Here is a 56,126-nt window from a genome sequence, read left to right as displayed (position 1 = left end):
AGAAGGTCGTTCACCAGCGCGGAAAGGCTGATCAGTACCCGCTGCAGCAGGGCGTTGAGCAGGGCCGACACCGGCGGCAGCGACTGCCGGGACGCCAGCTGGTCGGCCAGCTTGTCGACGCCCTGGCGCGCCTCGGCGGTGTCCTTCTGCGCCGTGGCCGCGCTGTCCTTGGCCGCGGCCTGGATCGTGTACCGCTTGCCCTGGGCCAGATCCGACAGCAGCGGGTCGAGGCGGGCAAGGGTGGCCTGCGTGCCCGGCACGTCGCCGTGGTCCGCCCGCGACGCCAGCTGGTCGCGCAGGCCCTGGACCTCCGCGGCCGCGCTGGTGGTGCTCGACGACCCGCTGCCACCAGGGCCGCCCGCCGTCGCCACACCCACACCCGTCAAGGTCACCGCGGCCGCGGTGACGAACACCGTGAGCGCTCGGGCAAGTGCACTTTTCATGTCGTACTCCTCCGGATTGTGCGATGCCGACTGCGATCATCGTGATCTCCGATCGGCGATAGCGCGAGCGATGTCCCTGTGTGTGCGGGACCGGTCGATTCCACACGGTGTACGGCCTCGCGAGTTGTCGGGAACAAACATCGACATCGCGTGAAGCGCCCGTTCGGCCGATTTGAGCGATGGTTACGTTCGGTAAGGCCACCACTCGTCCGTGGCGAGCGATTACCATCAATGGCTGAATCGCACGGCTTTTCTTCACCGAAGATGCGATCGGTGCCAGTTTCGCGTCAGACGGCATTCTCACCCGATCGTGAAGTTTCCTGAACGAAGGGATGGGTAACCAACGACGTTTGCCTGGCGTCGGGAAAGCCACTCGTACGTAGGGTAGGATGCGGAAACGCTTCTTCGCGCGGGAAGTGGTTGGCTAATCTGAGGGGCGGCCACGGGCCGGCTTTTCCGGTCGGCACCCGTGGCTCCTCGGTGCCGAGACCTGACAACCGGGCGCCATTCGGAGAGTAGAACGCAGAACGTCCCGACGCCGGCGGCGCCGGGACGTTCTGCGCGAAGAGGAGGGAATCGCGGTGCGGGGCACCAGGGTCACCCGGGAGCACGGCGGGCACCGGGTGCCTGGTGGTGGTGGCGTTCGGACGCCCGGAAGACGGCTGGTACGCGGCATCGGTGGTGCTCAGGAGAGTAGCGGGTGCGCCTGGGAGGCGCCCCGCGGCACGGCGGTGCTCCGGGATGCGGCGGGGAAGCGGGTGCGCGATGCACGTGCTGCTCCGGCGCGAGATGCGGACCGGTTGTGCGGTATGGGCGGTACCCCGGGCACACGATCCGGACGCGGTGTGCGGTATAGGTAATACCTCGGCGCGCGTCCGTGCTCAGGTGCGCGGCGCGGGCCGCTTGCGCGGTGAATGCGGTAGTTCGGCGCGCAGTGGTGGGGTTCGAGTGTGCGACAGGGCCGCTACTCCGGCGCGGTGCGGGCCGAGTGCGCGATAGGTGCAGTACTTTGCCGCGTAGTGGTGCTCGAGTGCGTTGTGAGGGCCGAGTGTGCGATACGTGCGGTACTCCGGCGCACGGCTGCGCTCAGGTATGCGGCGCAGGCAGTGTGCGCGACAGGCGCGACACTCCCGCGCACAGCCGTGCTCCTGTGGGTGGGGACCGTGTGCGTGGTGCGGACGATGCCCTGGCGCGCCGTGAGAATCCGTTGTGCGGTACGACCAGTGCTCCGACGCGCGGAGGTGTCCGGATGTGCGGCGGTGACCAGGTGCGCTTGGCGAACGGCACCCCCGCGTGCGGTGCCGACCCAGTGCACGACACAGACAACTCCGCCGCCCGGCCCGAGAACGAGAAATCCCCGCAGCTACCCGGCGAGCTCGATACCGCCGGCTCCCGAGAATCCGACCGGAGCCGCGCCCGGGACTCCGGCGGAAAGCCGTTGCACCGGATGGGTGGTGCTTCACCGTCCGGCCGACCGCGACCCGGTGGGGATCGGGTGTCGCGTGGCCGTCGCGCAGAGGTACCGGACTCGAAGCCGTTGGGCCATCCGGGTGGCCGTCGAAACTCCGGTGGGGACCGGTCCGGTTCTCAGACGCCCGGCGGGTTCCGCCGCGGGTCGGCCGGCGGGTACGCGTTCGCCGGGGGCTCGGGCGCCCCCGCGGCCGGGTATCCCGCCATCGCTCCCGGCTTCGGGCCGCGCCGCACCAGTCCCGCCAGGCCCAGCAAGCCGACCAGCCCGAGCAGGCCCCACAGGCCGTTGTCGTCGTTGTCGTCGTGGTTGGTGCCGCGGTTGTTGCCGTCATCGGTCTGCTGGTGCCACGCCGGTGCCACGATATCCGGTGCCACGATCTCCGGTGCCGTGATCTCCGGTGCCGCCGACGCCGGCATCGCCCCCGTCAGCGCGAACGCCGCGGCCGCGACACCCGCGCAGCACAGCTTTCCTGCCTGGTGCTTCATCTCGGTTCTTCCTTCCGGCCGGGAAATCGGTCCTCCGGCGCGTACCCCCGCAGCCGGAATCCACTCCTGCTGTCACGGGAACGGGCGAAGAAGTGTCCGCCCGGACCCGGATCGCACCGCGTTCCCGGCCTTTGTAGGATGGCTCCCGGTTCAAGACCGAGCCGTGCAGGGACGCGCCGCGGTGGCTCGTCCGCCTCCGGCCGTCCTTCCCCTTTTCTCAAGCGCAGCAGCGCATCCGAGCCGGGCCGTACCGTCCACTGCCGTGGACCGGGGGAGGAATGAACACTGAACTCGCCGTCGCGCCGCTCGGCGCGACCTACACACCACGCCTGATCTGCACCACCGGCGATCGCCTGATCCACCCGGCGGACGGCCGCAACGACCTCGCCAGGATCGTCGTGCGCTGGGCCCGCGCCTGGGTTCCCGAAACCTGGCCCGCCCGCCAGTACTTCGCCGCGCTGGGCATCGGTGACGACGAAAACCCGTGCTACCGCGACGAAGACGTCGTCGGCTGGCACCTGCTGCAGCCGCGGCCCGACTCGCTCGCCTGGCGGGTGCGGTCGGGCGAGATCGACGTGACCACCGCGCTCACGGCCGAAGCCGAGGCCTGGCCGGGATAGCCGATCCCCGCGAAAGAGCCCCGCGCCACCCGGTGCGGGGCTCTTTCGCGTCCCCGGAAACATTTCCCGCCGCACCAGCGATATACCCCGTGTCGGCCGGGAAGACGTTGGTGCGAAACAGAACTCGAACTTAACCCGATCGGATCACACCCCGCGTGGTCAGGGGCTTGCGGCACCCACACGATGGTGGAATGAAGTGGCAACCCCGTCCGGGCATCAGTACGTTTCCCCTCACACGGGGCGGGATACACACGTTCGCTGCCGTTCCGTGCTCCGAATACCGTTCACCGAGGAGCAATCCATGCTGAAGAAGATCGGGTTCGTCACGGCCGCCGCCGCGGCCGGTGCGTTCCTGGCCGCCGGCGTCGCCGCGGCCGACACCCCGGACGGGCACCACGGGCACCACCACGGTCACCACTACGGCGGCTACGACTACACCGGTCAGGTCGGCCTGGTGAACCTGAACAACACCGACGTGCTCCACAACGTCAACGCCACCCTCGGCCTGTGCGGCAACGACATCAACGTCCTCGGCGTCCAGGTGCCGATCCACGACTCGCTCAACGGCATCGGCGTGCCGATCCTCTCGCCGGGCGAGCACGAGGCCAGCGGCGAATCGCCCTACAACTGCGCCGCGAGCGGGCTGTCCGACGGCGGCACGGACCAGGGTCACTGAAAATCTCCGTGCCCGGAGCCGCCCGCGCGAGCGGAAGCCGGCTCCGGGCACGGTGCTGCGGCCGCCGGCACCGACGCCGCACCGCGCGCCCGGAAGAACGGACCGAGCGGCACACTCCGGTTCCGTGTTCCGGGCCCGTCACGACGCCGGACGGCGCCGACCCCGGGTGGGACCGGCCGCGACGCTGGAGAAGTGCGCCGGTCCCACCCGGCACGAGCGCACCACAACGGACTTTCCCGGGCCCGGCGGACTGAAGCCGGGCCCGTTTCTTTCCCCGTTCCCCCGCCGGATCGTCCGGCGGGAACCCAGAAGGAGTATTTTTCCGTGATCAAGCAGCTCGGCTTCGTCGCCACCGCCCTCGCCGCCGGGATGGCGGTGCTCGGCGGATCCGCGTCCGCGACCGATCTCAGCGTTGCGAACCACCCCGTCGACAGCACCGACCAGTTCGGTCTCATCGGCAACGTGCAGAACCTCGACCTGGTGCACAACCTGAACGTGGTCGGCGGCGTCTGCGACAACGACATCAACGTCCTCGGCGTCCAGGTGCCGATCCACGACTCCGCCAACGGCATCGGCGTGCCGGTGCTGTCCCCGGGCGCGCACGAGGCCGAGGGCGAGAGCCCGGACAACTGCGCTTCCGGTGAGATCGCCGACGGCGGGACCGCCCAGGGCAACTGACCCGGCCGGGTCGGACCGCCGCGCGGGGGAAGCACCCCGCGCGGCGGTTTTTCCTATGCCCGGTCGAGCCGGTGCACGGCCACTTCGCGCACGACCAGCAGCACCGCGGCCGCGACCGGCACCGCGACGAACGCGCCGACCACACCGAGCAGTTCGAACCCGAGCAGCACCGCGACGACGGTGACCAGCGCGGGGATCCGGACGGCGCGGCCGACGATCTTCGGCAGCAGCACGTAGTCCTCCAGCACCCGGTAGCCGACGAAGAAGCCCAGGGTCGCCAGCCCGACCGGCGCCGACACCGTGAGCGCGACGAGGCTGGTGCCGGCCCCGGCCGCCACCGAACCCGCCACCGGCACCAGGTCGAGGACGGCGACGAGCACGGCGAGCACCAGCGGGTAGGGCACGCCGAACACCGACAGCCACCCGAAGGTCGCCGCTCCGGCGATCAGCGAAACGACGAGGTTGCCGACGAGGTACGCGCCGACCTTCCGGAAGACCGCGTCGCCGATCAGGATTACCCGCGGCCGCCGCGACCGCGGCGCCAGCCGGTAGAGCGCGGTGCGGATCCGCGGGAAGTCGGCGACGAAGTAGGTGGCGAGCACCACGACGATCACCGCGTCGACGAGCAGCCCGGCGGCCGACTTCGCCACCTCGGACAGCCGGATCGACCGGACGGCGGCTTCAAGCCCGAAGGTTTCGTTGGCCTGGCCCAGCAGGGTGCTGTGGTCGCGCAGCAGGGTCAGGTACCGCGGAGCGCCGTTCTGCAACTGCGCCGCCTGGTCGGCCAGCGGAACGGCGGCCGCGGCGACGGCGCCGCCGAGGACGGCCAGGCCGGTCACGACGACCACGGCGGTGGCCAGCGCGCGGGGCATCCGGCGCGCGAGGCGCGCGGTCAGCGGCTCGAGGCCCACCGCGAGGAAGAACGCGATGCCGATCAGGAGCAGCGCGTCCGAGGCGGCGAGGATGACCTCCACGAGCGCGACTGTGACCACCACGCCCCCCGCCGCGAGCATCCCGGTGAAGAACGGCGTGCGGCGGTCGAGCGGTTTCCCCGGCGCACCCAGTGGCTTCTCCTGCCGGGCGGCCGCGCCTTCGGCCTCGCCGACGGGATGGCCGGCGCGGTAGGCCCCACGGCCGCTCGTTGTGTGCATGGGACGGTGGCTACCCGGTGCGGTACCGGCAAATCCACCCGATCGGATTACCGGGGCAAGTCCACGCTTCCTGGTGACGGCGTGCACCTGCCGTTGCCGGAGCCGTTGCGCTATCGGCAAAATCGCCTATGCGCTTCACCGATCTCCTGCTCGTTCCGGTCGTCGCCGTCGCCGCCGCGTTCGCGGTGGCCCCGGAAGCGGCGGCCGTCAGCGCGCCGCGGCTGCTCGTCAACCAGGACTTCCCCGACCCGGACGTCGTCAAGACGGCCTGGGGCTACTACGCGTTCTCGACGGGCACGAAGACGACGCGGATCCCCATCGCCACGGCGACGGCTCCGGAAGGGCCGTGGCGCGTCGGCGGCGACGCGCTCGCGGCGGTCCCCGCGTGGGCGAAGGCCGACGGCGGGTTCTGGGCACCGGACGTCACCCAGCTGGGGAACGGCACGTTCGTGCTGTACTTCGCGGCCGCGCAGACGGCCGGTGGCGAGATGTGCCTGGGCGCGGCGACCTCGGCGAAGGTGGCGGGACCGTACACGCCGGCCGGCGACCGGCCGCTGGTGTGCGAGCCGGCGGACCACGGGGACATCGACCCGCAGACGTTCGTCGACGCGGACGGGTCCCGCTACCTGCTGTACAAGAGCGACGGCGCGCCGACCGGGCCGCCGGCGGCGATCTGGGCGCAGAAGCTGCAGGCCGACGGGCGCACCCTCGCCGGCCCGCGCACCGAGCTGCTCCGGTCCGACCTCGCGGGCGAGAAGTCGGTCGTCGAGGCGCCTTCGGTGGTGAAGACCGCGTCCCGCTACCTGCTGTTCTATTCCGCGGACACGTTCGAGAGCACGGGCTACCACACGGGTTACGCGTCCGCGCCCACCCTGGGCGGCGCGTTCGTGAAGGCGGACAACCCGTTCCTGTCGACCACCCTGCTCGGCGGCAAAGTGGACGCCCCGGGTGGCGCCGACGTGGTGGACGGCCACATCTACTTCCACGGCTGGCTCGGCGGCGGCCGCACCGCGCGCGGCTTGTACGAGCTGCCGATCACCTTCCCGGGTGACGCGCCACAACTGGGCTGACGGGTGTCACCCACCCGGGTAACGCTCCGGTTGGGCGGCCGGGAGCCGGATATCCGGGGGTGAGGAATGGAGGAGCGCCATGACGGTGTGGTGGGGTTTGGCGGGGTTGCTGGGGTTGCTGGGGTGCTGCGGGCTGCTGCGCGGCCACCGGGCCGACGGGACGGCCGTCGAGGACGACCCGCTGGCCCGCTACCCGGTGGCCCGCGAGCCGGCGACCCCGAACGCCGACGCGGCGCACACACCGCTGATGACCCCGGTGATCACACCGGAGATGCTGGCGGCCAACCCCCGGCACGCGGCGGCGGCCGTGCCGGAGTCGGGGAGCATCACGGGGGAGATCCCGGAGCCGCGGCCGGAGTCCGGAGTGGAGGAACGGACGGAAGCGCCGGCGGGGGCGGAGAGCGCGGCGCCGGGGGCGTTCGGTGTACCGGCCGAGGAAGTGGCGCCGGTGGGTGGTTCGGCACCGGAGGGTTTCGGTGCTCCGGCCGAGGAGCCGCAGCCGGTGAGTGGGGCCGCGCCGGGTGCAATCGGTGCTCCGGCCGAAGGGGTGTGGTCGGAGCAGGAAACTTATGGTGCGCCGGTTCCCTCGCAGCACGCTGCCCCAGCCTCCGAGCAGAGGGCAGTGCTCGAGGCGGAGACTGCACCGTCGGCTGTCTCCGCGGTGCCGCAGGGTGAGTCGTATCCGGAGGCCGTGGATTCTGGTGCCTGGCTGCCTTCGCAGCAGGTGGCCCCGGCCTCCGCGCCGGGGGCGGTGAGGCGGCCGGAGGTGGGTGCGCCCGGCGCGCCGGAGGCGGTTTCCGCGGTGCCGCAGGGTGAGTCGTATCCGGAGCCCGTCGATTCTGGTGCCTGGCTGCCTTCGCAGCAGGTGGCCCCGGCCTCCGCGCCGGGGGCGGTGAGGCAGCCCGAGGCGGGTGCACCCGGCGCGCCGGAGGCGGTTTCCGCGGTGCCGCAGGGTGAGTCGTATCCGGAGCCCGTCGATTCTGGTGCCTGGCTGCCTTCGCAGCAGGTGGCCCCGGCCTCCGCGCCGCAGGCGGCGGGGCAACCGGAGGCGGTTCCCGCGGTGTCGCAGGGAGCAGTGCACCCGGAGCTGGAGGGTTCTCGTGCACCGCTACCCTCGCAGCAGGCTTCCGCTCCGCGAGCAGCCGCGCCAGCGGGGGTTTCCGTTGTGCCACAGGGAGTGCTGCATCCCGACCTGGCGGAATCTCGCGCACCCCGGCACGCGCAGCAGGCTTCCGCGCCTCAGGCGGCCGCGCCGGCCGTAGCCGAAGCTCCGGCCGAGGTGCGGGCCCCTCGGCCGCGGTCCGGCGACGTTCCGCAGCAGCCGAAGCACGCGCGGCGGGACGGCGAATCCCCGGCGATGCACCCGGAACTCGCGCCGCGCCGGTACACCTCGCCGCCGGTGGAGCGGGAGTCCTCCGGTCTGCTCGGCAAACTCAAACAGCTCCTGCGCCCCTGAGGGTCAGCCCAGCGGGGCGCTGTCCTCGGCCAGTCCGGCAAGCAGGTCCCCGTGCTCCTCGATGCGGTCCAGGACCTCGTCCGCCGTGAACGTCAGGTGGTTCACGTGGCGGCACGCGCCGACCTCGTCCCACGTCACCGGTGTCGAGGCCGTCGGGCGTTCCCGGCCGCGCAGGGAATACGGGGCCACCGTCGTCTTGGCCGGGTTGTTCTGGCTCCAGTCGATGAACACCCGGCCCGTGCGGTGGGCCTTCGCCATCACCGCCGTCACCGAGTCCGGCGTCTCCTTCGCCAAGCGCTGCGCCAGCCGCTTCGCGTACGCCGACGGCGCCGCCGGGTCGTCCGTGCGGATCCCGCAGTACAGCTGCATCCCCTTGGAACCCGACGTCTTCGCGTACGGCGTCAGTCCGTCGGCGACCAGGACGTCGTACAGTCGCTCGGCCACCCGGCAGCAGTCGACGATCGTCGTGCCGGGGCCCGGGTCGAGGTCGAACACCAGCCGGTCCGGGGGGGCGGCGGCTGCCCGCGTCCACCGTCCACTGGGGAACGTGCAGCTCGAGCGCCGCCATGTTCGCCGCCCACACCAGGCCCGGGAGGTCGTCCAGGAGCGGGTAGTCGATCGTGCCGCCGGTGCCGGCCAGGCGCACCGTGCGCAGCCAGTCCGGTGCGCCGTTCGGCACGTTCTTCTCGAACCACTTCTGGCCGTCGACGCCGTTGGGGTAGCGGATGAACGTCACCGGCCGCCCGGCGAGGTGCGGCAGCAGCACCGCCGCGACGCGGGAGTAGTAGTTGATCACTTCGCCCTTGGTGAACCCGTCCGCGGGGTACAGCACCTTGTCCAAATTGGACAGTGTGAGCCGCCGGTGGCCGGCCTGCACCGTGATCCGCTGGCCCGCCGGCTCGGGCGGGGGCGACGACGGGGGCGGCGACGGGGGAGAGGACGAAGGGGCGGCGGGTTCGTGCGGCACCGCGCGCGGCGCCAGGACCTCGGCCGGGTCCTTGTCGTGGCGCAGGCCCCGCCAGGCGGTGTGCCGGACCCGCCCGCCGCGGGTGAACTGCCGGTAGACGATCTCGCCCACCAGCCGCGGTTCCACCCAGCGGGCGCGGACGGTGTCCTCCCGCGGCGGCGTCGTCACGAACGGGTGTGTGCGGCGCTCGATGGCTTGCAGCTGCGCCTGCAGGTCGGCCCGGGTGGCCTGGCTGAAGCCGGTGCCGACGTCGCCGATGTAGACCAGGTCGCCGGTGGCGGGATCGTGCGCCCCGAGCAGCAGCCCGCCGAGCGTGCCGGTGAAGCTGCGCTGGCCCGGTCGCCAGCCGCAGACGATCACCTCCTGCGTCCGGATCAGCGGGTGCTTCAGCCACGAGTCCGGCCGCTGTCCCGGGTGGTAGGCCGACGAGCGCAGTTTCGCGACGACCCCCTCGTACCCGGCGGCCGCGGCGTGGGCGAGGAAGTCCGCGGGCGTGCGGCGGTCGGCGGCGAGCTCGTCGAACGTCACCGCGCGGACCACCGAGACGCGGAAGGGATCGGGCATCGGCAGCTCGGCCAGCAGGCGGCGGCGCTCGTCGTACGGCAGGGCCAGCAGGCTCCGGTCGCCGAGACGGAGCAGGTCGAAGGCCAGGAACCGGACCGGGACGTCGGTGAACTCCAGTCCCTTCGGCCCGCTCTGGTGCCGGACGTACCGGCCGCGGCGTTCCTGCATCCGCTCGAAGTCGATCCGGCCGTCGTCGCCGTAGACGACCACCTCGCCGTCCAGGTAGGCGGCCCGGCCGTCCAGCGCGGGGGCGAGCACGCCCTGCAGATCGGCGAATTCGGCGGTGAAGTCGATGTTGTTGCGGCTGGTGAGCACGGTGGTGCCGTCCGGGGCGATCCGCATGGCCGCCCGGTAACCGTCCAGTTTGTACTCGTAGGCCCACTCCGGGCCGCTGCGCAGGCGGCCGCCGTCGGCCTTGGCGAGCATCGGCTCCACCCAGGCCGGGACCAGCGACTCGTCGTCTGCCGCCATTTCGGACCTCCGTCACCTTACGTGCCTAACGTAACCCGTTCGGCCTAGATTCGCCGGGTTTTTGCAGGTGAACGCGGGCTTGAACGCCTGTTCGGGGCGCCGGTCAGGCGGGCAGGAGGTCGTCGACGGCCCGGCGGAGGGTCGCGCGCACCTTTTCGGGGTCGTCGAGTTCGCCGCCGTGGAGGGCGCCGTCGCGCAGGAGGACGAGCACCCGGGCGGCGTGGTTCGGTTCCGGGTGGCCGAGGGCCGCGGCCTGCTCGCGCAGGACGTCGAAGAACCACCGACGGTGGTCGTCGATGACCTGGCGCACCTGGTGCCGCGGGTCGGGGTACTCGGCGGCCGCGTTGAGGAACTGGCAGCCGCGGAAATCCTTGCCCTGGGTGGCGTCGCCGACCACCGCCATGGTGTCGACCAGGGCTTCACGCGGCGGCTTGCCGTCCCGTGCCGCGGCGACGGCGGCGCGGATCAGGCGGCTGGTCTCGGCGAGGTAGGCCGCGACCAGGTCGTCCTTGGTGGGGTAGTGCCGGTAGAAGGTCGCCCGGGTCACGGCCGCCTCGGAGACCAGGCGTTCCACCCCGACGGCGTGGATGCCTTCGGCGTAGAAGAGCCGGGCGGCGGTCGCGAGCAGCCGGTCCTTCGGGTGCGGCTCGGCGGTCGTCATCCCCTCAGCGTAGAGAAAGACCGATCGTTCTGCCAGATCGCCTTCATCACATTGCCACGACGGCCTCGAAGGGTCAGAGTGGTCGACAGAAAGACCGATCGTTCTCCCTGAAGGAGCCAGCCATGAGCAAGCCCACCATCGTCCTGGTCCACGGCGCGTTCGCCGACTCGTCGAGCTGGACCGACGTCGTCACGAAGCTGCAGGAGCAGGGCTATCCGGTCCGCGCGGTGGCGAACCCGCTGCGCGGCCTCGAGTCCGACGCGGCCTACGTGAAGGCCGTCGTCGACAGCGTCGAAGGCCCGGTCGTCCTGGCCGGCCACTCCTACGGCGGCGCCCTGATCACCCGCGCGGCCACCGACACGCCGAACGTCCGCGCGCTCGTCTACATCGCCGCGTTCCAGCCCGACGCGGGCGAGAGCGTGTTCGAGCTGTCCGGCCGCTACCCGGGCGCCAAGCTCGGCCCGGAGACGACGAACGTGCTGGAGACCGGCGGCGAGCCGGAGCTGTCGATCAAGCCGGAGGACTTCGCCGAGGTCTTCGCCGCCGACGTCCCCGCCGCCACCGCGGCGATCCTCGCCGTGACCCAGCGGCCGGTCGCGCAGCAGGCACTGGCGGCGCCGTTCGAGGGCACCCCGGCGTGGTCGAAGCTGCCGTCGTGGACGCTGGTCGCCAACCAGGACAACGCGATCCCGGCCAAGGCGCAGGAGTTCATGGCCGAGCGCGCGTCGTCGACGGTCCGCCGGATCGACGCCTCGCACGCGGTCGCGGTGTCCCAGCCGGAGGTCGTCGCCGAGGTCATCCTGGCCGCCGCCGCGGCCGTCGAGTGACTCGGCGGCGCAGCGGCCTCGCCTCGCCCAAGCGCGCCAGCTTGTCCGGGTTGCGCACGGCGTAGAGCCCGGTGACGAGGCCGTCGTCGACGCGGACCGCGACCACGGTGTCGATCTCGCCGTCGCGCCGCAGGAGCAGCGCCGGGTAGCCGTTGACCTGGACCGTCTCCAGCGTGCCGGCGGCGAGGTGCCCCAGGCCGGCGGCCAGGAGACGGGCGACGTCTCCGGCCCCGGTCACGGGCGAGAGCGTGGCCGGTACGGCCCCGCCGCCGTCGCCGAGGAACACGACGTCGGGGGCGAGGACGTCCAGCAGGCCGCGCAGGTCGCCGGTCTCGACGGCGCGCCGGAACGCCTCCAGGGCGTCCCGGGTCGCCGCCGGCGTGACGGCCCCGCGCGGCCGGCGCGCGGCCACGTGGGAGCGGGCCCGGTGCGCGATCTGCCGGACCGCCGCCGGGCTCTTGCCGACGGCTTCGGCGATCTCGCCGTAGCCCAGGTCGAACACCTCCCGCAGCACGAACACCGCCCGCTCGGCCGGCCCGAGCGTCTCCAGCACCAGCAGCATCGCCATCGACACGCTCTCGGCCAGCTCGACGTCCTCGGCGACGTCGGGCGTGGTCAGCAGCGGCTCGGGCAGCCACGGCCCGACGTAGGACTCCCGGCGCCTGCCGAGCGCGCGCAGCCGCATCAGCGCTTGGCGGGTGGTGATCCGGACCAGGTACGCGCGGTGGTTCCGCACCGCGGCGAGGTCCACGTCCGCCCACCGCAGCCAGGTCTCCTGCAGGACGTCCTCGGCGTCGGCGGCCGAGCCGAGCAGCTCGTAGGCGACGGTGAACAGCAGGGTGCGGTGGGCGAGGAAGGCCGCGGTGGCGGGGTCGGCCATGGGGGCTCCTCTTCGGTCTCGGGTCCGCCTTCCAGATGCCGGGCCCCGCCGCGGTGTGACAGTGATCGTCGTCACCGCGGTGGGTTGTCACGGGACGCGGGTCCGCCGGCATCCCGTGGTCGTCCGCGACCCACCACGAAACGAGGCCGAAGCCATGGAACTCCGCTTCACCCTGACCGACAACGAAATCGGCGCCGAGTTCGCCAAGGGGTTCGGCACCGCGAGCCTGGCCATCCGCCGGTCGCCGCTGGAGAAGGTCACGCAGGAGCTGGTGTCGCTGCGCGTCAGCCAGCTCAACGGCTGCGGCTGGTGCGTCGACATCCACGCGAAGGAACTCGCCGCCGCCGGAGAGCCCGCGGTCCGGATCAACCTGATCGCCGCCTGGCGCGAGGCCACCGTGTTCACCGAAGCCGAGCAGGCGGCGCTCGCGCTCGCCGAGGAGGGTACCCGGATCGCCGACGCCGCCCCGGGCGTCTCCGACGGCACGTGGGCCCGGGTCCGCGCGCACTTCGACGACGACCGGATCGCCGCGCTCGTCGCGTTGGTCGCGCAGATGAACGCGGCCAACCGGCTCGCGGTGCTCGTCCACCAGCAGGGTGGCGCGTACGAGCCCGGCATGTTCGGCTAAGGCGCGCGGTTCGTGCTTCGCTGGGGGACATGACCAAGGCGGAGCCGTGGCGTCGGTACTGGGACCGCAAGTCCGCGACCTACGACGCGGAGATGGGCGTCTGGGACCGCCGGCTCTTCGGCGACTCGCGGCAGTGGGCCTGTGGCCAGGCCGTGGGCGAGGTCCTGGAGGTCGCGATCGGGACCGGGCTGAACCTCCCGTGCTACCCCGCGGAGGTGACGCTCACCGGCCTCGACCTCAGCGAGGGGATGCTCGCCATCGCCCGCGAACGCGCCCGCCGGCTCGGCCGCCCGGTCACCCTGCGCGTGGGCAGCGCCGAAGACCTGCCCTTCGCCGGGGCTTCCTTCGACACCGTGCTGTGCACGTTCGGCCTGTGCGCCATCCCCGGCCCCGCCGCCGCGGTCGGGGAGATGGTGCGGGTGCTGCGCCCGGGCGGGCGGCTGATCCTGGTCGACCACGTCGGGTCGTCGTCACGGGTCGTCCGCGGCGCGCAGTGGCTGGTCGAGCTGGCGAGCGTCCCCTTGGCCGGCGAGCACTTCCGGCGGCGGCCGCTGGAGCTGGTCGAGGCACTCGGGTTGCCGGTGGAGCGGCGCGAGCGGTTCAAGCTCGGGCTCGTCGAACGGCTGGTCGCCCGCAGGCTCAGCTGATCAGGACGCTGTCGTCCAGCCCGGCCAGCAGCGCCGCGGCGTCGTCGTAGACGGCCACCGCACCCGCGTCGGTCAGCTCGGCCGCGCCGACCCCGCCGGAGAGCACCGAGACCGTGCGCACGCCGGCCTTCGTGGCGGCGTGGACGTCCCAGACCGCGTCGCCGACGAAGATCGTCTCACCCGGCTCGGTCCCGGCCTTTTCGAGCGCGGCCAGCACCGGCTCCGGGTCGGGCTTCGTCGCGTCGACGTCGTCACCGGACACGATGCCGGAGATGACGTCGTCGACGTCGAGGACCTTGCGGAGCGCTTCGAGCTCGTCCGGCGCCGCCGACGTCGCCAGTACGACGCTGATCCCGCGTCCGGCCAGGGTCCGGATCAGCTCGGGGGCGCGGTCGAACGGCCGCAGCAGGTCGGCGGTCTCGAGGTAGAAGCGGCTGTGCAGCTCCTTCGCCTTGTCGCCGATGCGGTCGGCGTCTTCGTCGCCCAGCAGGGTGCTCAGCAGCTTGCCGGACCCCTTGCCGATCGCGCGGTGCACGCGCCAGGAGTCGACGTTCCGGTCCAGGGCGTGGAACGCCCGGCGCCAGGCGTGGACGTGGAGGTAGTTGGAGTCGACGAGCGTGCCGTCGACGTCGAACAGGACCGCGGTGGCGATGAGAGGCTCCTTGAGGTCGGTTTCCCGCTGCCCGGCGCGGGTAACGGGAGGGATGATCCGATTACCCCGCGGCACCGGGGAGTACACATGACCGGCCTCGTCTCGGCGGGCTTCCGCGGGCTGGCGGCCCTGCGGCGCGCTCCGGCCTTCCACCCGGCGGGCGTGGTGCTGCGCGGCGAACTGCGCGCGGTCGCGGACGACCTGCCGTGGCCGTCCGGGCCCGCGCCGGTCGTCGCGCGGCTGTCCAAGGGCGCCGGGACACCGGGGCGGCTGCCCGACGCGCTCGGGCTGGCGCTGCGCATCCCCGGCGCGGGCCGCGACGGCGGACCGTGGGACATCCTCCTGACGACGGCGGGCCGCGGCCACCTGGGCCGGATGCTGCCCCGCCCGGCGGCGGCGTGGACGCGCGGCGCCTACAGCAGCCTGATGCCCTACCGCCGCGCCGACCGGCTCGTGTGGCTGGGGGCGTGGGCGGAAGCGTCGTCCCCCCGGATCGAAGCCTCGCTCGACGCGGCGGGCGCGACCGGGCGCTGGCAGTTCGTGCTCCGGACCGGCCGCGAAGACGGACGCTGGTCCGACAGCGCGGTGCTGACGCTGACCGAGCCCGGCGGGGAGGCCCCGGCGTTCGATCCGATGCTGAACCGGCCCGCCGGGCTGGAGTCCGCCCCGGACTGGCTGGTGCGGGTGCGGGAGCGGGCCTACGCGGGCAGCCGGGCCGGGCGGCCGTAGGGGTCGGGCTCTCGCCGGCGGAAGGGATTGAGGTTTCGGCGCCGGGGTGGCGGTGCGAGGTCGGCGGCGTTGGCTTGTGCGGAGCGGCTCTTCGCGGGCAGTCGTGCGGGACGGCCGTATTGCGGCTTCGCCGCGGAGGGGATGGGATTGTTTCGGCGCCGGGGTGGCGGTGCGGCGCGTTGGCCCGCGCGGAGCGGGGCCGACGCGGGCAGCGGCGCGAAGCGGCCGTAGGGGTGCTGGCTGCCGACAGCGCAGGAATGGGCCCGGCGCGGTCGTCTCGGTGCCGGGCATACGGCGCGAGGTCGGCGGCGCTGCCTGGTCGGCTGCCGGCGGGAGCGGGCCTACGCGGGCAGCCGGGCCGGGCGGCCGTAGCGGGTTTCGCGGGCCGCGCCCCGGGTATGCCCGGGATTCGCCTGAGCGGAGGAACTCATGAGCACTCCCGAAATCGATCCCGTGACCGCCGAGAGCATGGAAGCCGACGCCGACATCGGTGGTGAACACACCGAGCCGACCTTCCGGGACCAGGAGCCCCGCGCGGGCGACAGCGATGAAGACGACGCCGACCGCGGGGGCATGCCCTCGGCCTGATCTTCAGGAACGCGCCCTCGGGTAGGTCCGGCGCTCGCCGATCCGGCCGTCCTTCGTGTGGATGAAGTGGGCCGTGCCGCGCTTGATCGCCAGTTTGCGGCCCGCCGCCACCGCCTCGGACTTCGTCTCCGCACTGCCGGATGCCCGCGTGTTGCCGACGACCTTGTTCTTCCAGACCGAGCCGTCGTGGAACGTCTCGACGTCGCCGTCGGCCGGTTCCAGCGTGGGCGCGTCGCCGGTTTCCGCTTCGGCCGTGCCGAACAGCGCGGGATCGGGTGCGGGTGCCGTACCCGGGCCCCCGAGCGGTTCGGGGTCCATCAGGTACTCGAGGCCGGCGTCGGTGGTCCAGCTGGTGCCCTTGGCGCCGTCGGGGCCGTCGGAGAGGTGCCAGATCGTCTTGTTGTGCGTCTGGTCCTCCTCGTCGAACAGCGCGCTCGGGGCGATGTCGCCTTCCAGGCCGTCGGCCTGCAGTTCTTCGATGGCGGCCAGCCACTGCTTCTGGTGGACGGTGTCGCGGGCGAGGTTGAACTTCAGCATCGCCTTGACACCGGGGTCGTCGGTCATGTTGTACAGCCGGGCGGTCTGCAGGCGGCCCTGGGCTTCGGCGGCGGCGTTCGCCCGGAAGTCGGCGAGCAGGTTGCCCGAGGCGACGACGAACCTCGCGTTCCACGGGTAGCCGTTGCTGTCGGCGGGCAGTGCGCCGCCCCCGGCGACGATGGCCTGCTGGACGTCCATCCCGCCGAGCACCGCGGCCATGACGGGATCTTCGGCGGCTTCGGCGGTGGCGGTGGCCGGAGCGCCTTCGAGCAACCGCGCGACCATGGTCGCGAGCATCTCGACGTGCCCGATCTCTTCGGTCGCGGTGTCCATGATCAGGTCTTTGTACTTGCCTTCGATGCGGCAGTTCCAGCCCTGGAACAGGTACTGCATGGTCACGGTCATCTCACCGTAGGCACCGCCGATGAGTTCCTGGAGTTTGCGGGCGTAGACGGCGTCGGGCTTTTCGGGCTTGGCGTCGAACTGCAGCAGCTTCGTGTGACGGAACACATCGTCTCCCTTCCGAGCCGGCGGGGTTCCCCCGATCGGCCGCGTCAATCGGGAAAACGCGGTGTTTGACGGGTTCCCGGTGGGTTATCCGATCGAGTGATCGTCGTGGAGGAGGTGGTCACCGGTGCTCGCCCGGCACAACTCGGTCTGGCTGGTGCCCCGGCACGGCGCCCCGGCGCGCGCTTCGGTCGTCGGCGTGCTGGATCGGACGACGTACCCGCAGCTGCGGGACCGGTTGCTCGAATTCGCGGTCGACTCCGAAGACGGCGTGCTGATCGACATCGAGCGCCTCGAACTGCGCGACCGCGCGCTGATCAGGGTGTTCGCCCTGGTGGCCCTGCGGGTCGGCGACTGGCCGGCGCTCCCGTTCGCCCTGGTGACCGGCCGCCCGGAGCAGCGGGCGGCGCTCGAAGCGAGCTGCGTGCCGGTGTTCCCGGACGCGGCCACGGCGGAGGCGGCACTGCGCTGCCCGGCCCGGCGGCGGGCCGCCCGCCTGCTCGACCGTTCGCCGCGCACGTCGGCGCGCGCCCGCGGGTTCGTCCGCGGGATCTGCGCCGAGTGGATGGTGCCGGAGCTGGCCGAGGACGCCGAGCTGATCGCGACCGAACTGGTCGAGAACACGCTGCGCCACACGGATTCCGCGCCGCGGCTGGGCCTCGAGCTGCGCCGCGGGACGCTGGCGGTGGAGGTCTCGGACGACAGCGCGCGGCCGGCGGTGCTGCGCGAGGAGCTCGATCCGGCCGACGCCGGGCTGGGCCTGCGGATGATCACCAAGGTCGCGAAGCGGTGGGGGAGCAGCCGGTCCCGGGCCGGCGGCAAGACGGTGTGGGCCCTGCTGGCCCGGTAGCGCCCACCGCGGCCGCGGGCCGCCGCCGGGAATCGACACCGGCGGCGGCCCGCTCACGCGGGAAGGGTCAGGAACCCGGGCCGGAGTAGATTTCCGCGGCCGGGGGCTCGGAGATCGTCGTCGGCTTGTTCCAGTCGCCGAACTCCATGGCGCCGTTCTTCGGGTCCGACATGCGCAGCAGGTAGTGCGGCTCGGTCGCCGCCACCGTCGCCGTGCCGTCCGGGCTGGTGAAGGTCAGGGCCGGTGCGCCCGCGAGCGTCGTCGGCTCGCCCGCCTTGAAGCTCGACTTCCGCAGTTCGCCCAGGGTGCCTTCGGTGAACGACTTGTAGTCGAGGAAGGTCTTGAACGACTCGCCGATGCTCTGGCCGATCTTGGCCTTCGACGACACCCACTTGCCGGTGAGCTGCTTGGCCGCCGCGGCGGGCGCGCCGGCCTGCTTCACCAGCGACTCGGTGAACTTGAAGAAGTACTGGTCGCCGATCCGCAGCACCGGGATCTCGAGGCCGTCCTTGACCACCGTGCCGCCGGCGCTGTCGGAGTTCAGCTGCAGGTCCAGGTTGATCGTGCTGCCCTCCTGGGCCATGGTGCCCTTGACGTGCACGGCCGAGGCCTGCTTGGCGGCGTCGTTGATGGCGGCGCCCACCTGGGTGGCGTCCAGGGCCGGGGCCGCCGGAGCCGTCGAAGCCGTCGATGACGGCGGAGCCGTGGCGCCGGCCGCGGCCGGGGCGGGCGTTTCCGAAGCGCCGGAGCAGCCGGCGAGGGTGAGGGATCCGGCCGCGAGCAGCGCGGCCAGGCGGAGGCGAGGCATGGACAGTCCGTTCATGAAGGCCGGGGCGTCCCCGGACACGAACGGGCTATCGTCCGAACGGGGGATCTGTTACATCCTCCGTCCCCGGATCGCCCGGATCACCGGCCGGCTTCGGTCCGCGGGACGCGGGGCCGGAAGTCGCGTTCGGTTTCGACCTCGCCCTCGGGCGTGTGGACGAAGTGCCCGACCCGCCGCTTCCGCGCGATCTGCCGCCCCGCCAGCACGGCGTCGACGCGGCGGGGGGAGGTGTTGGACGCCCGGCGGCCGCCTTCGACGCGGTTCTTCCACAGTCCGTCTTCGTAGTAGGTGTGCACGTCACCCTCCGCCACGACTCCGCCTCCCATCGTGAGACCCAGGAGTGCCCCGGTTGCCCGGGGACGTAGCGGACAAACGTTTTCCGGCGGGTCAGGCCAGGCGGAGTACTCGGATGGCGTTGTTCTTGAGGATCAGCGGCCGCACTTCGTCCTTGAGGTCCAGCTCGGCGAAGTCGGCGAGCCAGCGGTCCGGGGTGATCACCGGGAAGTCGGACCCGAACAGGACCTTGCGCTTCAGCAGCGTGTTCGCCGCCCGCACCAGCTGCGGCGGGAAGTACTTGGGCGACCAGCCCGACAGGTCGATGTACACGTTCGCCTTGTGCGTCGCGACCGAGATCGCCTCGTCCTGCCACGGCACCGACGGGTGCGCCAGGATCACCGTGAGCTCCGGGAAGTCCGCGGCGACGTCGTCGAGCAGCATCGGGTTCGAGTAGCGCAGCTTGATCCCGTGCCCGCCCGGCAGACCGGCGCCGATGCCGGTCTGCCCGGTGTGGAAGAGGGCAGGCACCCCCAGCTCCGCGATCGCTTCGTACAGCGGGTAGTGGCGGACGTCGTTCGGCTCGAACGCCTGCAGGCTCGGGTGGAACTTGAACCCGCGCACGCCGTGCTCGCCCACCAGCCGCCGCGCGCGCAGCACGGCCGCCTTGCCGGCGTGCGGGTCGACCGAGCCGAACGGGATGAGCACGTCCGCGTGTTCCGCGGCGGCGTCGGCGATCTCCTCGCTCGACAGCGCGGGGTGCCCCGTCGCGGCCGGCGCGTCGACGGTGAAGACGACCGCGGCCATGTTCCGGGCCCGGTAGTGCTCGGCGATCGCGGTCACCGTCGGCGTGCGGTCCTGGCCGGCGCGGAAGTACTTTTCCGACGCGTCCAGGAGTTCCCGGTCGAGCGCGAAACAGCCGTGGCCGTCCTGTTCCACGTGGGTGTGGACGTCGATGGCGGTCAGCGAGGAAAGGTCCACGAGGAGCTCCAGGGTCAGGGCAGGTCGGGCTGCGCGGCCTTGGCGGCCAGCAGGCGGTCGAGGACGGCGTCGCGCGCGGCGACGAGCCGCTCGTGGTCGGTGCCGGCCAGTTCGGCGTCGACGCCGGCGACGAGGGTTTCGGCGAGTTCCGGCGTCAGGTGGACGCGGCCGAGGTCGCGCCACCACTCTTCGGTGGGCGGGCCGAGGTGGCGCAGAACGTGCGCCAGCCCGCCCGCGCCGCCGGAGAGGTGCTGGTTGACGAACGGGCCGAGCACGGCCCAGCGCAGGCCGGGCCCGTGGGCGATGGCGGCGTCGATGTCGGCGACCGTCGCGACCCCGCGTTCGACGAGGGAGTACGCCTCCTGCCACAGCGCGGCCTGCAGCCGGTTGGCGATGTGGCCGGGCACCTCCCGCGTCAGCCGGATCGGCCGCTTTCCCGCCGCGGCGTAGAACTCGACCGCGCGGTCGACGACCTCGGGCGCGGTTTCCCGCCCCGGCACGACCTCCACGAGCGGGATGACGTGCGGCGGGTTGAAGGGGTGGCCGACCACCACGCGCTCGGGGTGCCGCGGGCAACCGCGGGCGATGACGCTCGGCAGCAGCCCGGACGAGCTGCTGGCCAGGATCACGTCGGGCCGCGCGGCTTCGTCGAGCACGCCGAACAGCGCGTGCTTGACGTCTTCGCGCTCGGGTCCGTTCTCCTGCACGAAGTCCGCGTCCGCCACGGCCGCGCCGGTGTCGGTGGCGAAGCTGAGCCGGTCTGGGGACGCGCCGTCGGCCAGGCCGAGCCGGACCAGCGTGGGCCAGTGCGCGGCGACGTCGGCGCGCAACCGGTCCTCGGCGTCGGGCGCCGGATCGGTGGCGACGACGTCGAAGCCGTGGGCCAGGAAGTGCGCGGCCCAGCCGGCGCCGATCACCCCGGTGCCGACGATCGCGACGGTCGTCATGCGCGCTCCCCGAGGAAGGCTTCGAGGGCCGCGGGATCGGCCAGCACGTCCCGGCCGACCACCTCGTCGAGCGCGGCGCCGCGCAGCAGTTTCTTCACCGGCAGCTCCAGTTTCTTCCCGGTGCGGTTGCGCGGGATCGACGGCACGGCGGTGATCGCGTCCGGCACGTGCCGCGGCGAGAGCGCGGTCCGCAACGCCGAAGCGATCTTGTGGCGCAGCGGATCGTCGAGGGAGGCACCCTGCCGCAGGGCCACGAACAGCCGGAGGTCGCCGTTGCCGCCCGCGGGGTCTTCGAGGTGCACGACGAGGGAGTCGGCGATCTCCGGCAGCTCCTCGACGACGGCGTAGAACTCCGCCGTGCCGAGCCGGACGCCGCCGCGGTTGAGGGTGGCGTCCGAACGCCCGGCGATGACACAGCTGCCGTCCGGGGTGAACCGGACCCAGTCGCCGTGCCGCCAGACGCCGGGGTAGGTGGCGAAGTACGTCTCGCGGTAGCGCTCGCCGGACCCGTCGCCCCAGAACCCCACGGGCATGGACGGCATCGGGGCGGTGATCACCAGTTCGCCCAGTTCGCCGACCACTTCGGCGCCGTGCTCGTCGAACGCCTTCGCGTCGACACCGAGGCAGGGCCCGGAGATTTCGCCCGCCCGGACCGGCTGCAGCGGGCTGCCCTGGACGATGCCGCTGCACACGTCCGTGCCGCCGCTGCCGACGTTGAGCAGGACGCCCGGGAACTTCTCGTGCACCCAGTGGAAGCCCTCGGCGGGCAGCGGGCTGCCGGCCGCGCCGAGCTGCCGCAGCGCCGAGAGGTCGTGCTCGGCGGCCGGGTCGAGGCCCGCTTTCCGGCACGCCATCAGGAAACCCGGGCTCGCGCCCATCAGCGTCGCCCGCGTCTCCGCGGCGAGGCGCCACTGCCAGGCGAGGTCCGGGTGCAGCGGGTTGCCGTCGACCAGCACGATCGACGCGCCGGTGAGCAGCCCCGAGACCAGCGCGTTCCACATCATCCAGGCGGTGGTGGAGAACCAGAGGATCCGGTCGCCCTGGCGCAGGTCCCAGCTGAGGCCGTGGTTCTTGAGGTGCTCCAGCAGGATCCCGCCGTGGCCGTGCACGATCGCCTTCGGCCGGCCCGTGGTGCCGGACGAGAACAGCACGCAGAGCGGGTGCGCGAAGCCGACCGGCTCGAACCCCGGTGCGCTCTCGGTGAGCAGGTCGGCCCAGGCGAGCGTGCCCGGCAGGTCGTGCTCGCCGTAGGGGACGTGCACGACGTGCTCGGCGGTGGGCAGGCCCGCGCGGATGTCGGCGACCTCGGCGCGGCGGTCGACGTCCTTGGCGCCGTAGCGGTAGCCGGACACCGTCAGCAGCACGCGCGGCTCGATCTGGCCGAACCGGTCGACGACCGACCGGGCGCCGAACTCCGGCGCGCAGGACGCCCAGATCGCGCCCAGGCTCGCGACGGCGAGGTAGGCGACCACGGCTTCCGGGATGTTCGGCAGGTACGCCGCGACGCGGTCGCCGCGGCCGACGCCCAGGCGGGCCAGCCCCGCGCGGGCGCGCGCGACCTGGTCGCGCAGCTGGACCCACGTCAGCTCGGTGCGGTCCCGGGTCTGGGAGTGGGCGATGATCGCCGTGGCGTCGTCCGGGCCGTGGCCCAGGGCGTGCTCGGCGTAGTTGAGCGTGGCGCCCGGGAACCACTCGGTGCCGGGCATCCGGCGGTCGGGCACCACCGCCGTGGCCGGGGTGTGCAGGCGGACGCCGAAGAAGTCCTTGATCGAGGACCAGAAGCCGTCGAGGTCGGTCACCGACCACCGGTGCAGGGCCGCGTAGTCGTCGAACGCATGCCCGCGCGCGGCCAGCCACCCCAGGTACCGGCCGATCTCCGTGGTTTCGCGGACGTCGGGGGCGACCGGGCGCAGGATCATCGGCCGACCTTCCCGGCTCGCTTGTCCAGGAACGCCTGCATGCGTTCCTTCGCCTCGGCGCTGCCGCCGGCGATGGCGGCCATCAGCGCCTCCATCAGGTAGCCCTCGGCCGGGTTGGCCTCGGCGATGCGGGGCAGGGCCTGCAGGACCGCGAAGTTCGTGATCGGCGAGTTCGCCGCGATCTTGCGGGCCAGTTCGAGCGCGTGCTCCAGGCCGTTTTCCACGCGGTAGTGCGACAACCCGGCGGCGTGGCCCTCGTCGGCGTCGAGCACGCGGCCGGTGAGCATCATGTCGGCCATCCGGTGCGCGCCGATCAGCCGCGGCACCCGCACCGACGCGCCGCCGCCGACGAACAGCCCGCGCTGTCCCTCCGGCAGGGCGTAGAACGCCGACGGTTCGGCGACGCGGATGTGCGCGGCGGCCGCCAGTTCCAGGCCGCCGCCGACGACCGCGCCCTTGAGCACCGCGACCACCGGGACGCGCCCGCGTTCGAGCCGCTCGAAGGCGCGGTGCCACATCATCGAGTGCTCCAGGCCCTCGAAGGCGTCCCGCTCGGTGAGCTCGGACAGGTCCAGCCCGGCGGAGAAGTGGTCGCCGACCGCGTCGAGCACGACCGCCTTGACCCCCGGCGGCGGGGCCCCGAAGAACGACTCGAGGCCGAGCACGGTCGCGTCGTCGATCGCGTTGCGCTTCTCGGGACGCGCCAGCCGCAGCACGGCGATGTCGTCCCGCAGTTCGAGGCGCAGCGTCGGGGGCAGGAGGGGGCTGGTCATGCGGGTCCGTTCGTGAAGGTTTCGGCGGCCAGGGTGCGCAGCTCGACGCGGCGGATCTTGCCGGTGGCGTTGCGGGGCAGGGTGTCGGTGAACTGCACGTGCTTCGGGATCTTGTAGCGCGCCAGGTGCCGTTCGAGGTGGGCGCGGAACTGCGGTTCGTCCAGCTGCGCTCCGGGCCGGACCACGACGAAGGCGGCGCCGGCCTCGCCCCAGCGTTCGTCGGGCACCCCGACCACGGCGCAGGCGTCGACCGCGTCGAGCCGGACGGCGACCGCTTCGATCTCGGCGGGGTACACGTTCTCCCCGCCGGAGATGATCATGTCCTTGACCCGGTCGACGACGTGGGCCCAGCCGTCCTCGTCGACGCGGACGACGTCCCCGGTGCGGAACCAGTCACCGTCGACGAAGCTCGCCTTCGATTCTGCGGGCCGGTTCCAGTAGCCGCCGAAGACGTGCGGGCCGCGCACGAGCAGTTCGGCCGGTGTCCCGTCGAGCGGCTGCGGGGTCAGGTCGGGGCCGAGCGCGGCCACGTCGGTGAAGAAGTGCGGCACCCCGGCGGCGACCGGGTGGTCGAGCGTGCCTTCGTGGGTGGCCATCGACACGCCCGGGGCGGCCTCCGTCATGCCGTAGCCCTGCAGCAGCCGCACGCCGCGGTCCAGCCACGCGCGGGCGACGCGCTCGGCCACCGGCGACCCGCCGTAGAGCACGCAGGTGAGCGAGCTCAGGTCGGTGCGGTCCCAGGCTTCGTGGCGGCACATCATCTCCAGCATCGTGGGCACCGCGGAGAAGCTGGTGATCCCGGCTTCGCCGATCCGGGCGAGGATCGTGCCCGGGTCGAACTTGGCCACCGGTTCCACGCTGCCGCCCTTGAACAGGGTCGGCAGCGTGATCTGGCCCAGCCCGACGCAGTGGAACAGCGGCGCGATGCACAGCGCCTTGTCGGTGCCCAGGACGTCGAGGTGCGCCAGCTGGTTGACCGTGTTCCAGGTGAGGTTGCCGTGGGTGAGGACCGCCGCCTTCGGCCGTCCGGTGGTGCCCGAGGTGTAGAGCAGCAGGCACGGGTCTTCCAGCCGCACCGCGGCGTCCGGCGACGGTCCGGCGGCGGCGAGCTCGCTCTCGAAGCCGAGTTCGCCGTCGGCCGGGTCCGTCGCGAGGACGACGCCGCCGGGGAGCGCACCGGCGGCGGCGGCGAGGCCGGCGGTGTCCGCGCTGTGCACGAGGACCGAGGCGCCGGCGTCGTCGAGCATGTACCGGATCTCGGTGGGGGAGAGGCGGTAGTTGAGCGGGACGAAGACCGCGCCGCAGCGGGCGGTGGCGAAGAGCGTCTCGAACACGGTGATGGCGTTGACGCCGAGGTAGGCGACGCGGTCGCCGGGCCGCACCCCGTGCCGGGTCAGCGCTCCGGCGAGCTCGTCCACCCGGTCGGCGAGCCCCGCGTACGTCAGCGACCGGTCGTGCTGCACCAGCGCGGTGCGGCCGGGCGAGATCCGCGCCCGCCGCGCGGGCCAGCTGCCGAGCCCGAAGTCGGGGAGGTGCACGGCTGCCTCCTTCACCGGCATATCAGGAACCCTGAGATACCTCAGGATGCGCGGGGAGCCCGGTCCCTGTCAAGGGACCGGCGTCCGGGTGGGCACGGCGAAGCGGTTTCCGGTGGCTGATCTCGGGCCGTCCGTTGACCGGTTCCGTTGTGGACGGACGGAGTTTCGGTGCGAAACGGATATTTCACCGGGCACGGCGAATTGGGTGACCGCTGTTCGGCGGGGGTACGAGTTCCCCATGCTTGCGGACCGGGAACGCTCGTCGCTCGCGGCACCTTTCACCCGAATGGGTGGTTTGAGTGGCGCGCGTGCGGGTCGCGTGCGGAGGTAGGGGGTTCGGCCGTTGGCGGGGTTGCGCCGTTCGGATCAAGGACTACGCTGCGAAGAGCGTTCAGCAGCATCCGTCCCCCGATTTGCCAGCGACCGAGCGGGTCGGTCGAGCACCACCCGCTCGTCACGTCATCTGCGAATGAGGCGTGGAAGAAATGTTAGTCGTCCAGCCCCCCGCGACGGCGATCCCCGTAGCGCCGTCGAAGCACGACCAGTTCGACATCCAGGTCATCCGCCCGTATTTCGGCGCGGTGATGGTCCGGATCCGCGGCGCCCTCGACGCGGACAGCGCGCCCCAGGTGCGGTCCGCGCTGAGCACGTGGGCCCACCGCCGGTTCCCGGTGCTCGTCCTCGACCTGTCGGAGGTCGACTTCCTCGACGGAGCCGGCCTCGCCGCCCTCGGCGGCATCCAGGCGCGCGTGGCCCGCGAGAACGCGACCCTGCGCGTCGTCACGGGCGACAACCGGGTGGTGCGCCGGGCGCTGTCGGCCAGCGGGCTCGACCACGCGCTCAACGTGAGCCGCCTGCCGTCCGGCTGGGAACGCGCGACGGAGATCCCCAGCCAGAGCTGACGGGCCCCCTTCGCCGGCCGCCGCCCGGATGATCCGGGTGGCGGCTGACGTGCGCCTTCTCCCGCCCAGGCACCCTTCGGGTACGAGAGCCGGCCTCGCGGACGGGGCCCCGCTCGCTCGGCCGGCGGTCGCCTCGCCCACCGCGGCGTGACACCCTGGCGGCATGCGGGAGCCGGACGACAACGAGCCCCTTTCGGCGACCTCGGCCCAGGTCATGCTGGCCGAATACGCGGCACTGCGCACCGAAGTCGAGCGGCGGGCGAACACCCAGTGGAGCGTCTTCGCCCTGCAACTGGCTTCCGCCGGAGCGATCGGCAGCATCGCCGTCGCGGCGACCGCCGATTCGGCCGTGCTGCTGCTCGTTCCGGCCCTCACCGGTCCCACGACGCGGGGCTGGTTCAGCGTCACCGGCTGGAACTTCGTGCACCCGACGCGGCTGCGTTCGAAGGCGTCGGGATGCTGGCCGTGCTGTGCGCCGGGTTCGCCGGGGTGTACCGCTGGTGGCCTCGGACCTGTGAACCTCCGAAATCTCAGAGCCGGTCGAGCGGGGCCAGGTCGCCGAACGGCCGCCGCACGCGGACCTCGCGGCCGCCGGACAGGTCCACGTCTTCCCACGCCACGTACCGGCTGTGCCGGTGCAGCCAGCGGATCATCGTGATCAGCGGCCGGGGCCCCCGCTGGTCGTGACGCTGGTAGCCGAACAACCGCACCCGGGTGCGGCCCACGATCACCCCGCGCACCACCAGTTCCGGCAGCCCGTTCGCAGCCGGCGTCGCCTCCGCGCGGATTTCGCGGATCGCGCCGAGGTCGCGGCCCGCCGCGTCACGGACCGGGCGGCCGATCAGGTCACCGGCTCGCACGGCCCGCTCCCGGGATCCGGCCGATGATCCGGCGGCGCAGCCAGTCCTCCGACGGGCTGTCCGTCGCCTGCGCGACCGCCGTCGTCACGACGATCGCCGGTTCGAGGCGGCGGATCGCGTTCAGCGGGATGCGTTGCGGTGCGCCGGCCCGGAAGCCGCGGCCGAGGCGGTGCAGGAGCCGGCCGGCCGGGCCGCCGATGCGGTCGGCGAGCGCCGCCGGGCCGACCAGCAGCGCGTCGACGACGTACGTCCCGCCCTCTGCGCGGAGCTCGAGGTCGTCGACCTTGCCGACCACCGTGCCGTCTTCGCCGATGATCTGCCGGTCGAGCAGGGCATCGCTCAGGTCGATGCGGCCGAGATCGGTCCACGGGTTCATTGGCCTGCTCCGGTGAAGATCATCAGGGGGATCGCCACCAGCGCGGCGACGGCGATGACGACGAGCATGGCGAAGCCGACGACGTTGCTGAACCGGCCGTTGGCGTGCTCGCCGAGGTATTCGCGGTCGTTCGCGACGATCAGCACCGGCAGGTACGTCAGCGGCAGCGCCACCGCGGAGAAGATCAGCGAAATCTCGGTCAGGCCCACCGGATCGAGGCCGGTCTGCACGACCAGCACCGCGAGCAGCAGGCCGGCGCCGACGGTCAGGTGGAACCGGGCCGCGTTGCGCGGGGCGCGGCGCTTGCCCCAGTCCCAGCCGAAGTACTGCGCCAGCATGTACCCCGACGACAGCCCGGTTTCCAGCGCCGCCCCGAAGGTCGCGGCGAAGATGCCGATCAGCACGATCACCAGGCCCGCGGTGCCCAGCGCCAGCGTCACCGGCAGCACCACCTGGCTGACCTGCGTGACGTCGATGCCCGCCGGGAACAGCACCGTCGCCGCGCACGCCATGATGGCCACCGCGAGCAGCCCGCCGAGCGGGAACCCCAGCAGCACATTGGCGCGCTGCACCGGCAGGTCCTTGACCCGCCAGCCTTCTTCGACACCGCCGGAAGAGAAGAAGAACACCTCGTACGGCGTCATCGCCGACGCGAACAACGCCACCGCGTGGTACGCGTAGGTCGGCAGCGCCTGGTCGGGCGGCGGGGCGAGCCCGGCGACCTGCGCGCCGAGCGAGGACCAGTCGGGGTGCAGGAAGAACACCGCGACGGCGAACACGCCGATCGCCAGCCCGCCGAGGCCGAACGCGGTTTCCATCCGCTCGAAGCCGACCCGCCAGACCACCAGCCAGACCAGCACGCCGATCGGCAGCACCCAGACCAGCCGGTCGACCCCGGAGGCCAGCTCGACGACGATCGCGACGCCGCCGATCTCCGCGCACACCGTCAGCAGCGTGATGAGGAACGAGCCGACGAGGTTGAGCAGGGCCGCGCGCGGGCCGAGGCGTTCGCGGATCAGGTCGAACACCGGGCGCCCCGACACGGCCACCACCCGCCCGGACATGTCGGCGTAGACGCAGATCCCGAGGACGCCGAGGACGGTCACCCAGACCATCGCCATCCCGTAGCGGGCGCCGACGACACCGCTTTCGACGAGGTCGCCGATGTCGACGAACCCGCCGACGGCGGTGAGGATGCCGAGGGTGACGGCGAGGAGCTTCTTGCTCACGACGTCACGCCCCAGCGGGCGAGTTCGCCGATGAGGCCCTGCAGTTCGGCGTCGATCTCGTCGAGGCCCGCGTCGGTGCCGTCCCCGATGCCGTCAGCCAGCCGGTGGGCCACCGCGACCGCGCGGTCGGTGATCGACGCCAGCGCCGCGCGGGCGCGGTCGTCGGTCAGCTTGCCGACGTCCTGGCCGGCGACGCCGAGTTCGTCGGCGGCGTCGCGGACGGTGACCGAAAGGCTGGGCGCCGGCGGCACCCGGTCGCGGTCCGCGGTCACCACGAGCCGCAGGAGTTCGAGCTGGCCGCGGATTTCCCGCCCGGCGTGCACGGTTTCGGCTCCGGGGTCGGCGCCGCAGGCCGCCAGGGCCGCCACCGCGGCCAAGGTGGTCACCGCGCGGAGCCGGGTTCGCCGCAGCGCATTCACCCGACGGGTATACCCGATCGTGGCCCGGGTAACCGACGCGACACTCCACGGTGGACAGACGGGTGATTGAACCGCCGCCGTCGTGGGAAGTCTCCAGGCCATGCCGAGCGAAATGTCGTCTCGCGAGGGAGACGGACCGGACGAAAACGACCTTCCGGTCACCCGGCCGGCGTGGCCGGTCACGGCACTCAGCACGGCCGCCCAGGGTGGCCTGCTCTGGGTCCTCGTGGCCGGGGTGCTGGCGTGGCGGCCGGGCCCACGGCGCCGTGCCGCGGGCCGCGGACTCGTGGCGGGCGCGGCCGGTATGGCCGTCGGACACGGCGTCAAGGCCGTCGTGCGACGCCCGCGGCCCCGCGCGCAGCAGTTGCCGGCTCGCCAGGCGCTGCCCGAACAGCCGAAGTCGCCGTCGTTCCCCTCCACGCACGCGACGACAGCGGCCGCGTTCACGGTCGGCGTCGCGCTCACCGCCCCCGCGGCGGGCGCCGCGATCGCGCCGCTGGCGGCCGTCGTCTGCTACAGCAGGCTCCGGACGCGGGCCCACTGGCCGACCGACGTGTACGGCGGTGTCGCGATCGGCGCCGTCGCGGGCGGCCTCGTGCACGGCCGGCTCAGGCGCGGAAGTACGCCCGGAAGGTCGTCCCGTCGGCGCCGGAGTGCTGGCGGACGAGGTCGGCGAGGTGGTTGACGAGCAGCAGCCCGCGGCCGCGCGGCTGGGCGGGGCTCGCGGGCCGACGGCCGGCGAGCGGGTCGGTGAGCCGGCCGCGGTCGTGGACCTCGCAGACGAACTCGCCGTCCGCGCCCCAGAACCGGAGGGTGCCCGACCCGCTGCCGTGTTCGATGCTGTTGGTCAGCAGTTCGGTGACGACGACTTCGACGTCGGCGACCTGGTCGTCGCTCAGCCCGCAGGCGGCCGCGCGGACGTGGGCCAGGGCGCGGGCGCCCGCGAGGTCGGTCGTGTCCGCCAGCTCGAACGCCGTGTCCGGCACGGGAAGCGGCTCGTTGTACCGGGCGACCACCGCGCCCGGGTCGTAGGCGGGGCTGGTGCGCTGGGCGGTGCTCTCGACCAGGACCGGGTGCGTGCCCTCGGCGTCGGCCAGGACGTCCGGGGCGAGCGCGTCGGCGTCGTAGGGACAGAGGATGGTGCCCTCGCGGCCGGCGAAAGCGAGGTTGATGAGGGCCTCGTGCTGGGCGCACGCCGGGTACTCGGTGGCCGAGCGGGCCGCCCAGATCGGCTCGCCGATGATCCGCACCGGACGGCCGGGGCGGCTGTCGGCGAAGGCGCGCAGCACGCCGGGGATGATCCGCCCGGGGTTGCGCCCGGCCTCGGCCATGTCCAGCAGCCGGACGCGGGCGGCGTCCGCGCCGAGTTCCCGCCGCAGCAGCTCGAGGTTGTCCCGGGGAACGGCGACCGCGACCGGTTCGCCCGCGGCGAGGCCGCCCCACACGAACGGCACGGTGCCCGCCAGGTATTCGGCGGCACCGCGGTAGAACAACGCGGGGTGCTGGAACGCGCCGGTACCGGTCTCCGCGGTCGTGCTCAAGCCGCCTCTCCTTCCGCCGGGACGTCACCAGTATGCGGGACGGCGTCCCCGGACCGGCTGAGGGCCGGTCACCGGCCGCCACCGCGCCCGCCCGGGGCTCGTCAGCCGATCGGGACGTAGGCGCCGTCGCCGAGCCGGGCCGCCTCGACGTCCGCGTGCGTCGACGCCTTCGTGAGGAAGCGGCCCTGGACCACCCGGACGTAGCCGCCCTCCGCCGGGAACACCAGCACGAACTTCGCCCCGTCGTTCCCGCGCAGGACGGCGCCGTCCCGCAAGTTGCCGAGGAACTCGACGATGTCGCGCTCGATCTCCTCGGCGAACCAGCGGTACTTCTCCTGCGAGAGGTCGTAGAGGTCCGTGTCGATGCCGTACGTCGCGCGGCGGCCCGTCCGCGGGTCGTGGACCTCGAACTCCAGGCCGAGCCAGCGCCCGGGGGTGACGGTCACCGTCGCCTGCCAGGTCGATCCGCTCAGCTGCCAGGCGTCCGTCCCGGCCGTGCGCGTCGCCCCCAGCTCGCGCAGGACCTCGGTGAGCCGGCGGCCGGTCATGTCGGCGGCGCGGTCGGCATGGGCTCGAGTATGCCGTACCGCGCCGAGAACTCCGTTGCCGGGAATGTCGACTGCTTGAGCGTGGCGACCGGGCGCCCCGGCGAAAGAGCAGAAAGCTCCTTCGCCGGGACGACCCCGAGCCGCGCACCCGGCCGCTGCGCCCCGCGGGCCTATGGTGCGGTCAGGTCGAACCGTTGGAGGGTGACCGCGCCGCCGAGCGCCTGCGTGGCGTAGTTGAAGACGGCGAACCGGTAGCCCATGAAGAACTGCCAGGCGTTGGTGAGCGTGAAGGGCGTGCCGAGCGGGGTGAAGTTCACCCCGTCCGTGCTGTAGGAGAACCGGGCTTGGCGTCCGGTGCCCGGCCGGATGTCGGCGTTGGCGCGCAGCCAGATCCGCGTGCCGGGCAGGTCGGCGCCGGCGACTTCGGTGCCGGTGCCGGTCGTGTTCCAGTTGCTGTCCATGGTCAGGCCGTTGACCATGACCACCCGGTTGCGGCCGCCGTCGCGCTTGACGCCGATCCACGCGGAGGAGTCGCGCAGCATCGCCAGGCCGGTCCGGTCGCCGTCGCGCATCGACGTCAGGTCGAGCGTGGCGGTGGCCGTGGACGTCGGGCCCTGGATCCGGTGGGTCACCGTGTTCCGGGCGGAGTAGAGGTCGTTGGTCACCGTGGCCGTCGACAGCTTGAGACCGTTGCCGACGGAGAACTTCGTGGTGTCCGGGTTGTGGTTCCACTCCCACTGGGGGCTCAGCGCCGGGCCGGGGAAGGTGTCCGTGCCGATCATCGGCTCCACCTGGCGGGGTGGCGGCGGCAGGTTCGGTTTCGGGTACGTCGTGCCCCACCGGCCGTTGACCGTCTGCAGCTTGGGCCAGCCGTCGGCGGTCCAGGTGACCGGGGCGAGCACGGGGACGCGGCCACCCGGGTAGGAGTCGACGAAAGCCATGTAGTACCAGTCGCCGTTCTGCGTCTGCACGAGCCCGCCCTGGTGCGGGACGCCGCCGCCGGAGATCGGGCCCGGCAGGTCCAGCAGCACCTGCTGGACGGTGTACGGCCCCCAGGGGCTGCTCGCCTTGAGGATGTACTGGCCGTTGGCCGGGCGCGTCGCGAAGATGTAGTAGCTGCCGTTTCGCTTGTAGAACCGCGAACCCTCGAGGGTGCCGATGTTCGACGGCGTCTGGAACACCTGCTGAGAGCGGACTTCCGTCTTGCCGTCCTTGGAGAGCTGGGCGACGCTCAGGGTGGTGTTGCCGTAGGCGACGTACATCGTGTCGTCGTCGTCCACGAGCATGCCGGCGTCGTAGTAGCACTTGTCGATGGTCGTGAGCTTCGACCACGGGCTGTCGACGGCGGTGGCGGTGTAGATGTAGGTCTTGGCGAAGTCGACGCAGCCGCCCCAGTAGTACGTGTCGTTGCTGGCCCGGTGGTTGAAGAACGACGCCCAGATGCCGCGCTCGTACCCGCGGCCGCCGTTGAGGTCGTACTTCGCGCCGAAGTCCAGCTTGGGCACGGAGTGGCCGGCGAACTCCCAGTTCACCAGGTCGTAGGAGCGCAGGATCGGCGCGCCGGGGGAGTAGTGCATCGTCGAGGCGGAGTAGTAGTAGGCGTTGCCGACGCGGATGATGTCGACGTCGGCGAAGTCCTGCCACAGCACCGGGTTGGTGAAGGTGGACGGCTGGTTCGGGGTCGTCGTGGTGGTCGGGGTCGTCGTGGTGGTGGTCGGCGTGGTGGTCGGCGTGGTCGTGGTCGGCGTGGTCGGTGTGGTTGTCGGGCCGACGTCGCCGGTGCACAGGGTGCCGTTGAGCCGGAACTCCGCCGGCGCCGGGTCGGCCGAGGTGAAGGTGCCGTTGAAGCCGAAGTCGACCTTGCCGCCGGTGGGGACGGCGCCGTTGTAGGTGACGTTCTTCGCGCTGACCTGCGTGCCCGTCTGGGTGATGGTCGCGTTCCAGTACTGGCCCACCTGCTGCCCGGCGGCGAACGACCAGTCCAGGGTCCACCCGCTGATCGCGTCCCCGAGGTTGGTGATCGACACGGACGCGCCGAAGCCGCCCTGCCACTCGGACGTCTTCGTGTAGGTGACCGAGCACCCGGCCGCGGCGTGCGCGGCCGGGGTGGCCACCAGGAGGGCGCCGGCGAGGCCGGTCGCGGCGAGCAGGGCCGAGGCGGCCGCCCGGGATCGTCGGCGTGACATCACGTCTGTCCTTTCCGTATCAGGCGGCGAACTGCCACCAGTTCACGTTGAAGAGGTAGCCGCTGCCGCCGGTGAACCGCAGGACCAGGTCCTGCGTGCCGGTGACGCCGCTGACGGGGCAGGACACCGACGTCCACGTCTGCCAGCCGCCGGTGCCGGGCACGGTGCAGCGGCCGACCACGGTGCCGGTGGCGCTGCCCAGCCGCACCTCGATCGTGCCGCCGGAGCCCGCCGAGGCGACCCGGGCGGTGAACGTCTTGGCGCCCGCCCCGAAGGCGACGTTGCGGACCTTGACGTTGTCGCCGTTCTCGATCCAGCCGATGTTCATGCCGCCTTCGGACGCCGGCTCGGTCTCGATCCCCGATTCCCAGTTGATCGTTTCGGCTTCCTGCCGGACGTAGGGATTCAGCGTGTCCGCCGGTGGCGGTCCACTGGTCGTCATGTTGATCGTCGGAATGCTGCCGTCGGCGTTGTAGGCGAACTTCTCCACGGCCACCGAACGGGTGTAGCCGCCCCCGCCCGGCAGTGCGCCGTTGTGGTAGAAGAAGTACGAGCTGCCCTTGTAGTCGACGATCCCGGGGTGGTTGGTGAAGCTGCTGCCCTGCGTCGGCATGACCGTGCCGCGGTAGGTCCACGGTCCGGTCGGGCCGGGCGAGGTGGAGTAGCCGATGAACTCCGAGCAGCACTTGGCCGCGAACACGTTGTAGTACGTGCCGTTGCGCTTGTAGACCCAGGGGCCTTCTTCGTACAGCGTCGGACGGCTGCCGCCGCCTGCCCGCGTGCCGAACCCGGCCGTGGTGAGCGGGATCTGGTTGACGCCGCCCGAGTACGACGTCATGTCGGCGTTGAGCCGGACGTACCAGAGGTTCGGGTTGCCCCAATACAGGTACGCCTGGCCGTTGTCGTCGATGAACACCGTCGGGTCGATCTCGCCGTTCTCCACGAGCGGGTGGCCGATGGCGTCGCGGAACGGTCCGGTGGGACTGTCCGCGACGCCGACGCCGATGGCCATCCGGCCGGTCGCCCGGTCGACCATCGGGGCGTACCAGTAGAACTTGCCGTTGCGTTCGACGGCCTGCCCCGCCCACGCGTCCTGTTTGGCCCAGCTGAACGTCGCCAGGCTCATCGGCGAGCCGTGGTCGGTCCAGTTGACCATGTCCGAGGACGACCAGACCCGCCAGTCCTTCATGGTGAAGTAGGTCGAGCCGTCCTCGTCGTGTCCCGTGTAGAGGTAGACGCGGCCGTTGTACACCAGCGGTGCCGGGTCGGCGGTGTAGATGTGCTGGACGATCGGGTTGTCGGCGTGCGCGGTGGCGGGCAGGAGCGCCGTCGCGCACAGGGCCGCGGTCAGCCAGGCGAGCAGGCGCCTTCGGTGGGACACGGTGGTCTCCGTTCGTCGGAAGCGGTCAGTTCGCCGAGCAGGTGGCGGGGAGGCCGTCGGCGCTTCCGGTGCCCTGGAAGCCGAACTCGGTCGACTGCCCGGCCGCGACGCTGCCGTTGTAGGAGACGTTGGACCAGGTGACGCTGCCGGTGGTGCCGCTGTTGGTGGCGCTCCAGCCGTTGGTCACGGCCGCGCCGCCGGGCAGGTTCGTCGTCACCCGCCAGCCGTTCAGCGCGGAGCTGCCGGCGGTGACCTTCACGGTGGCCACGAACCCGCCGTTCCACGAGTTCAGCGACACCGAGGCGCTGCAGCCGCCGGGGTTGTCCGGTGTGGTCGGGGTCGTCGGCGTGGTCGGGGTGGTGGGCGTCGTCGGCGTCGTGGGGGTGGTCGGCGTCGTCGGGGTGGTGGGCGAGGTCGGGCTCGCGGCGTTCAGCGCGTCGAGGACGCTGTTGTAGGCGGCCTTCTTGTTCCCGTTGCCGTCGAACAGCAGCGGGTTCTCGCCGGTGCGCCAGGAGTCGGTGTCGCGGATGCCCCACGTCGTGATGCCGGCGCAGCGCGCGACGGCCACGCAGGCGCGGGTGACGGCGCCGTAGGCGTTCGCCTGGTTGCTGCCGGCGATGTCGAGCTCGGTGATCTGGACTTCGACGCCGAGGTCGGCGAACCGCTGCAGGTTGGCCTGGTAGTCACCGGGCGGGTTGCCGGAGAGGTGGGACTGGAAGCCGACGCAGTCGATCGGGACACCGCGGGACTTGAAGTCCCTGACCATGTTGTAGACGCCGGTGCTCTTGGCGTTGACGCCGTCGGTGTTGTAGTCGTTGTAGCAGAGCTTCGCGCCGGGGTCGGCGGCCCGCGCGGCGCGGAACGCCGCTTCGATCCAGTCGTTGCCGGTGCGCTGCAGGTTGGAGTCGCGCCGGCCGCCGCTGCCGCCGTCGGCGAACGCTTCGTTGACGACGTCCCAGGCGTAGATCTTGCCCTTGTAGTGGGTGGCGACCTGGGTGACGTGGTTCATCATCGCCTGGCGCAGGTCGGATCCGGACAGGCTCTGGGCCCAGCCGGGTTCCTGCTGGTACCACAGCAGCGCGTGCCCGCGCACCCGCTTGCCGGTGCTCACCGCCTGGTTGAGGATCCGGTCACCGCCGCTGTAGTTGAACTGGCCGCGGCTGGGTTCGGTGGCGTCCCACTTCATCTCGTTCTCGGGGGTGACCATGGTGAACTCCCGGTTCAGGATGTTCACGTAGGTCGTGTCACCGAGCTTCCCGGCCGCGACGGCGGTGCCGAAGTACCGGCCGCTCTGGGCGGCTGCCGCGCCGAGTGTCGTGGCCGCGCCGTCGGCGGACGTGGCGAGCACCAGGGAGACCCCCAGCGTCGTCGCCACGAAGGCCGAGGCCAGCGCGGCTCGGGAGAGCGACCGCGATGTCGTCTTCATCTTCACACCTTCGTTTCGTGGGTACGGGGAGAACACGGTCACGGGCTGGTGCACGTGGCCGTGCCGAGGCTCGCCGCGCCGGGACCGGACACGAGGAAGCCGAAAGTCGTGGCCGCGCCGGCGCCGAGCGCGCCGTTGTAGGCGGCGTTCCGCACCGTCACCGGGCCCGTGCCGCTCGCCGTGCCGCCCCAGACCTGGCCGACGCTCTGGCCGTCGGGCAGGGTGAACCGCACGGTCCAGCCGTCGAGAGCGGCGGTGCCGGTGTTCGCGACGGTCACCTCGCCCTGGAAGCCGCCGGTCCAGCTGCCCACGACCCGCGGGGTCGCGGTGCACGGGCCGCCCGACGGCGGCTGCGGGTCCCCGCCGATGCTGCCGGGGACCGCCTTGAGCGCGTTGTACCAGGTGGTGGCCATCTTGCTGTAGCCGGCGGCGTCGGGGTGGATGCCGTCGGGCAGGTCCGCGATGGCCACCGAGGGATACATGTCGACCAGGTGCACGCGCTTGCCGGCGGCGGCCTTCGCCCGCAGGTCGGGGGCGATCGCCGCGTTGAAGGTGCGGACCGTCTGGTCGGCGAACCGGATCGGGATGATGGTGGCGACGAAGACGTCGGTGTCCGGGGCCTGGTTCGTGATCCGGTCGACCAGCGCCGACAGCCGCCGCGGCGCACCCGCCGGGTCGCTGCCGTACATGTCGTTCGTGCCGATGTGGAGCAGGATCGTGCGCGGGTGGAACCGGGTGAGCCAGCCGGAGACGTTCGCGTCGATCTGGGCGATGGTCCAGCCCGGGTGGCCCTCGTGGTCGCGGTCGGGCATGCTCGCCGGCCCGTCGGAAAGGGAGCCGACGAAATCGACGGAGCGTCCGTCGGCCCGCAGTTTCGCGCCGAGGTCGAGGCGGTAGCCGCCGATCGAGCCGCCCTGGGTGATGGAGTCCCCGAGCGGCATGATCGCCACCGGAGTGGCGGCCGCCGCGGGCGCGGACACCGCACCCAGCGCGGCGCAGGCCGCCAGCGCACCGGCGATGATCTTCGCGAGTTTCATCGGGGAATCCTTCGCATACCGCGGGGGCGGATTTGCCTTTCACGCCCTATTCCGCTCGGTTTGGACCAAGCGTATCCGGGTGCGGGATCCATGACCACGAATTCGGTGTAACTTACAATTCTTCCGCAATTTCCCCGAAACTTTCGGGCAGGCCAGGGCCGGGCGCCTCCCCGGCGCCCGGCCCTGGGGTTTCCCGGCTAGTTGATGCTCGCGGAGAACGAGTTGACCGCGAGGCCGACGCCGCCGCTCCACGGCTCGAACCCGGCCTGGATGCTGGTGAGGTACCAGGACCGGTCGACGCGGGTGCGGTTGTCGACGTCGTTGACGAAGTCCATGACGTTGAACGACCAGCCCGACAGCGCCGAGGTGGCCACATAGGACACCACGTCGTTGCCGCCGTTGTTGCCCTGCCACACGTCCCAGCTGCGGCCGCCGATGCTGGTGGTGCCGACGCGGCCGCCGACCGGCTGGACGTTGCCGGTGTGGTTGAACCAGATCATCAGCTCCATCTGGTTGACCCCGTTGGTCTTCGGCGTCGGGTCCATCCAGATGTCGTACGAGGCGTCGAAGACCGAGTTGCCGACGTAGCTGTACGAAATCGACGACGGTGCGCTGCCGATCCGGCTGAGCTGCCGGGGCAGGGGCGAGCCGGGGGAGCAGTTCGAGTAGTGGCAGCCGAGGTAGACCGCCGGGTACGACAACGGTGCGCCGCCGCTGGTGGACCCCTGCTGGGTCTGGATGCGGAACCCGCTGCCGGTGACGTTGATGCACTGCTGGGCGCTGCTGCCCCACCGGTTGTTCATCACGACGTACCGGCCGCCGATGGTGGTCGAGCCGTACTGGTCGCAGATCAGCGTGTCCGCGTGTGCGGCCGGGGCGACGGCGACGGGCGCCGCGAGGCCGGCCGCGGCCAGCAGCACCGCGGACAGGGCGTTCCTCAGCTTCATGGGTCTCCTCCACGTCGTTGTGGCTGTTCTGGGAGCGCTCTCATCTGAAGTGGTATCGATGTAACCACAGCGGCGCGCCGGTGCAAAGAGGGTCGCCGTGATCGATTTTCGGAATGGGTGTTCGATTCCCCGCTGAGCTGGGAGCGCTCCCGGTCAGGCGGGCGCCCGCAGCGTCCACTTCTGGTTCGCCTGCCCGTTGCAGGTCCACAGGATCAGCTTGGTGCCGGCGGCGGTGCCCTGCCCGGTCGCGTCGAGGCAGCGGCCGGACTGCACGCCGCTGATCGTCCCGTCGGCGTTGACGGTCCACTGCTGGTTGGCCTGGCCCGAACAGGTCCAGATGATCACCGCGGTGCCGTCGGTGGTGCCCTGCCCGGACGCGTCCAGGCACTTCGACCCGAAGGCCGTCAGCTGCTTGCCGCTGGGCGTCCAGGGTGCCCCGGCGCAGTCCTGCAGCTGCACCGCGGTGCCGTCGGCGGATCCCGGGACGTCCGCGCACCGGCCCGACTGCGTCCCGACGAGCTGCCTCGCCGAAGACTGGCCGGGGGTGCCGATGCTGCCCGGGACCGACTGCAGGGCGGCGTACCACACCGCGGCCATCTTGTCGTAGCCCCCGGCCGTGGGGTGGACGCCGTCGACGAGGTCGGCGGGTGTCAGCGCGGCGTGCATGTCCACCAGGTGCACGTGCTTGCCGGCGTTCTGCTTGCTCTGCACCATGCCGGGGATGGTGGCGTTGAAGGTGCGCGCCGCGGCCTCCTGCCCGCTGTTGGCGATCGGGATGATCGTCGCGACGAAGACCTCGGCGTCCGGTGCCGTCCCGGTGATGTGGTCGACCAGGGCGGAGAGGCGGTTCGGCGCGTGGGCGACGTCGTAGTTCTGCAGGACGTCGTTGGTGCCGATGTGCAGCAGGACGGTGTGCGGGCTGCTGGTGCGCAGCCAGGACACGATGTTCGCGTCGATCTGGTCGATGCGCCAGCCCGGGTGGCCCTCGTGGTCGTGGTCGCCGAGCGTCGCGGGCCCGTTGGCCTGCGAGCCGACGAAGTCCACCTGGTAGCCACCCGCCGTCACCCGCTGCCAGAGCCCGATGCGGTAGCCGCCCGGGACCTGCGTGCCTTCGGTGATGGAATCGCCGAGCGGCATCACCCGGACTCCGCCGTTGGATTCGGCGGTGGCGGTGCCCGGCAGCAGAACGCCGGCCAGGACCGCCGCGGCGGCGGCGAGCCACCCGAGCCGTGTGCGCATCTGTCCTCCTCGCTGACCGGCGGTCACACGCCGGTGACGGTCCACTGGTTGTTGGTGCTGCCGTTCGGGGTCCACAGGCCCACGCTCGAGCCGGCGGCGGTGCTGCCCATGCCGTCGAGCGCGGTCCCGGTCGCCCGGTTGACGATCTGGTACCGGCCGTTGCCGAGGGCGGTCAGCCGCCACTGCTGGCTGGTGGCGCCGGTCCACGCCGCCTGCGCGCACGTGGCGCCGTTGGCGGTGTTGCCCCGGCTGTCGGCGACCATCCCGTTGGTGCGGTTGACGATCCGGACGTAGCCGCTGCCCGCGTCGGCCAGCTGCCACTGCAGGTTCGTGCTGCCGTCCCAGTTCCACTGCTTGAGCGGGGAGCCGGCGGCGACACTGCCGCCGCTGTCCAGCACGAGCCCGGTGGTCACGTTGGCGATCCGGGACCAGCCGGTCGGCAGGGGGCCGGAGCCCGGGGTGGGCACCTGGCCGGAGAACGTCAGTTTCACCACGTACGCCGGCGCGTCGAACGGCGGGGTGGCCGAAGGCAGCTGGACGCGCAGGGCCGAAGCGTCCTGCACGGGCGTGGGCAGGGTCGTGGCGGCCCCGGCGTCCGGGCCGAGCAGCTGGGCCGACACGAGGTTGCCCAGGTTGATCCGGTTCGACCCGAGGGTCGTGATGGGGAAGGTGCTCCCCGGCCAGCCCAGCACGGTCGCGTACAGCACCGTGTTGTCCTTGCTGCGGGTGAACCGGACGTCGGTCTTCGTCCCCTCCACCGGGGTGGTGAACGACCCGCCGCCCATCTTCGTCGGGCCTTCGCCGTACACCGCCCACGCGCGGGTGCCGTAGAAGGACTCGCCGAACCGCTTGAGGTAGTTGCCGATGCCGAGCAGGACCGAGCGCTGCCCGGCCGGGATGGTGCCGTCGGCCATCGGGGCGATGTTCAGCAGCATGGTGCCGTTCTTGCTGACCCGGTCGAGCAGGGAGTGCAGGATGGCCTTCATCGAGTAGTAGCCGATGCCGTTGGTGTAGCACCAGCTGGAACTGGAGATGCTGTCGTCGGTCATCCAGTACGGGCTGAGCAGGTCACCGGGGCCGCCGCGTTCGAAGTCGAAGACCTCGCCGCGGTTGTCGAACCCGTCCTTGTAGGTGGCGACGACGTCCTTGTTCCAGGCCACCGCCTGGTTGTAGTAGTGCGAGAGGAAGTTCAGCCGCTGGGCCTCGTCGACCTGGGTCAGGTTGAAGTCCTGGTAGACCAGGTCGGGCTGGTAGCCGTCGACGACCTCCCGGAGCTTGTCGTACCAGAGCTGGTTCTCCGCCTGCCTGCCGTTCTGGCCGAACAGGCGGCGCAGCGACTCGGTCGGCTGGGTCGGCACGTGGTCGTAGTAGCCGGTGAAGTGGTACGCGTGGTGCAGCGCCGTCAGCAGCTTCAGGCCCTTCGCGCGGATCGCGTCCGCGTGCAGCCGCAGCAGGTCCAGCTGCGGGCCGGTCCGGACCGAGTTCCACTCGTTGGCGCTGCTGTTCCACATCGAATAGCCGTCGTGGTGCTCGGCGACCGGGCCGGCGAACTTCGCCCCGGCGTCGGCGAAGAGCTGCGCCCACTCGGCGGGGTCGAAGTTCCCGCCCGCGGACTTGAGCTTCGGCGCGAACTGCACCCAGTTGCCCGCCTTGTCGCGGGCGCCGTTGATGAAGTTCTGGTACGGCCACGCCGACGGGTCGCCGTACACCGCCTTGTGGTGGTTGTTCTCGTTGGACCCGGCGATGTACATGTTGCGCGGGTACCACTCGTTGCCGAACGCCGGGACGCTGAACACGCCCCAGTGGTAGTAGATGCCGAACTTCGCGTCCTGGAACCACTCCGGAGCGGGCGGGTGCTGGTCCACCGACGACCAGCTCGGGGTGTAGCTGCCGGGTCCTTCGGTCGCCCACACGGTGCGGACGCGGAACACACCGGCGGCCGCGGCGGCCCCGGCCACCACGATGAGCCTGCGCCGGGACAGCTCGAACGAAGACATGGGGAGGGACCTTTCAGTTCAGGGACCACTTCTGGTTGTTCGCGCCGGTGCAGGTGGCGAGCTGGACCGCGGTGCCGTTCGCGGTCCCGGAGCCGGTGACGTCGAGGCAGAGCCCGGACTGGACGCCGGTGACGGTCCCGTTGGCGGCGAACGTCCACTGCTGGTTGTTCTGCCCGTTGCAGTTCCAGATGATGACCTTGGTGCCCGGGGTGGTGCCCTTGCCCGAGGCGTCGAGGCAGCGCAGGTTGCCGCCGTCGTAGACGGTCAGCTCGCCGGCCGCCGTGCGCGTCCACGTCTGGTTGGTGCCGCCGTTGCAGTCCCAGATCTGGACGTTCGTGCCCGGGGTGGTGCTGACGCCGTTGACGTCGAGGCACTTGTTCGCGCCCACCGCGTGCACGGCGCCGGTGCTGCCCGTGCCGCCACCGGTGCTGTAGCCGGCGGCGGTGACGCTGGCCTGCACCGCGTTCTCCGTGGCGTCGCTCGGGTAGCCGCTGGTCACGGCCCCTTCGAAGAACTCGCCGACCCCGGAGACGCTGTTGTCCCCGCCGGTGCCCAGCAGGATCGACGGCTCCAGTTTCATGGGCGAGTAGCCGCGCGGCAGGCCGCCGGAGTACGGCGTGGTGAGGCCGCCGGTGGTGGCGTCGCCGTACTTCAGGGTGAAGTTGGAGGTGCCGTTGTTCTTCAGCCAGGCGCTGACGAACGGGTGGTGCACACCCGGGTTGTTCGGGTCCTTGTTGGAGCCGGAGCCGGTGTGGTACATGCCGTTCTCCAGGTCGGCCTCGACCCACGGGCCGGTGCCGGTGCAGCCGTTGAACCAGCAGGCGGTGCCCCAGTAGATGGCGTTCATGGTGGCGTTGCCGGTGTCGTTGTGGGAGATCTCGCCGCTGCCGTAGTCGAAGCAGCACCACTGGTTGACGTAGTTCGACGAGGTGATCATGTAGATCCCCTCCGGCTGGGCCCCGACCGGCGCGCCCTTGGCGTTGTCGATCCGGTAGCCGACGCCCTGGGTGACCTTGATCCCGAACACCGGGTGCCCGCCCACGGTCACCGGCAGCGCCATCGCGTCGGCGCCGATGTCCGAGCCGTTGGGGCCGGGGCCCTTCCAGAACCCGCCCCACGAGATGGGCAGGTCGTTGTGGTTGGCGGTCTGGTCGTAGATCTTCGTGACCGTGCACCGGGTCCCGGCGCAGAAGGACACCTGCGGCGCCGAGTCGGCGTAGCCGCCCGCCTCCAGCAGGCCGATGTCGAGGTACCGCTGGTCCGACGCCCGCTGGATCTGGTACAGCGGGCCGTTGTAGGCCCCGAAGAGGGCGCGGGTGGTGCTGTGCGCGGTGACGCACGGCGTGCCGCCGGCGGCGTACAGGTCGCACGCCTGCTGGGTGGCCGCCTGGGCGGTGGGGGCCGTGGCGGCCACCGCGCCGGCGGTCAGCACGAGGGCCGCCGCCACCGCTTGGAGGGTTCTGAGCAGGGAACGCTTGCGGAAGACCATGGCCGAACTCCTCTGTTCGTCAGCCGAGAGCCCACTTCTGGTTGGTCGCGCCGGTGCAGGTGGCGAGCTGGACGGGGGTGCCGTTCGCGGTCGCGGCTCCGGCCACCTCCAGGCAGAGCCCGGACTGGACGCCGGTGATGCTGCCGTCCGCGCCGGGCTGCCACCGCTGGTTGCCCTGGCCGTTGCAGGTCCAGATGACGACCTTGGTGCCGGGGGTGGTGCCCTGGCCGGAGGCGTCGAGGCAGCGCGTGCTGTCGCCGCTGTAGACGGTCAGCTCGCCGGCGCTCGTGCGGGCCCAGGCCTGGTTGCCGCCGCCGTTGCAGTCCCAGATCTGCACGCTCGCTCCGGGGGTGGTGCTGACGCCGTTGACGTCCAGGCACTTGCCGAGCGCGCGGACCGGACCCGCGGCCGGGACGCTCCCGCCGCCGGTGCCGGCCGCGGCGATGACCTGCTGCGCGCCCGACGGCCAGTTCGTGCCGCTGACCTGGACGTTCCCGGTCAGCACGTTGTTGTGCGGTGCGCCGGTGGCCACCTGGGTCGCGCCGCCGTTGTACCAGTTGCCGCTGAAGGTGTTGTCGTTGGTGTTGTTGGACCCGTTGGCGTTGGTGAAGGCCCAGACCCCGGAGTCCTGGATGACGTTGGCCGACAGCGTCACGTACCGGGAGCCCTCGTCGAGGTACAGCCCGACCGTGCGGTTGTTGTCGTAGATGTGGTTGTGGTCGATGGAGCTGCCGGGGTTGGCGGAGAGGTTGTAGATGCTCCCGCCGTCGTGCATCAGCTTCTTCGTGCCGTGCACCTTGTTGTAGCTGACGACGGTGTCCCGCAGCGTGGTCGGCGTGGTGTAGACGGGCTGGTAGTCGTACAGGCCGCGGTTGCGGTAGTCCTGGCTGCCGCCCTGGTCGTTGGCCCCCCAGCCCCACCCGACGTCGATGCCGTCGTAGGTCAGGTTCGAGACGTCGTTGTGCGTGATGACGGTGTGCGTCGCGTACGTCGAGAGGATGCCGGCCATTTCCCGGTAGTCGAGGGCCACCCGGCTCACCGTGTTGTACGAGATGGTGACGTCCTTGTTCGTCATCGCGGGGTTCGACGGGTGGTGCGCGTCGGGGCGCACGCCGCCGACGACGACACCGCCGCCGGAGTCCTCGGTGAAACTGTTGTGGTCCACGGTGATCGACGACGCGCCCAGCCCGACGCCGGTGGCGTGGGCGTTCGCGTCGTTCCCGATGCCGAGCGCGACCTGGCCGAGGTGGGTGAAGGTGTTGCCGCTGAAGGTGATTCCGGCGGCCGCCGACACCTGGACGGCGGCCGGTGCCTGGGCCCAGGTGTTGCGGGCGCCCTCGAACTGGCGGCAGCCCGACTGGCAGGAGGTCAGGAAGTCGCCCGGCATCGGGGCCGCGGCGGGGAGGAACGTGCCGGTCTGCTGGTTCGCGTACCCGACCGACGTGCTGGGCGTGAGCCAGGTGGTGTGCTCGAAGTTCAGGCCCTTGAAGGCGAGGTTGCGCACCGGGCTGTCGTAGGTGCCGCCGATCTGCAGCAGCGACGTCAGCCGCGGGAGCTCGACGTCGTGGCTGCCGGGCACCCAGCCGCCGGGGGCCTTGTAGTACAGCTTCCCGGCCTGCGGGTCGAGGTACCACTGGCCGGTGTTCTTGAGGAAGGAGTAGGAGTTCTCGAGGAACAGCTGGCCGCCGCCGAACGGCTTGGCGAGCGTGTCGTAGCCCCAGTTGTTGTTGTTCCACGCGGGCTGCTGCATGACGATCGACGTGCCGCTGATGTGGTCGACGGGGGAGTACCGGTCGGTGAAGGAGTTCTGGCTCTCCACTTCGATCCGGTTCTGCTGCGGCAGCGTGGCCAGGTAGTTCAGCGCGGGGTTGGTGATGGTCATCCCGCTCGTGGTGAACTGCACGTCGCTGCGGGAGATCGTGATCCCCGCCCGCGGGGCGAGCGCGCCGTCGACGAACAGCTGCCGGGAGTCGGCGCCCGCCGGCACGGACGCCACCCAGATGTTCTGGCCCGCGTCCTGCACCGACCAGCCGGTGACCTGGCTGCCGCCGGAGAGGACCGGCCGCTGGCCGGGGGTGGCCTGCCAGGTGACGGTGTGGCCGTTCTGCCCCGAGTCGGCGGCGGCGAACCGCAGCGGGGCCGCGAGCCGGTAGGTGCCGCCGGCCAGCTGCACGACGACGTCGCCGGCGGCCGACTGGGCGCGCGCCAGCTGCTGGGCCTTCGCCGGGGTGGCGACCGGCTGGGCGGGGGTGCCGGGGTTCGCGTCGTCGCCGTCGGGGGCGACGGCGATCGTGACGGTCGCGGCGTGGGCGGACGGCGTGGCGAGCGCGGTCACCACGAGGGCGGTGACGAGCGCGGCGGCGATGCGCGACGGCATGGGCGGGGACCTCTCCGGGGACGGGGTGCGCCCGGCGCGGCGAACCGTCCACTGTGTACGGTTGCGGGCATCCGGCGCCGGGTCGCCCGGGCGCCCGCCGGGGCGGTCTCGGTCCGGCGGCGGACCGGGCGGATGTGTCAGACTCATCCGACGCGGCAAGGTCGGTCGGCGTTCGAAAGTTTCGCCGTCCGTTGCCGGATTTCCGTTGGTGGGTCGGTGATCTATGAGAACAGTGCACCTCCCCGGCGTCAAGCGATGAGCACGCTCATTGCTCCGTACTGCCGCTGCACCGGGTGCCCGGGCTGAAACTTTCAGACCGCCCTGACAAAGATTGACCGGGCGGTGGGTCGGCGAGGTAAGGTGCTGCCCGGAGTTACTGAGTCATACTCATCGCGTGACCAGTGACGAGAAAGTAGTAGCACCGCCTGTCCCGTACCGCCCCGGCTACGAAGTCGTGGCGGAGCAGATCCTTCGGCTGATCGCCGAACTGGAGCTGCGGCCCGGCGACCGGATGCCGACGGAGAACGAGCTGGCGGCGCGGATGGGAACCAGCCGGACCGTGGTGCGGGAGGCGGTCAAGATCCTCTCGGCCATCGGCCGGGTGCGAGCGCACAAAGGACGTGGGCTGTATGTCTCCGACGACGAGGGCATGCTCGGCGGGTCCCGGTGGGGCGCGTTCTTCCTGCCCGCCGATCTCGACCACGTCTACATGCTGTTCGAATTCCGCCGGATCCAGGAGACCGCGGCGAGCCGGCTGGCGGCGGCCAACGCCACCCCGGCCGAGCTGCGCGCGATCGAGGCCGCCGCCGAAACCTGCCGGCACGGCCACCTGACCGGCCAGACCCCGCTGTTCGACCGCGGCGACGACGACTTCCACGCCGGGATCGCCGCCGCTTCGCACAACCAGTTCCTCGTCGCGGCCGTGCGCGAGGCCCGCCGCCTGCAACGCCAGTCGAACATCATCGGGATGTCCGGCGCCATCGGCGGGCACGCGGTGGGCGCGATCGAGGAGCACGACGCGATCTACCGGGCGATCTGCGACGGCGACCCGGACGCGGCGGCCCACGCCGCCGGCGTCCACCTGGACAACACCCTGGAGGACTACCGCCGGGAGATCCAGCGCCGGCTCTTCGGCCGGTGACCGCATTGACAATCCATTGTGGACCACCCTGCTCCCGGGACCCACCCGCCCGGGAGGACGACGACGTCCGTGGACAGAGGGAGCCGTAGATGGTGAAGCCCAGATCCCTGTTCGCCTCCGCCGTGATCGGAGCCGTGCTCGCACTGCTCGCCGGCGGAACCGCGCAGGCCGCCCCGCCAGGGGGGAACACCCCGGCCGCCGCGGCCGCCGGCACCGCCGGCTGCGGGAAGGCCCCCGGGCTGGCGAGCGGCAGCCACACGATCTCCAGCGGTGGCCAGAACCGCAGCTACATCCTGCGGGTCCCGAACAACTACGACAACAACCACCCGTACCGGCTCTTCGTCGGGCTGCACTGGCGGGGCGGGACCGCGAACGACGTCGACTCCGGCGGGACCGACGGCTACAACTGGTCCTACTACGGGCTCCGCCGGCTGGCCGACAACGCGGGCAACAACACGATTTTCGTGGCCCCGCAGGGCAACGGCAACGGCTGGGCCAATCCCGGCGGCCAGGACGTCACCTTCATCGACGACCTGCTCAACCAGCTCGAATCCGCGCTGTGCGTCGACACCTCGCAGGTGTTCGCCGGCGGCTTCAGCTACGGCGGCGCGATGAGCTACGCCCTCGCCTGCGCCCGGCCGACGGTGTTCCGCGCGGTCGTCGTCTATTCGGGCGCCAACCTCAGCGGCTGCAGCGGCGGCACCCAGCCGGTCGCTTACATGGGTCTTCACGGCCTTCGCGACAACGTGCTGCCGATCGCCTCGGGACGCGCCCTGCGCGACCAGTTCGTCCGGAACAACGGGTGCACACCGCAGAACCCGCCCGAGCCGGCCAACGGCAGCCTGACGCACATCGTGACGGCCTACTCCGGCTGCAAGCCCGGGTATCCGGTGGTCTGGGCCGCCTTCGACGGCGCCGGGCACGACCCCGGCCCGCGCGACGGCTGCACCTGCGACGGCTGGCAGACGTGGACCTCGGGCGAGGTGTGGAAGTTCATCACGCAGTTCGACTCCGGCACCCAGCCGCCGGGACCGCCGGTCCAGACCGGCGTCAACTACCGGCTGGTGGCCCAGCACAGCAACAAGCTCGTCGGGATCACCGGCGCCTCGACGGCGGCCGGCGCGCTCATCGAGCAGGAATCGGCCACCGGCGGGCTGAGCCAGCAGTTCGACTTCGTCGACTCCGGGGACGGCTACTACCGGGTCCGGGCGCGCCACAGCGGGCTGGTGCTCCAGGCCGCGAACGCCAACAGCGGCGCGGACGTCAGCCAGCAGGCCGACACGAACGCCACCGCCCAGCAGTGGCGGGTCGTCGACCAGGGCGGCGGCGCGGTCAGCCTGGTCAACCGGCTGAGCGGCCTGGCCCTGGACGTCTGGGGCGTCTCGACCGCCGACGGCGCGCGGATCTCCCAGTGGACGTTCACCGGGAACGCCAACCAGCGGTTCCAGCTCCAGCGTGCCTGAGCCCGTGTCCGTGGTCGAACCGTCCGGGTTCCGTCCCACCCTCGCCGACGTCGCGCGGGCAGCCGGGGTGTCGATCGCCACGGCTTCCCGCGTGCTGAACGGGTTCCCGAGGGTGAGCCCGGAACGCCGCAAGCAGGTGGAGTCGGCGATGCTGGCGCTCGGGTACGCCCGGCAGCGGGCGGCGAAGGCGAGCAGCGCCCGGCACACCGGCTCGATCGCCCTGGTGGTCTGCGAGGAAGTGCCGCGGTTGTTCACCGACCCGTACTTCCCGCGGATCGCCGCGGGGGTCGGCCGGGAACTGACCGCGGTGGGGGTGCAGCTGGTGCTGCTCACCGTGCCGGCCACCGACGACTACCAGTCGCCGGTGGTGCGGTACCTCGACGGCGGGCACGTCGACGGCGCGCTCGTCGTCGGTATGCACGGCCGCCGCCCGCTCGACCTGGACTGGCTCGGCATCCCCGTGGTGTTCGGCGGGCGGCCGGTCCAGGCCGGGCGGACGGCCCGGCAGCCGTACGTCGACGCCGACAACCAGGGCGGCGCACGGCTGGCGACCCAGCGGCTGCTCGACGGCGGCCGCCACACCGTGGCGACCGTCGCCGGGCCGCAGGACATGACCGCGGGCGTGGACCGGCTGCTCGGGTACCGGCAGGCGATGACCCGGGCCGGCCGGTACGACGAGACCCTCGTGGTGTGCGGCGACTTCGGCCAGGCGTCCGGTGAGTACGCGACGTCCCGGCTGCTGAGCCGCCGTCCGGACGTCGACGGGATCTTCGCGGCGTCGGACATGATGGCGGTGGGGGCCCTGCGCGCGCTGCGCCGGGCGGGCCGGCGGGTGCCGGAGGACGTCGCTCTCGTCGGGTTCGACGACCTGCCGATCAGCTGCTGGACGGACCCGCCGCTGACGACCGTGCGCCAGCCGGTCGAGGAGATGGGCGCCCGGATGACCGCGGAACTGCTGGCGATGATCGACGGCGCGGCCCCGCGCCGGTGCACGGTGCTCGACACCGAGCTGGTGCCGCGCAAGTCGGCGTGAATGTGGGAGGAATCGTGCGGGTATTCGTGATGGCGGCCGCGTTGCTGCTGACGGCGCTGGCCGGGGCACCCCCGGCCGCGGCCGCCCCGGCGCCGCTGGTGAGCGAGGCGTCGGGGCGGTGCCTGACCGTCCGGGGCGGCACCGATGCGCCGGGAACGGCACTGGAGATCCAGGACTGCGGCGGACAGGCCGGGCAGGCGTACGAGTTCACCGCGGCGGGGGAGCTGCGGACGGTGAACGGCACCCGGTGCGTCGACGCCTACGGGGGCCGGACGGCGCCGGGGACCGCGGTCATCATCTGGTCCTGCAACGGCCAGGCGAACCAGCAGTGGCGGCAGAACGCCGACGGGACGATCGCCGGTGTCCAATCCGGACTGTGCCTGGACGTGACCGGCGCCGGCACGGCCAACGGCACCGCGGTCGAGCTGTGGACCTGCAACGGCCAGGGCAACCAGCGGTGGAGCGCGGGAACGACCCCGCCACCCCCGAGCGGCACGGCGCCGTGCGACATCTACGCGTCCGGGGGCACGCCGTGCGTCGCCGCGCACAGCACCGTCCGGGCGCTCTACGGCAGCTACGCCGGAAACCTGTACCAGGTCCGGCGGTCGTCGGACAACACGACGAAGAACATCGGTGTCCGGGCGGCGGGCGGGACCGCCGACGCGAGCGTCCAGGACTCCTTCTGCGCGGGCACGTCCTGTGTCGTCACCGTGGTCTACGACCAGTCCGGACGCGGGAACGACCTGTGGTACCAGGGATCCAGCGTGGTCCCGGGGTCCAGCCAGAGCAGCCCGGCGAAGGCGACGTCGGAGTCGCTCAGCGTCGGCGGCGCGAAGGCGTACTCGCTGTACATCAACCCGGGCAACAGTTACTGGCGCGACGGGCACCTGACCGGGGTGCCGACCGGCAGTGCCCCCGAGGGCATGTACATGGTGACCAGCGGGACGCACGTCAACAGCGGCTGCTGCTTCGACTACGGCAACAGCGAAACGACCCGGAAGGCCGACGCGGCCGGCGCGATGGACGCGATCAACTTCGGCACGGAGTGCTGGTTCGGCGGGTGCCAGGGTTCGGGCCCGTGGGTGCAGGCCGACCTCGAGTGGGGGCTGTACCCGGGCGGCAGCCAGCAGTGGAACCCGAACCAGCGGGCCCTGCCGAGCAAGTTCGTCACGGCGATGCTGAAGAACAACGGCACGTCCCGGTTCGCACTCAAGGGCAGCAACGCCCAGTCGGGCAGCCTCGCGACGATGTGGGACGGCGGTCTCCCGAACGGCTACAGCCCGATGAAGAAGCAGGGCGCGATCATCCTGGGCAGCGGCGGCGACTGCTGCAAGCCCGGCGGTGGGGCGAACCTGAGCGCCGGGACGTTCTACGAGGGCGCGATGGTCGCGGGGTATCCCTCGGACGCGACGGAGAACGCCGTGCAGGCGAACGTGGTGGCGGCCGGGTACCGCTGACCCGCTGGGGTGCGGGAGGGGGCTTTCCTCGCGGGTGACGCGAGGAGGGCCCCCTTTTGTGCTGCGCTCGCGGCCGGGCCGGTGCCGTGCGAGCGCCGGTCGACCGGGGCCTGTGCGGGCGAGCCGGTCACGGGATCGGCGCGCGCCGAACCGGTTCGCCGCCATTCGGCCGATTGTCGGTGAATTGCCTGCGGCGTACCTTCCTTGGTGGTCGAACCGGTTCGATGAACCGGGTTCTCCTGCCTCGTCCACCGCCAAAGGAGTCGTCTGTGGACCTCTCGCGCCAGCGGCCCCGCGTTCGCCGCGGCCTGGCCGCCCTGCTGATCACCGGGGCACTGACCGGTGCCTCCGCCGTGGCCCTCCCCGCGCCGGCCCGCGCCGCGGACGAGTCGGTGTCGGTCGACTTCTCCGTCGCCGGCGGCTCGCCCACCTACCGGGCGTCCGGGTGGATCTACGGCATGACCGAGAACGCCTCGAACCCGCCCGACCACTTCTACCGGGACGTGAACTTCCAGGCGATGCGGGCCGGCGGTGCGCAGCTGGACAGCCCGGGCGGCTGGGTGTCCGGCCGCTACGACCGGCGGTGGAACGCCACCCGCGCCCAGCTGCTGCGCACCCGGTCGCTCGGCGGGCAGTTCGTCCTGCTGGTGCACGATCTCTGGGGTGCCGACGGTTACCCCATCTCCCGCTTCCCCGGCGACAACGGCGACTGGTCGGACTACGACGCCTTCCTCACCCGGCTGATCAACGACGTGCGGGCGACCGGGGCCCCGGTCGAGTGGGACATCTGGAACGAGCCCAACATCTCGCTGTTCTGGAACCGGCCGCAGAGCCAGTACTTCGCCATGTGGCAGCGCGCGTACCAGCGCATCCGGGCGGCCTTCCCGGCCCAGGCGATCGTCGGCCCCAGTCTTGCCGGGGTGCCGTCGACCTCGACGGGCTGGTGGACGCAGTACCTCGACTTCGTCCGCGGCTCCGGCACGGTCCCGGACATCGTGAGCTGGCACTCCCTGCCGGGTGATCCCGTGGCGAACGTCGCCGCGGCCGACGCGTCACTCGGCGCGCGCGGCATCCCGCACCCGCGGCCGTACCAGATCAACGAGTACGGCGCCTCGAACGAGCAGAACCCCGGGGACGGCGCCTGGTACATCGCCCGGCTCGAGCGGGCCGGCGCCGACGGGCTGCGCGCCAACTGGGCCAGTGCCGGGAACCTGCACAACGACCTCGCCAACCTGCTCGTCCGCAACTCCGCGGGCCGGTACCAGCCCAAGGGCGAATGGTGGGCTTACCGCTTCTACGCCTCGCAGACCGGCCAGCTCGTCGGCACGAAGGCCAGCCCGGCCTACGACCCCTTCGCCACGAAGGCGCCCGGCGTCGCCAAGGTCCTCGTCGGCGGGGGCGGCACGACCGGGAACGTCTCGGTTGCCCTGCAGCGCCTCGACACGACCACCGGCGTCGTCCAGAACAACCAGGTGCGGGTGGTCGTCCAGCAGATCCCGTTCAACGGCGGTGCCGCCGTCCAGAGCCCGGTCACCATCCGGGACTCGGTGGTGGCCGTCTCCGGCAACGCCGTGACCGTGAACCTCCCGCACACCACCGTCGACGACGCGCTCAGCGTCACGCTGCTGCCGCCGTCGGACGGGAGCTTCCAGTCCGTCGCCGTCGCCCAGCATTCCCAGCAGTGCCTGGACAACACCGACTCTTCCACCGCGGACGGCAACCGGCAGCAGCAGGACGTCTGCGAGGGCGGTGCCCAGCAGCTGTGGAACTTCCGCCCGGTGGCCGGGGCCGCCGGCACGTACACCGTCGTCGACCAGCAGAGCGGCAAGTGCCTCGAGGTGGCCGGTGCCTCGGCCGACGACGGCGCGGCCGTCCAGCAGCGGACGTGCACCGACGGCGCCGCGAACCAGCAGTTCTCGCCGCGCCGGGTGACCTACGGCGGCAACGACCCCCACGACTACCAGCTCGTCGCCCGGCACAGCGGCAAGTGCGTCGACGTCAGCGGCGTCTCGACGGCCGCGCGCGCCCCGGTGATCCAGTGGACGTGCCGGCCGGTCACCCAGAACAGCCCGCTGAACCAGACCTGGCGGCTGTGGGGCCGGGGACCGGCCTGACCCCGGCGGGCCCGGCGCTGCTCACGCGCCGGGCCGGTTGCCGGTGGGGATCGTGATCGGCGTGCTCGCGGGGGACGTTCCCTTGTCCAGGAACAGCATGGCGAGCGCGCGGATGAACTGGTCGAAGAGGTAGAAGCCGGCCGGGGCGATCGGCAGCAGGCCCTCCCGGAACGCGATGTACGCCGGCCACCCGGTACGGATCAGGGTGGCCGCCGCGTAGTCGCGCGGCAGGCCGAGCCAGTCGCCGACCTCGTTGCTGAGCACGTACCGCACGAACTCGTTCAGGAAGCCGCGGGTGACGCCGAGATCGACCTGGGCCGTCAGCCCGAGCAGGTCGGCGGCCAGTTCCCTGCCCTCCTGCGTGGGGGCGAGCAGCGGGGTCAGCACCCGGGCCGACTGGGCATCGGCCGCGGCCCACGTCTGCGGGATGAACTCGTCCCGCACGCCGAGCAGGTGGATGGCGACCTGCCACTGGTGCAGGAACGCCTCCTCGTCCGCCGCCGACATCGGGACGTGCCACTCCGCGAGCTTCCGGTGCACGAAGGTGCCGAGGCTGTGGAAGGTGACCAGGATGTCGCCGTTGCTGATCGGCACCTGCTCGTCGGCCACCGCCCGCCAGTGCGGCGACTGCGGCAGCAGGTGGCGCACGGCGGCGTGCACCAGGCGGGTCTTGTTGGCCGTGACCATGAACTGGCCCGACGGCTCGAACGCACCCAGTTCGCTGAGGTCGTAGCCGAAGGTGAACGTCTTGGCGGCGCGGTCCTGCATCGCGGCGCCGCCCGCGGACCAGTAGACCGACCGGGCCTCCCGCGGGATCACCGTGCTCATGATGCCGCTGCCGAGGCCGTAGAGCAGGAACAGGTAGGTGTCCTTGCGCCGGTTGAAGTCGGCGGCGCGGCGCAACTTGGCGGGGTCGGCCCAGCCGGGCAGCCGGTTGGCCCGCTGCAGCCAGGCGGTCAGGTCGGCGGGCAGGCCGGACGGCAGCGGGTCGGCGTTGTTCACCCACGAGCGCAGCGCGGTGTTGACCGCGGGCACCCGGCCACTGTCGAGGACCCCCGCCATCAGCGCGTCGACCTCGTCGTCCCAGACCCACCACGGGTCGGCGCCCGCCGCCGTGAACGCGGCTGCCGCGGCCGGGACGACGCTCGCCGCGCCCACCAGTCCCAGCGCGACACCGAGCGAGAGTGCGTTCCTCCTGCTGAGATTGCTCATTTACTTACCTAGCTTCCTCGGTAGGCAGTAGCCGTTCAGAGTGTGCATGAGCGGTGCTTGAGAGGAGATTCCTCATTAACATAGAAGCTCGTTCGCGGGTCGGCAAGACCCGGCGCGGCTGTGGTTGACTGGCAGGCATGGCCCGAACCCCGCGCACCGCGGCCCGGCGGCCGCGGTGACCGCCGAACCGGCCGCGGCGCTCCGGCCGCGCAACCGCCGGCAGCTCGTCGTCGAGGCGGGCGCTGCGGTGTTCAGCGAGCGCGGCTACCACGCGGCGTCGATGGAAGAGATCGCGGCGCGCGTGGGCATCACCGCGGCCGCCCTGTACCGGCACTTCCCGAACAAGTACGCCCTGTTCGCCGAGTGCGCGAACGTCATGGCCGACCGGCTCGTCGCGGCGCTCGCCGAGGTGCCACCGGACGCGTCCCTCGCGGCCGTCTTCGCCGCCGTCACCCGGGTCACCGTCGCCCACCGGGAGACCGGCGGCGTGTACCGCTGGGAGGCCCGCTACCTCGAGCGGGCCGACCGCAAGCTGCTCGCGGGGAAGTTCGCGCACGTCGTCGAGCGCGTGGCGGACGCGGTGCACCGCGAGCACCCGGGGCCCGAAGAGCACCTGCGGGCCGTCGCCGCGCTCGGGGCCATCGGGTCGGTCACCATGCACCACAACGCGATCGCCCCGCGCCGGGTCGGGGAGCTGCTGCAGGCCGCCGCCCGGCGGGTGGCCGCCACCGAGCCGGCCGCGGCACCGGCGCCCGCGGTCGAGATCCCGGCCCCGCCGGTGCCGCGGACCCGGCGTTCGGAGATCCTCGCGGCCGCCGTCCCGCTGTTCGAACGGGACGGGTTCGCCACCGTGACCAACGGCCGGATCGCCGAAGCGGTGGGGCTGGTGCCGTCCGCGCTCTACCGGTACTTCCCCGGCAAGGCCGACATCCTGGCGGCCGCGTGCCTGCAGGCCGCCGCCCTGCTGGCCCAGGCGGTCGAACACAACCTGCGCGGGAAGCCGGATCCGCACGACGCACTGGGCGCGTTGACGGCGACGTACGTGGCGTACAGCTTCGAGCACAGCGCCCTCAACAGCGTGGCCAACGCCGAAATCGCCGGGTTGCCGGAAGGGTTGCGCCGCCCGCTGGTCGCGGCGCAGCGCGAGCACATCGCGGTCTGGGAGCAGCACCTGCGCCAGGCGCGCCCGGACCTCGACCCGCGCCAGGCCCGCGTGCTGGTGCACGCGGGCTTCGGCGTGGTGGTCGAGGCGGGCCGCCGGCTGCGCTGGGCGGACCGCCCCGAGCACCGGGCCGCGGTCGCGGCGCTGCTGGTGAGTGCCCTCGGGGGGTGACCCTTCAGCAGGTCAGTGCCCCGGTCCGCAGGGTGTGGCCGCCGTCGTTGCCGTCGTCGGACCAGACGACCGTGCGGCGCCCGGCGGAGCAGCCCGGGGCGATCGCGAACCCTTCGTTGTTGTAGTTCGGCATCTTCGCCGGCCGTGCGTAGGTCGCGGTGACGGTGAACTTGCCGCCGCTGAGCTTCAGCGTCGCCGTCTTGCCGGAGCAGGTGTCGTCGCAGACCGACCAGAGGCTGCCGGTCGCGGGGTCGAACTCCAGCTCCATGACCTTCGGGAAGCCGGCCGGGAAGGCCGCCACCCGGGTGAAGCCGCCACCGGACCGGTCGAGGGCGTAGGCGTAGATCCTGCCTTCGTCTTCGAGGCCGAGGAAGTAGAGGCCCGTGCCGTGACGGGGGTAGGCGGCCGGGTCGTAGGGCGCTTTGGTGCGGTCGTCGCGGAAGCCGCCGGCGGTGAGGACGGAGTCGGGGATCCAGGTGATGCCTTCGAAGCCGCCGTTGTCGTCGACGGCGGGCAGGTCGCCGGTGAGGTCCCATTCCGCGGCGGCGTCGAGGTCGCCGGCCGTCGATCCGGTGTCGTACCGCAGAACCTTCAGCAGGCTGCCGTCCCCGTCGTTGTCGCGCTCGGTCGCGGCGAACACGCCGTCGGGGGTGACCACGACCCCTTCGGCGTCCGGGTCGCCGCCGCCGTCCCGGTAGTGCAGCTTCCAGTCGACGGCGGGCCGCCAGCCGCTGCCGTCGCGGACGAGCCGGTAGAGGGTGCCGGGGCCGTTCTTGACCGCCCACAGCACGTCCGGGCCGTCGAAGGACAGCCCGCTGACGTTGTCGCCGAGGACACCGGCGGGATCGGCGGCCGCGACGGCCGGATCGCCGGGCCACTTCAGCGGCGTGGCGGCTTGGGCGGTGCCGGTGGGAAGGAGGAGAAGAACAGCGGCGAAGCAGAGGAGAGTGCGCACGTCGTGCTCCTGGGGCCGGAGGGGCTGGGGCAACGCGGCGTTGGTCCGGACTGTACCGAGCCGATCACCTCGCGGGCAACTTGGTCTCGCACCGCACCTGCGGCGCGGCTTCGGTTCCGGAAGCCACGCAGTCGACGCCGCGGCCGGGGGCGGGCACGGGGTAGGCGAAGACGACCGGCCCGCCGGAATCCGCGCCGGCCGAGAACTTGAGCACTGCCGGCTTCCTCGTTCCGGTGCCGTGCAGGGTTTTCGAGTAGTACGTGGTGTGCGGACCGATGGCGGTGCTGATGCCTTCGCCGTCGTCGTCCAGTTCGTGCACGGTGAGCACGTAGTCGCCGGTGGTGTACTTGCCTTCGTCCCCGTGCCCGGCTTCGGCGGGGGTCGCGCCGAGGACCTCGGGGGAGACGGGATCGGCGGCGGTGGCGATCATGGTGGCCCCCACGCCGACCACGGCGACCCCGGCCGCGGCGGCGGCCACGACGATGCGCTTCACGGGTCCCTCCTCCCTGCCTGACGATCAAGCTAGTGCCGCATCAAGCAACGTTGGGTAGGTAATCCGGTCGGCGGATCTTGGAGTTGACGGCGAAGTGGCGTTTGGGGTGGCTGTGGCGGTTGCGCCAGCGCAGGTAGCCGGCGATGGCGGCCTCCT

General features: G+C 72.0%; 51 protein-coding genes and 2 pseudogenes (1 of these 53 running past the window's edge). 19 read left to right on the top strand and 34 right to left on the bottom strand.

Features of this window, described 5'->3' with window-relative positions; genetic code table 11:
• A protein-coding gene (locus ACLJOU_RS44710; RefSeq protein ID WP_410575364.1) for a hypothetical protein crosses the window boundary here: on the bottom strand, positions 1–443 show its 5' portion. It extends 28 nt beyond the left edge of the window; 443 of the gene's 471 nt are visible here — the first part of the coding sequence; its start codon is at positions 441–443; the stop codon falls past the left edge of the window.
• Positions 444–2,030: 1,587 nt separating this feature from the next.
• Entirely contained in the window at positions 2,031–2,399 is a 369-nt protein-coding gene (locus ACLJOU_RS44705; RefSeq protein WP_410575363.1) for a WGxxGxxG family protein, read from the bottom strand.
• A gap of 278 nt (positions 2,400–2,677) precedes the next feature.
• On the opposite strand from ACLJOU_RS44705, the gene ACLJOU_RS44700 reads away from it, so the two are divergent.
• The 3 genes from ACLJOU_RS44700 (at position 2,678) to ACLJOU_RS44690 (ending at position 4,373) form a co-directional block, all read left to right on the top strand.
• Positions 2,678–3,019, top strand: a complete 342-nt coding sequence (locus ACLJOU_RS44700; protein WP_285990500.1) for a hypothetical protein — start codon at positions 2,678–2,680, stop codon at positions 3,017–3,019.
• A gap of 301 nt (positions 3,020–3,320) precedes the next feature.
• Entirely contained in the window at positions 3,321–3,695 is a 375-nt protein-coding gene (locus tag ACLJOU_RS44695; RefSeq protein WP_410575362.1) for a hypothetical protein, read from the top strand.
• Between the two features lie 324 nt (positions 3,696–4,019).
• A complete protein-coding gene (locus ACLJOU_RS44690; protein ID WP_410575361.1) occupies positions 4,020–4,373 on the top strand; it encodes a hypothetical protein in 354 nt (117 codons plus the stop codon).
• A 53-nt stretch (positions 4,374–4,426) separates the two neighbouring features.
• On the opposite strand, the gene ACLJOU_RS44685 is transcribed toward ACLJOU_RS44690, so the two are convergent.
• Positions 4,427–5,437 carry an AI-2E family transporter gene (locus tag ACLJOU_RS44685; protein ID WP_410575378.1) on the bottom strand — a complete coding sequence of 337 codons (1,011 nt, stop codon included), beginning with the start codon at positions 5,435–5,437 and terminating at the stop codon, positions 4,427–4,429.
• A gap of 215 nt (positions 5,438–5,652) precedes the next feature.
• Here ACLJOU_RS44685 and ACLJOU_RS44680 point away from each other — a divergent pair, with 215 nt between their 5' ends.
• Together ACLJOU_RS44680 and ACLJOU_RS44675 are read left to right on the top strand one after the other, a co-directional pair.
• Positions 5,653–6,594: a glycoside hydrolase family 43 protein gene (locus tag ACLJOU_RS44680; RefSeq protein WP_410575360.1), complete on the top strand. Its 942-nt coding sequence runs from the start codon at positions 5,653–5,655 to the stop codon at positions 6,592–6,594.
• 79 nt (positions 6,595–6,673) lie between these two features.
• Positions 6,674–8,050: a hypothetical protein gene (locus tag ACLJOU_RS44675; RefSeq protein ID WP_410575359.1), complete on the top strand. Its 1,377-nt coding sequence runs from the start codon at positions 6,674–6,676 to the stop codon at positions 8,048–8,050.
• A gap of 3 nt (positions 8,051–8,053) precedes the next feature.
• On the opposite strand, the pseudogene ligD reads toward ACLJOU_RS44675, so the two are convergent.
• Both ligD and ACLJOU_RS44665 read right to left on the bottom strand, forming a co-directional pair.
• Positions 8,054–10,052: pseudogene (gene ligD, locus ACLJOU_RS44670) on the bottom strand (DNA ligase D).
• A 103-nt stretch (positions 10,053–10,155) separates the two neighbouring features.
• A complete protein-coding gene (locus ACLJOU_RS44665; RefSeq protein ID WP_410575358.1) occupies positions 10,156–10,713 on the bottom strand; it encodes a TetR/AcrR family transcriptional regulator in 558 nt (185 codons plus the stop codon).
• 122 nt (positions 10,714–10,835) lie between these two features.
• Here ACLJOU_RS44665 and ACLJOU_RS44660 point away from each other — a divergent pair, with 122 nt between their 5' ends.
• Positions 10,836–11,540, top strand: coding sequence for an alpha/beta fold hydrolase (locus ACLJOU_RS44660; RefSeq protein WP_410575357.1), 705 nt, complete (start codon positions 10,836–10,838; stop codon positions 11,538–11,540).
• On the opposite strand, the gene ACLJOU_RS44655 is transcribed toward ACLJOU_RS44660, so the two are convergent.
• Positions 11,509–12,420, bottom strand: a complete 912-nt coding sequence (locus ACLJOU_RS44655; protein ID WP_410575356.1) for an RNA polymerase sigma-70 factor — start codon at positions 12,418–12,420, stop codon at positions 11,509–11,511. The two genes, ACLJOU_RS44660 and ACLJOU_RS44655, sit on opposite strands and share 32 nt — an antisense overlap.
• A gap of 154 nt (positions 12,421–12,574) precedes the next feature.
• Between ACLJOU_RS44655 and ACLJOU_RS44650 the strand changes: the two genes are divergently transcribed.
• Complete coding sequence (locus ACLJOU_RS44650; RefSeq protein ID WP_410575355.1) at positions 12,575–13,048, top strand: carboxymuconolactone decarboxylase family protein; 474 nt, start codon at positions 12,575–12,577, stop codon at positions 13,046–13,048.
• A gap of 29 nt (positions 13,049–13,077) precedes the next feature.
• Positions 13,078–13,695: a class I SAM-dependent methyltransferase gene (locus ACLJOU_RS44645; RefSeq protein ID WP_410575354.1), complete on the top strand. Its 618-nt coding sequence runs from the start codon at positions 13,078–13,080 to the stop codon at positions 13,693–13,695.
• Here the strand turns inward: ACLJOU_RS44645 and ACLJOU_RS44640 are convergent.
• Positions 13,688–14,422, bottom strand: a complete 735-nt coding sequence (locus ACLJOU_RS44640) for an HAD family hydrolase (protein WP_410575353.1) — start codon at positions 14,420–14,422, stop codon at positions 13,688–13,690. The genes ACLJOU_RS44645 and ACLJOU_RS44640 overlap by 8 nt on opposite strands.
• Positions 14,423–14,434: 12 nt before the next feature.
• Between ACLJOU_RS44640 and ACLJOU_RS44635 the strand changes: the two genes are divergently transcribed.
• Together ACLJOU_RS44635 and ACLJOU_RS44630 are read left to right on the top strand one after the other, a co-directional pair.
• Entirely contained in the window at positions 14,435–15,076 is a 642-nt protein-coding gene (locus tag ACLJOU_RS44635) for a hypothetical protein (RefSeq protein WP_410575352.1), read from the top strand.
• Positions 15,077–15,505: 429 nt separating this feature from the next.
• Positions 15,506–15,664 carry a hypothetical protein gene (locus ACLJOU_RS44630; RefSeq protein ID WP_410575351.1) on the top strand — a complete coding sequence of 53 codons (159 nt, stop codon included), beginning with the start codon at positions 15,506–15,508 and terminating at the stop codon, positions 15,662–15,664.
• A gap of 3 nt (positions 15,665–15,667) precedes the next feature.
• Here the strand turns inward: ACLJOU_RS44630 and ACLJOU_RS44625 are convergent, their stop codons facing one another.
• Together ACLJOU_RS44625 and ACLJOU_RS44620 are read right to left on the bottom strand one after the other, a co-directional pair.
• Complete coding sequence (locus ACLJOU_RS44625) at positions 15,668–15,886, bottom strand: DUF2188 domain-containing protein (protein ID WP_410575377.1); 219 nt, start codon at positions 15,884–15,886, stop codon at positions 15,668–15,670.
• Between the two features lie 30 nt (positions 15,887–15,916).
• Positions 15,917–16,711 (bottom strand): annotated as a pseudogene (locus tag ACLJOU_RS44620) (manganese catalase family protein); the annotation flags it as partial.
• Between the two features lie 124 nt (positions 16,712–16,835).
• Between ACLJOU_RS44620 and ACLJOU_RS44615 the strand changes: the two are divergent.
• On the top strand, positions 16,836–17,558 hold the full coding sequence (locus tag ACLJOU_RS44615) for an ATP-binding protein (RefSeq protein ID WP_410575350.1): 723 nt from the start codon (positions 16,836–16,838) through the stop codon (positions 17,556–17,558).
• Between the two features lie 67 nt (positions 17,559–17,625).
• Here the strand turns inward: ACLJOU_RS44615 and ACLJOU_RS44610 are convergent, their stop codons facing one another.
• The 7 genes from ACLJOU_RS44610 to ACLJOU_RS44580 all read right to left on the bottom strand — a co-directional run bounded on the left by ACLJOU_RS44610 (position 17,626) and on the right by ACLJOU_RS44580 (position 24,815).
• Complete coding sequence (locus ACLJOU_RS44610; RefSeq protein ID WP_410575349.1) at positions 17,626–18,366, bottom strand: hypothetical protein; 741 nt, start codon at positions 18,364–18,366, stop codon at positions 17,626–17,628.
• A gap of 98 nt (positions 18,367–18,464) precedes the next feature.
• Positions 18,465–18,695 carry a DUF2188 domain-containing protein gene (locus ACLJOU_RS44605; protein ID WP_410575348.1) on the bottom strand — a complete coding sequence of 77 codons (231 nt, stop codon included), beginning with the start codon at positions 18,693–18,695 and terminating at the stop codon, positions 18,465–18,467.
• A gap of 76 nt (positions 18,696–18,771) precedes the next feature.
• Entirely contained in the window at positions 18,772–19,638 is an 867-nt protein-coding gene (couO, locus tag ACLJOU_RS44600; protein ID WP_410575347.1) for a 4-hydroxyphenyl-beta-ketoacyl-CoA hydrolase, read from the bottom strand.
• A 14-nt stretch (positions 19,639–19,652) separates the two neighbouring features.
• Positions 19,653–20,585, bottom strand: a complete 933-nt coding sequence (locus tag ACLJOU_RS44595; protein WP_410575346.1) for a 3-hydroxyacyl-CoA dehydrogenase NAD-binding domain-containing protein — start codon at positions 20,583–20,585, stop codon at positions 19,653–19,655.
• Entirely contained in the window at positions 20,582–22,504 is a 1,923-nt protein-coding gene (locus ACLJOU_RS44590; RefSeq protein WP_410575345.1) for an acetoacetate--CoA ligase, read from the bottom strand. Before ACLJOU_RS44590 ends, ACLJOU_RS44595 begins: the two co-directional genes overlap by 4 nt.
• Positions 22,501–23,277 carry a crotonase/enoyl-CoA hydratase family protein gene (locus tag ACLJOU_RS44585; RefSeq protein ID WP_410575344.1) on the bottom strand — a complete coding sequence of 259 codons (777 nt, stop codon included), beginning with the start codon at positions 23,275–23,277 and terminating at the stop codon, positions 22,501–22,503. Before ACLJOU_RS44585 ends, ACLJOU_RS44590 begins: the two co-directional genes overlap by 4 nt.
• On the bottom strand, positions 23,274–24,815 hold the full coding sequence (locus ACLJOU_RS44580) for an acyl-CoA synthetase (protein ID WP_410575343.1): 1,542 nt from the start codon (positions 24,813–24,815) through the stop codon (positions 23,274–23,276). The genes ACLJOU_RS44585 and ACLJOU_RS44580 overlap by 4 nt, the downstream gene beginning before the upstream one ends.
• Before the next feature lie 485 nt (positions 24,816–25,300).
• Here ACLJOU_RS44580 and ACLJOU_RS44575 point away from each other — a divergent pair, with 485 nt between their 5' ends.
• Positions 25,301–25,717, top strand: a complete 417-nt coding sequence (locus ACLJOU_RS44575) for an STAS domain-containing protein (protein ID WP_410575376.1) — start codon at positions 25,301–25,303, stop codon at positions 25,715–25,717.
• A gap of 530 nt (positions 25,718–26,247) precedes the next feature.
• Here ACLJOU_RS44575 and ACLJOU_RS44570 read toward each other — a convergent pair.
• Genes ACLJOU_RS44570 through ACLJOU_RS44555 form a run of 4 tightly spaced genes read right to left on the bottom strand, consistent with a single transcriptional unit; the run spans position 26,248 to position 28,601 of the window.
• Positions 26,248–26,577: a hypothetical protein gene (locus ACLJOU_RS44570; RefSeq protein WP_410575342.1), complete on the bottom strand. Its 330-nt coding sequence runs from the start codon at positions 26,575–26,577 to the stop codon at positions 26,248–26,250.
• Positions 26,564–26,953, bottom strand: a complete 390-nt coding sequence (locus tag ACLJOU_RS44565) for a PRC-barrel domain-containing protein (protein WP_410575341.1) — start codon at positions 26,951–26,953, stop codon at positions 26,564–26,566. Before ACLJOU_RS44565 ends, ACLJOU_RS44570 begins: the two co-directional genes overlap by 14 nt.
• On the bottom strand, positions 26,950–28,182 hold the full coding sequence (locus ACLJOU_RS44560) for an NRAMP family divalent metal transporter (protein WP_410575340.1): 1,233 nt from the start codon (positions 28,180–28,182) through the stop codon (positions 26,950–26,952). Before ACLJOU_RS44560 ends, ACLJOU_RS44565 begins: the two co-directional genes overlap by 4 nt.
• Positions 28,179–28,601 carry a hypothetical protein gene (locus ACLJOU_RS44555; RefSeq protein ID WP_410575339.1) on the bottom strand — a complete coding sequence of 141 codons (423 nt, stop codon included), beginning with the start codon at positions 28,599–28,601 and terminating at the stop codon, positions 28,179–28,181. Before ACLJOU_RS44555 ends, ACLJOU_RS44560 begins: the two co-directional genes overlap by 4 nt.
• Before the next feature lie 100 nt (positions 28,602–28,701).
• Between ACLJOU_RS44555 and ACLJOU_RS44550 the strand changes: the two genes are divergently transcribed.
• Complete coding sequence (locus ACLJOU_RS44550; protein ID WP_410575338.1) at positions 28,702–29,286, top strand: phosphatase PAP2 family protein; 585 nt, start codon at positions 28,702–28,704, stop codon at positions 29,284–29,286.
• Here ACLJOU_RS44550 and ACLJOU_RS44545 read toward each other — a convergent pair.
• The 11 genes from ACLJOU_RS44545 to ACLJOU_RS44495 all read right to left on the bottom strand — a co-directional run bounded on the left by ACLJOU_RS44545 (position 29,210) and on the right by ACLJOU_RS44495 (position 44,769).
• On the bottom strand, positions 29,210–30,142 hold the full coding sequence (locus ACLJOU_RS44545) for an anti-sigma factor RsbA family regulatory protein (protein ID WP_410575337.1): 933 nt from the start codon (positions 30,140–30,142) through the stop codon (positions 29,210–29,212). The genes ACLJOU_RS44550 and ACLJOU_RS44545 overlap by 77 nt on opposite strands.
• A gap of 101 nt (positions 30,143–30,243) precedes the next feature.
• Positions 30,244–30,690: a hypothetical protein gene (locus ACLJOU_RS44540; RefSeq protein WP_410575336.1), complete on the bottom strand. Its 447-nt coding sequence runs from the start codon at positions 30,688–30,690 to the stop codon at positions 30,244–30,246.
• Between the two features lie 170 nt (positions 30,691–30,860).
• Positions 30,861–32,876 (bottom strand): family 43 glycosylhydrolase, encoded by a 2,016-nt coding sequence (locus ACLJOU_RS44535; protein ID WP_410575335.1) that lies wholly within the window; start codon positions 32,874–32,876, stop codon positions 30,861–30,863.
• A gap of 19 nt (positions 32,877–32,895) precedes the next feature.
• Positions 32,896–34,257, bottom strand: a complete 1,362-nt coding sequence (locus ACLJOU_RS44530) for a glycoside hydrolase family 43 protein (protein ID WP_410575334.1) — start codon at positions 34,255–34,257, stop codon at positions 32,896–32,898.
• Positions 34,258–34,282: 25 nt separating this feature from the next.
• On the bottom strand, positions 34,283–35,683 hold the full coding sequence (locus ACLJOU_RS44525; protein WP_410575333.1) for an endo-1,4-beta-xylanase: 1,401 nt from the start codon (positions 35,681–35,683) through the stop codon (positions 34,283–34,285).
• A 38-nt stretch (positions 35,684–35,721) separates the two neighbouring features.
• Entirely contained in the window at positions 35,722–36,720 is a 999-nt protein-coding gene (locus ACLJOU_RS44520; RefSeq protein WP_410575332.1) for a cellulose binding domain-containing protein, read from the bottom strand.
• A 197-nt stretch (positions 36,721–36,917) separates the two neighbouring features.
• Entirely contained in the window at positions 36,918–37,667 is a 750-nt protein-coding gene (locus ACLJOU_RS44515) for a GH12 family glycosyl hydrolase domain-containing protein (protein ID WP_410575331.1), read from the bottom strand.
• A gap of 153 nt (positions 37,668–37,820) precedes the next feature.
• A complete protein-coding gene (locus ACLJOU_RS44510; RefSeq protein WP_410575330.1) occupies positions 37,821–38,906 on the bottom strand; it encodes a ricin-type beta-trefoil lectin domain protein in 1,086 nt (361 codons plus the stop codon).
• Positions 38,907–38,929: 23 nt separating this feature from the next.
• The gene (locus ACLJOU_RS44505) at positions 38,930–40,903 is read right to left on the bottom strand and encodes an alpha-L-fucosidase (protein WP_410575329.1); all 1,974 of its coding nucleotides are present in this window, start codon (positions 40,901–40,903) and stop codon (positions 38,930–38,932) included.
• Positions 40,904–40,916: 13 nt separating this feature from the next.
• Complete coding sequence (locus ACLJOU_RS44500; RefSeq protein ID WP_410575328.1) at positions 40,917–42,392, bottom strand: arabinofuranosidase catalytic domain-containing protein; 1,476 nt, start codon at positions 42,390–42,392, stop codon at positions 40,917–40,919.
• A 19-nt stretch (positions 42,393–42,411) separates the two neighbouring features.
• Positions 42,412–44,769 (bottom strand): ricin-type beta-trefoil lectin domain protein, encoded by a 2,358-nt coding sequence (locus ACLJOU_RS44495; RefSeq protein WP_410575327.1) that lies wholly within the window; start codon positions 44,767–44,769, stop codon positions 42,412–42,414.
• A gap of 394 nt (positions 44,770–45,163) precedes the next feature.
• Between ACLJOU_RS44495 and ACLJOU_RS44490 the strand changes: the two genes are divergently transcribed.
• From ACLJOU_RS44490 to ACLJOU_RS44470, 5 genes are all read left to right on the top strand, one after another.
• Positions 45,164–45,910: a FadR/GntR family transcriptional regulator gene (locus ACLJOU_RS44490; RefSeq protein ID WP_410575326.1), complete on the top strand. Its 747-nt coding sequence runs from the start codon at positions 45,164–45,166 to the stop codon at positions 45,908–45,910.
• A gap of 89 nt (positions 45,911–45,999) precedes the next feature.
• Positions 46,000–47,373 carry an RICIN domain-containing protein gene (locus ACLJOU_RS44485; protein ID WP_410575325.1) on the top strand — a complete coding sequence of 458 codons (1,374 nt, stop codon included), beginning with the start codon at positions 46,000–46,002 and terminating at the stop codon, positions 47,371–47,373.
• Positions 47,374–47,377: 4 nt separating this feature from the next.
• Positions 47,378–48,406: a LacI family DNA-binding transcriptional regulator gene (locus ACLJOU_RS44480; RefSeq protein WP_410575324.1), complete on the top strand. Its 1,029-nt coding sequence runs from the start codon at positions 47,378–47,380 to the stop codon at positions 48,404–48,406.
• Between the two features lie 14 nt (positions 48,407–48,420).
• Positions 48,421–49,863 carry an arabinofuranosidase catalytic domain-containing protein gene (locus tag ACLJOU_RS44475; RefSeq protein WP_410575323.1) on the top strand — a complete coding sequence of 481 codons (1,443 nt, stop codon included), beginning with the start codon at positions 48,421–48,423 and terminating at the stop codon, positions 49,861–49,863.
• A 269-nt stretch (positions 49,864–50,132) separates the two neighbouring features.
• Positions 50,133–51,977, top strand: coding sequence for an RICIN domain-containing protein (locus ACLJOU_RS44470; protein ID WP_410575322.1), 1,845 nt, complete (start codon positions 50,133–50,135; stop codon positions 51,975–51,977).
• 21 nt (positions 51,978–51,998) lie between these two features.
• Here the strand turns inward: ACLJOU_RS44470 and ACLJOU_RS44465 are convergent, their stop codons facing one another.
• Positions 51,999–53,189 (bottom strand): oxygenase MpaB family protein, encoded by a 1,191-nt coding sequence (locus ACLJOU_RS44465; RefSeq protein WP_410575321.1) that lies wholly within the window; start codon positions 53,187–53,189, stop codon positions 51,999–52,001.
• A 175-nt stretch (positions 53,190–53,364) separates the two neighbouring features.
• On the opposite strand from ACLJOU_RS44465, the gene ACLJOU_RS44460 reads away from it, so the two are divergent.
• Entirely contained in the window at positions 53,365–54,522 is a 1,158-nt protein-coding gene (locus ACLJOU_RS44460) for a TetR/AcrR family transcriptional regulator (RefSeq protein WP_410575320.1), read from the top strand.
• Between the two features lie 4 nt (positions 54,523–54,526).
• Here the strand turns inward: ACLJOU_RS44460 and ACLJOU_RS44455 are convergent, their stop codons facing one another.
• Positions 54,527–55,477 (bottom strand): esterase-like activity of phytase family protein, encoded by a 951-nt coding sequence (locus ACLJOU_RS44455; RefSeq protein ID WP_410575319.1) that lies wholly within the window; start codon positions 55,475–55,477, stop codon positions 54,527–54,529.
• A gap of 64 nt (positions 55,478–55,541) precedes the next feature.
• The gene (locus ACLJOU_RS44450; protein WP_410575318.1) at positions 55,542–55,970 is read right to left on the bottom strand and encodes a hypothetical protein; all 429 of its coding nucleotides are present in this window, start codon (positions 55,968–55,970) and stop codon (positions 55,542–55,544) included.
• Positions 55,971–56,126 lie beyond the last annotated feature (156 nt).

The organism is Amycolatopsis sp. cmx-4-61 (assembly GCF_046548775.1).
GTDB lineage: Bacteria > Actinomycetota > Actinomycetes > Mycobacteriales > Pseudonocardiaceae > Amycolatopsis.
This window is presented reverse-complemented; position numbering and strand designations above follow the sequence as displayed.

Bases quoted from the DNA above. Each gene is read 5' to 3' on its own strand.
- ACLJOU_RS44495 (WP_410575327.1), bottom strand. From the start codon at position 44,769: ATGCCGTCGCGCATCGCCGCCGCGCTCGTCACCGCCCTCGTGGTGACC.
- ACLJOU_RS44465 (WP_410575321.1), bottom strand. From the start codon at position 53,189: ATGAGCAATCTCAGCAGGAGGAACGCACTCTCGCTCGGTGTCGCGCTG.
- ACLJOU_RS44575 (WP_410575376.1), top strand. From the start codon at position 25,301: ATGTTAGTCGTCCAGCCCCCCGCGACGGCGATCCCCGTAGCGCCGTCG.
- ACLJOU_RS44660 (WP_410575357.1), top strand. From the start codon at position 10,836: ATGAGCAAGCCCACCATCGTCCTGGTCCACGGCGCGTTCGCCGACTCG.
- ACLJOU_RS44705 (WP_410575363.1), bottom strand. From the start codon at position 2,399: ATGAAGCACCAGGCAGGAAAGCTGTGCTGCGCGGGTGTCGCGGCCGCG.
- ACLJOU_RS44525 (WP_410575333.1), bottom strand. From the start codon at position 35,683: ATGAAGACGACATCGCGGTCGCTCTCCCGAGCCGCGCTGGCCTCGGCC.
- ACLJOU_RS44550 (WP_410575338.1), top strand. From the start codon at position 28,702: ATGCCGAGCGAAATGTCGTCTCGCGAGGGAGACGGACCGGACGAAAAC.
- ACLJOU_RS44505 (WP_410575329.1), bottom strand. From the start codon at position 40,903: ATGTCTTCGTTCGAGCTGTCCCGGCGCAGGCTCATCGTGGTGGCCGGG.
- ACLJOU_RS44650 (WP_410575355.1), top strand. From the start codon at position 12,575: ATGGAACTCCGCTTCACCCTGACCGACAACGAAATCGGCGCCGAGTTC.
- ACLJOU_RS44540 (WP_410575336.1), bottom strand. From the start codon at position 30,690: ATGACCGGCCGCCGGCTCACCGAGGTCCTGCGCGAGCTGGGGGCGACG.
- ACLJOU_RS44700 (WP_285990500.1), top strand. From the start codon at position 2,678: ATGAACACTGAACTCGCCGTCGCGCCGCTCGGCGCGACCTACACACCA.
- ACLJOU_RS44500 (WP_410575328.1), bottom strand. From the start codon at position 42,392: ATGGTCTTCCGCAAGCGTTCCCTGCTCAGAACCCTCCAAGCGGTGGCG.
- ACLJOU_RS44520 (WP_410575332.1), bottom strand. From the start codon at position 36,720: ATGAAACTCGCGAAGATCATCGCCGGTGCGCTGGCGGCCTGCGCCGCG.
- ACLJOU_RS44635 (WP_410575352.1), top strand. From the start codon at position 14,435: ATGACCGGCCTCGTCTCGGCGGGCTTCCGCGGGCTGGCGGCCCTGCGG.
- ACLJOU_RS44695 (WP_410575362.1), top strand. From the start codon at position 3,321: ATGCTGAAGAAGATCGGGTTCGTCACGGCCGCCGCCGCGGCCGGTGCG.
- ACLJOU_RS44645 (WP_410575354.1), top strand. From the start codon at position 13,078: ATGACCAAGGCGGAGCCGTGGCGTCGGTACTGGGACCGCAAGTCCGCG.
- ACLJOU_RS44565 (WP_410575341.1), bottom strand. From the start codon at position 26,953: ATGAACCCGTGGACCGATCTCGGCCGCATCGACCTGAGCGATGCCCTG.
- ACLJOU_RS44535 (WP_410575335.1), bottom strand. From the start codon at position 32,876: ATGTCACGCCGACGATCCCGGGCGGCCGCCTCGGCCCTGCTCGCCGCG.
- ACLJOU_RS44610 (WP_410575349.1), bottom strand. From the start codon at position 18,366: ATGCCTCGCCTCCGCCTGGCCGCGCTGCTCGCGGCCGGATCCCTCACC.
- ACLJOU_RS44665 (WP_410575358.1), bottom strand. From the start codon at position 10,713: ATGACGACCGCCGAGCCGCACCCGAAGGACCGGCTGCTCGCGACCGCC.
- ACLJOU_RS44680 (WP_410575360.1), top strand. From the start codon at position 5,653: ATGCGCTTCACCGATCTCCTGCTCGTTCCGGTCGTCGCCGTCGCCGCC.
- ACLJOU_RS44510 (WP_410575330.1), bottom strand. From the start codon at position 38,906: ATGCGCACACGGCTCGGGTGGCTCGCCGCCGCCGCGGCGGTCCTGGCC.
- ACLJOU_RS44630 (WP_410575351.1), top strand. From the start codon at position 15,506: ATGAGCACTCCCGAAATCGATCCCGTGACCGCCGAGAGCATGGAAGCC.
- ACLJOU_RS44595 (WP_410575346.1), bottom strand. From the start codon at position 20,585: ATGACGACCGTCGCGATCGTCGGCACCGGGGTGATCGGCGCCGGCTGG.
- ACLJOU_RS44590 (WP_410575345.1), bottom strand. From the start codon at position 22,504: ATGATCCTGCGCCCGGTCGCCCCCGACGTCCGCGAAACCACGGAGATC.
- ACLJOU_RS44585 (WP_410575344.1), bottom strand. From the start codon at position 23,277: ATGACCAGCCCCCTCCTGCCCCCGACGCTGCGCCTCGAACTGCGGGAC.
- ACLJOU_RS44515 (WP_410575331.1), bottom strand. From the start codon at position 37,667: ATGAAGCTGAGGAACGCCCTGTCCGCGGTGCTGCTGGCCGCGGCCGGC.
- ACLJOU_RS44655 (WP_410575356.1), bottom strand. From the start codon at position 12,420: ATGGCCGACCCCGCCACCGCGGCCTTCCTCGCCCACCGCACCCTGCTG.
- ACLJOU_RS44675 (WP_410575359.1), top strand. From the start codon at position 6,674: ATGACGGTGTGGTGGGGTTTGGCGGGGTTGCTGGGGTTGCTGGGGTGC.
- ACLJOU_RS44485 (WP_410575325.1), top strand. From the start codon at position 46,000: ATGGTGAAGCCCAGATCCCTGTTCGCCTCCGCCGTGATCGGAGCCGTG.